The sequence below is a fragment of the Actinorugispora endophytica genome, from assembly GCF_004363075.1.
Classification (GTDB): domain Bacteria; phylum Actinomycetota; class Actinomycetes; order Streptosporangiales; family Streptosporangiaceae; genus Actinorugispora; species Actinorugispora endophytica.
In genome coordinates this window covers 114,681-155,366 of sequence record NZ_SNYN01000009.1, presented here as the reverse complement: position 1 = coordinate 155,366, position 40,686 = coordinate 114,681, and the positions used below count along the sequence as shown (strand labels likewise).

Below are 40,686 nucleotides of genomic sequence, written 5' to 3'. Positions count from 1 at the left end.
GGCCGGACGAACTCCCACTCGGCATCCGACAGTTCATGACGACGTATCACGACACCATGATCCACCAGCGGCGATCATTTGAAAACACTACCTAGACCCGGGCGGCCTCCACCGGGGGGTGCCAGTCGAGGATGGGGTCCAGGAACCGGGACATCATCCGGGGGGCGAGCCTGCCCATCATGCCGGCGCCGGCGTCGCGGAGCCCGGCCACGAGGGCCGACTCGCTCTGCACGTTCTCGGCCAGCTGCGCCGAGCGCTGCACGATCAGGCTCGTGCGGGCCAGCCTGGCGTCGGTGTAGGAGGCCAGCGCGACCGGCACGTAGGCGGTGGACCCGCTGACCTGGTGGGCCAGCACGACCGCGTCCTCCATCGCCTGGCAGGCGCCCTGTCCCAGGTTGGGGGTCATGGCGTGCGCGGCGTCGCCCAGCAGCGCGACCCGGCCCTTGTGGTAGGCGGGCAGCGGGGTGTCGATGTGCCACACGTCGGTCCGCAGCACCGACTCGGGGCCCACCGACCTGAGCAGCCACCGGATGGGGTCGTGCCATCCCTCCAGGAGCCGGAACAGCTCGGCCCTCTCGTCCGCGGCCCTCTCCCCCGCCGGGGCGTTCGCGGTGGCGTAGCAGTAGACCCTCCCGTCGGGCAGCGGCAGCATCCCGAAGGCGGTGCCGCGCCCCCAGCTCTCCCCGTAGGAGATCGGCCCGTCCGGGGCCGAGGTGATGAAGCGCCAGCTGGTGAAGCCCGCGTAGACCGGTCCGGGGTGCTCCAGGAAGAGTTCGGGCCGGGTCGTGGACCGGAGGCCGTCCGCGGCGACCACCAGGTCCGCGGTGAGCTCGCCCGCGGTGGTGCCGACCCTGGCGAGCTGCCGGGTGTCCCCGGGCTCGACACTGGTGACGGTGGTCGCGGTGTGCAGCGCGGTGGCGGGCAGGCGGCTGAGCAGCAGGTCGACGAGGTCCGAACGCGGCAGCACGACGATCGAGTCGCCGAGCCGCCTGCGCATGTCGTCGGCGTCGGTGCGCAGCAGCCAGCGGCCGTCCCTGCGGCGCAGCCCGGCGCTTCCCTGTTCCACGGCGAGCGCGCGCAGGGAGTCGCCCAGACCGATCGAGTCGAGAGCGCGCAGTCCGTTGGGCGCGACACCGAGACCGGCGCCGACAGGCTCGACCGCGGGCGACCGCTCGCAGACGGTCACGGCCCATCCCTTGTCATGCAGGGCCGCAGCGGCGGTGAGTCCGCCGATGCCGCCTCCCACCACGACAGCATGAGGCTGAGCCATGAAGGTGTCCTTTTCGGTTGCCGGGGAGTCGCGCGCGCCGTGCCCGCCGAAGGGATCGGGAAAGCGCCCTGACCTACCAGGCTAAGGTCCGCGCCCCGGGAACGCCATGCATTCGGGGGTTTTCGGTGCCCGACGCGCCGTCCCGATCCCACTGCCCGAAACGCCGGAGGTGCGGCGATACCACCCGGAAAGCGCGCCAGGCGGCGGCATCGCGGATGCCGCCGCCCGATGTCGCCTCCGCTCCGCTAGGAGCCGCGCTTCTTGTGCGCGAGAGTGCGGGCGCGCTCTTTCTGGTCCAGGACGACCTTGCGGATGCGCACCGCCTCGGGGGTGACCTCCACGCACTCGTCCTCGCGGCAGAACTCCAGGGCCTGCTCGAGGGAGAGCTTGCGCGGGGGCACCAGGCGCTCCAGCTCGTCACCGGTGGAGGAGCGCATGTTGGTGAGCTTCTTCTCCTTGGTGATGTTGACGTCCATGTCGTCGGAGCGGGAGTTCTCCCCGACGATCATGCCCTCGTACACCTCGGTGCCCGGCTCCACGAACAGGACGCCGCGCTCCTGGAGGTTGGACATCGCGAAGCTGACCGCGCTGCCCGCGCGGTCGGCGACCAGCGAGCCGTTGGGGCGGGTGCGCAGCTCGCCGTACCACGGCGCGAAGTCCTCGAAGACGTGGTGCGCGATGCCGGTGCCCCGGGTCTCGGTCAGGAACTCGGTGCGGAAGCCGATCAGGCCGCGCGAGGGGACCACCCAGTCCATCCGGACCCAGCCGGTGCCGTGGTTGCTCATGTTCTCCATGCGGCCCTTGCGGATGTTGAGCAGCTGGGTGATGGCGCCGAGGTACTCCTCGGGGGCGTCCACGGTGAGGCGCTCGACGGGCTCGTGCAGCTTGCCGTCGATCTGCTTGGTGACCACCTGCGGCTTGCCGACGGTCAGCTCGTAGCCCTCGCGCTTCATCTGCTCGACCAGGATGGCCAGCGCCAGCTCGCCGCGGCCCTGCACCTCCCAGGTGTCCGGGCGCTCGGTGGGCAGGATGCGCAGGCTCACGTTGCCGACGAGCTCGCGGTCCAGGCGGTCCTTGACCAGCCGGGCGGTGACCTTGGACCCCTTGGCCTTGCCCACCAGCGGGGAGGTGTTGGTGCCGATGGTCATGGAGATGGCGGGCTCGTCCACCGTGATCAGCGGCAGCGGGCGCGGGTTCTCGGGGTCGGCGAGGGTCTCGCCGATCATGATCTCGGGGATGCCCGCGATGGCGATGATGTCACCGGGGCCGGCCTTCTCGGCGGGCTTGCGCTCCAGCGCCTCGGTCATCAGCATCTCGGTGATCTTGACCTGCTGGACGGTGCCGTCACCCCGGATCCACGCGGCCTGCTGGCCCTTGCGGATCTCGCCCTGGTGCACGCGGCACAGCGCCAGGCGGCCCAGGAACGGGGAGGCGTCGAGGTTGGTCACGTGGGCCTGGAGCGGCGCCCCCGGGGTGTACTCGGGGGCCGGGATGGTGTCCAGGATGGTGCTGAACAGCGGCTGGAGGTTGTCGTTGTCCGGCACGGTGCCGTCCGCCGGACGCTCCAGGGACGCCTTGCCGTCCCGGGCGCACGCGTACACGATCGGGAACTCGATCTGCTCCTCGGTCGCGTCCAGGTCCATGAAGAGCTCGTAGGCGTCGTCCACGACCTCGGCGATACGGCTGTCGGGGCGGTCGACCTTGTTGATGACCAGGATCACCGGCAGCTTGGCGGCCAGCGCCTTGCGCAGCACGAAGCGGGTCTGCGGCAGCGGGCCCTCACTGGCGTCCACCAGGAGCACCACGCCGTCCACCATGGACAGGCCGCGCTCGACCTCGCCGCCGAAGTCGGCGTGGCCGGGGGTGTCGATGATGTTGATGACGACGTCCTCGCCGTCAGGCGTCGTGTAGTGGACCGCGGTGTTCTTTGCGAGAATGGTGATGCCCTTCTCGCGCTCCAGGTCGTTGGAGTCCATGACGCGGTCGTCGACGTCCTGGTTGGCCCGGAATGCACCGGACTGCCAGAGCATCGCGTCCACGAGCGTGGTCTTGCCGTGGTCGACGTGCGCCACGATGGCGACGTTACGCAGGTCCGAACGGCGGGCGGTGCCTTCGGCGGGGGTGGCGGTGGGCATGCGAAAGTCTCGATCTCATCTGCTGGGAAACACCGCGACTCCCGCGGCCGTCTATCAGTTTATGCCGTGCCAACCCCCTGCCTGGGAAACGTCCAGGTCAAGGAAAGCGTGCACGGACACGTTCGCGGCCGGATCCGGCCGCCTGTTCCCGGGACGGGCCGGACCCGCACCGGGGAGGGCCGCGCCGCCCTCACCTCGTGCTTCGCGCCCGGACGTCCTCCGCGCCTCACCCGCCGGACGCGGGGCCGCCCGCTTCGAGACAGGGCCGGATGTCGTCGAGGAAGGGCAGGTCCGCGGGGAGCCAGTCCACCTCGGGGAGCTCCGCCGCGGTGAGCCAGCGCAGCGCGAGGTGCTCCAGCGGCCGCGGCTCGCCCTCGGCGAGTTCGGCGATCCACACCCGCAGCAGCGCGGGCGGGCCCTCGGGGCGGCGCGGAAGCGCGACGTCGCGGTCGATCCTGCGCAGCGGTCGGACGCCGACCCCGAGCTCCTCCCGGCACTCGCGGACCAGGGCCTCCTCGTCGGTCTCCCCCGGGTCGACCTTGCCCCCGGGGAACTCCCACCGGCCGCGCATCTGGACGGGGCCGGCGCGCTGCGCCGCCAGGAGCGTGCCGTCGCGGACGATCGCGGCGCCGACGACGATCTGGGTCCGGAGTCGGGACTGGGTCACGAGGGAAGACGCTACCAAGCGGCCGGGCCGGCGTTCTCGTCCCGGGCGCTCCCTAGCGCGGCAGTCTCCGCCACACCGCCCGGGGGAGCAGGCGCATCGCGGTGGAGACGGGCCCGAGGACGCGCGGCACCCACACCGCCTCGGCTCCGGTGCGCAGCCCCGCGGCGACCGCGTCCGCCACCCGGGCCGGGGTCGTGGCGAAGGGCGCCTCGTCGACGTGCGCGGACATCCTGGTGCGCACGTACCCCGGGCGCACGACCAGCACCCGGGCGCCCGTTCCGGCCAGGGAGTCGCCCAGCCCCTGCGCGAAGCCGTCCAGCCCCGCCTTCGCCGCCCCGTAGACGAGGTTGGCGCGGCGCACCCGCACCCCCGCCACCGACGACAGCACCACGAGCGTGCCGTGCCCCTGGGCGCGCAGCCGGGCGGCCACGGCCAGTCCCGCCGAGACGTGCCCGGTGAGGTTGACCGTCACACCGGCCGCCGCGGCCTCGGGGTCGGCATCCGGTCCGGCCTGGTCGCCCAGCACCCCGAAGGCCGCGACGACCACGTCGAGGTCGCCCACCCGCCGCACCGCCGCCTCGACCGTCCCGGCGTGCGTCGCCGCGTGCGCGGCGTCGAAGTCCAGTACGTGCACCTCGTCCGCGCCGGCCCCGCGCAGCAGCGCCTCGGCGCCGGCCAGCGCCGCGCGCCCGGCCTCCCCGGTCGGCCGCGCGGCCAGGACCACCCGCCGGGCGCCGTCGCGCACCAGCCTGGCCGCGACCGCCAGCCCGATCTCGCTGCGTCCGCCCAGCAGCAGGACCGAGTCCACCGTGCCCACCGCGTCGCGCATGCGTACCTCCCCGTTCCCCGTCCTCGCCGCGTCGTGCGGTCCGTTCACAGGCCGAGGCGGCGGGACAGGTCCGACACCAGGACCCGGTCCGGGTCCACCCGGTCCCGAACGCGCCGCCACCGTTCCAGCCCCGGGTACATCGCGTGCACCGCCGGGGCGGCCGCCCTGCTGTCCTTGGCCAGGTAGATCCGTCCGCCGGCGTCCAGCACCAGCTCGTCGAGGCCGGTCAGCAGCGCGGCCAGGCCCGGCAGTCCGGCGGGCAGGTCCAGGGCGAGCGTCCAGCCCGGGCCGGGGAAGGACAGCGGAGCCGGGGTGCCCCGACCGAAGCGCTTGAGCACCGCCAGGAAGGACGCCGCGCGGCGCTCGGCGAGGCGCTCCGCGATCCGCCGCAGCGTCCCCTCCTCCCCGAAGGGGACCATGAACTGGTACTGCACCAGCCCGCGCGGACCGTACACCCGGTTCCAGTCCCGGAGCGCGTCCAGCGGGTGGAAGAAGCCCGCCATGTCCTGGATCTCGTCCCGGCGGACCCGCGGGGCCCGGGCGTGGTAGGCGGCGTTGAAGGCCCGCACGGTCAGGGGGTTGAGCAGCCGCGGCGGAACGTGCCGGGGCACCCCCGCCACCGCGCCGGGCGCGAACCGCAGGGGCGCGCGGCGGGCCGCGGGCGGCAGCTCGTCGCGGGTGGCGTGGTGGGCGCGGGTGAGCACGCCGCGGCCCAGCGCGCGGCCGCGCGCCAGCAGGTCGATCCAGCAGACGGTGTAGCGGTAGCGGTCGTCGCTCTCGTCCATCAGGGCCAGCGCGGCGTCCAGGTCGGGGGTCCGGTCGGTGTCCACCCGCATGCGGGACGTCTCGATCGGGAGCACCGCGAATGCGGCCTCGGTGACCACACCGGTCAGGCCCATCCCGCCGACGGTCGCCCAGAACAGCTCCGCGTCGCGGTCCGGGCCGATCCGGTGCGCCGTGCCGTCAGGGGTGACCAGGGTGAGCGAGCGCACGTGCGCGCCGAACGAGGAGTCGACGTGGTGGTTCTTGCCGTGGATGTCCGCGCCGACCGCCCCGCCGACGGTGACGTGCCTGGTCCCGGGGGTCACGGGGACGAAGTAGCCGCGCGGCACGAGGTACCGCGTCAGCCGGTCCAGGCTGGTCCCGGCCGAGGCGGTGACGGTGCCCGAGGCGGTGTCGAGCCGGTGGCCCGGTTCGAGCTCGGCGCAGTCCGCGACCAGCCCGCCCGCGCACTGGGCGGCGTCGCCGTAGGAGCGGCCGAGGCCCCGCGCGATGAGGCCGTGCCCGCCGGGCCGGGCGGCCTCGCGCAGCAGCAGCGCCAGCTCGTCGGCGGTGCGCGGACGCGCGACGGTGGCCCGGCTGGGTCCGGTGCGGCCCCAGCCGGTGAGCAGCTCGCTTCGCCTGCGCAACCGGGTCCCTCCTTCCTCTCTCCCCGGCTCAGCCGAGGTGGACGCCGAGCCCGACCAGGACGAGCAGGCCGGCCAGGAGCACCTGGGCCGGGCGGTCGCGCAGCGCGATCTCCTCCGGCTCCTCGCCGACTCCGCGCTCCACCAGCAGGTGAAGCCGCAGCACGATCATGACGAAGGGGACGATACTCGCGGTGTACAGGCCGAGGGCGGCGCCGGTGTGCTCGTCCAGCGCCCACAGGCAGTAGGTGACGACCACCGCGCCCGACGCCATGGCGCGGACCTGGGCGAGGTAGCCCGTCGTGTAGTGCGCGAGCGCGGCGCGGCCGCCTCCGGACGCGGGGTTGCGCAGTTCGGCCTCGCGCTTCCCGGCCACGACCAGCAGCGCGCCGAGGGAGACCACGACGAGGAACCAGCTGGTGATCGGCAGGCCGACCGCCAGGCCCCCGGCGAGCGCGCGCAGCACGTGGCAGCCCGCGACCGCGACGATGTCGCAGACGGGGAGGTTCTTGAGCCAGAGCGTGTAGAGGACGGTGAGCGCCAGGTAGCCGAGCAGGACCGCGGCCAGCCGCAGGTTCTGGGCGAGCAGCGCGGCCAGCGGCGCGAGGCCGACGAGGACCGCGCCCAGGCCCGCCGCGAGCGGGACCGGGACGAGGCCGGACGCGACGGGGCGGTGGCGCTTGCGCTCGTGCGCGCGGTCGTCGGCGGCGTCGACGGCGTCGTTGAGCAGGTAGGTGCCTCCGGCCGCGACGCAGAACAGCGCGAAGGCCAGCGCCGTCCACCCCATGACAGCGGGGTCGGCGATCCTGCCCGCCAGGGCCGGGGCGGCCAGGACCAGCAGGTTCTTGGTCCACTGCCGGGGGCGGCAGGCGGCCAGGACGCCCCGGGCGAGGGCGGGCGTTCCGGGAGTCCCCGTCCCGCCCGCCGCGGCGCCGCGTTCCCCCCGCCCGGCTCGCGGGCGGGGTGCCGGTCCGCTCATCGCCGGGCGCCTCAACGCCGGGCGCGCCCGGCGGAGCCGCGGGGGACGTAGAGGACGACCCCGAAGACGACGATCGCCACCCCGACCGCCAGCAGGGCGACCGGCAGGGTGCTCCGGATCAGCACGACCAGGTCGCCCCGCTCCGCGTTCTCGATGTTGGCCGCGACCGTCTCGTCGCTGAAGCTCAGCACGCCCTGGAACATGACGAGCCGCTCCTCGCCGTCGACGACGGCCACCCGGCGCTGGTCCTCGCTCAGGTCGAGCGGGGAGCCGGTGACCGGGTCCACCCAGTAGGTGCGGGTGTTGCTGAAGACCACGTCGGCGGTGACGTCGCCCTCGCCCTCCATGCCGAGCAGGCTCCGGGGGAAGTCCCTGGTCTCGATCGAGGTCGGCTCGACGTCCTGCACGAACTTGTACGCCTCGACGCCCTCGACCTCCTCGACGCCCTCGAACCTGATCGGCAGGGTGCGCCTGGTCGTGGTGTCGAAGAACTCGTAGTCGCGCTGCTCGACCATGAAGGGCCACTTGAACGCCTGGCCGCTCTGGACGGTGGTCTCCTCGTTGACCGAGGCGCCGCAGCAGTCCACCGCCTCGCCGGTCACCCTGTCGTGCGGGGTCCGGCGGGTGGAGGACAGGAAGGCGAAGTCGCGCTCGACGTCGCGCACCCACATGAACTGGTCCCACACGACGGTCTCGTCGTCGCTGGCGGCCACGTCCGCGCGGATCGTCATGGTGGCCTCGACCCGGGCGTCCTCGATGATCTCCAGTTCGCCCGCGTTGAAATAGGTGACGCCCTCACCCTGGATCTCCGACTGCGCGTAGTAGTCCATCGGGGTCTTCATGACGGCACTGGCCATCCAGAAACGCAGCAGCGGAGCCAGCACAAGGCAGAAGACTCCGAACGCGATACAGACGACAGCCACGGTACGGCGCATTACCCCTCCCGGGCGGAACGATTTCTATCTGGAACAAGCTTCAGTTTGAGGTATCGTAGTATCCACCGTGATCAACGTCACCAGGGCGTGTCTGAATATTTATAACAGGTTCTATTTTGCTGCGAACCAGTAGGGAATGAAACCGGTTCCATGACCTCCTGACGCGTCACGGAAGGCTCAGCGCGTGCTCCCTGCCCCGTCCGGGTCCCCCTCGGCCCCCGGCTCTCCCGCCGCCGACGCGCGGCTCCCCCAGGTCAGCGGGCACCAGCCCGCGCTCGACGGTGTGCGCGCGCTCGCGGCGTTGATGGTGCTGGTGTTCCACGTCGCGGTGGAGACCGGGGACGCGCTCGCCCCCGGGGTGTGGGGCGCGCTCCTGTCCGGCGGCGAGATGGCGGTCCCGCTGTTCTTCGCGCTGTCCGGCCTGCTGCTGTACCGGCCGTGGGCGCGCGCGGCGCTCGACGGGACGCGCGGCCCCTCGGTCCGGCGCTACCTGTGGCGGCGCGGGGTGCGCGTCCTGCCCGCCTACTGGCTGGTCGCCGTGGTGGCCCTGCTGCTGTGGTCGCGGGACCGGCTGGGGTCGGCCACCGCCTGGCTGGAGGTCATGACGCTCACCTTCACCTACGACCCCGACCCGTGGTGGTACGGGACGGGGCCGCCGGGGCTGGGCCAGATGTGGAGCCTGTGCGTCGAGGCCGGCTTCTACCTGCTGCTGCCGCTGCTCGCGGCGGCGCTGGCGCTCCTGGGGCGCCTGGGGCGCGGCGACGTGGACCGCAGGGCCCGCCTGCTGCTCGCGGGCGTCGCGGCCCTGAGCGTGTCGAGCCTGGTCGCGCTGGTCCTCCAGTTCCACCCCGAGCCCCACCCCGCCATGCACACCTGGCTGCCCCGCACCCTGGGCCTGTTCGCCGTCGGCATGGCGCTGGCGGTGCTGTCGGAGTGGGCCTGGCGGGAGCCCGGCGCGGACGGCCCCGCCCGCCGGTTCTGCCGCACCCTCGCGGACTCCCCGGGCCTGTGCTGGAGTGTGGCGGGCGCGGCCTACCTGTTCGGGGTGACCCCGCTGACCGGCCCCCGGTTCGCCGGCGTGGACGGCCTCTGGGCCGCGATCGCCGAGCTCGCGCTGACGACGACCTTCGCCTTCTTCCTCATCGCGCCGCTCGCGCTCGCCCCCGGCCGTCCCCCCGGCCGCCCGGACCGGCTGCGCGCGCTCATGGGGCACCGGGTCGCGCGTTTCCTCGGCAGGATCTCCTACGGCGTCTTCCTGTGGCAGTTCGTCGTGCTGTACCTGTGGCGCGACTTCACCGGCCAGGAGGCGTTCACCGGCTCGTTCGCGCTGGACCTGGTCCCGGTCGCCGGGGGCACCGTCCTCCTGGCCACCGCCACCTACCACTGGCTGGAACAGCCCCTGGCCCGCCGCTGGTCCGGTCCCCGGCGGCCTCCCCGTTGATCGCGGCCTTTTCGGGGTCTCAGCCGCCTTCGAGGCTCCGAGAAGGCCACGATCGACGGGGAGAACGGACGCGGGGCACCAGGGAACCTCCAGCGGGGGGTGGTTCGGCGTCGGGAATTCGCCGACCGGATCGTCGGGGTGTCCTCGTGTGCGGCGCGGTGACGGGGGCGGCGACGGCGAGCGGGGGTCGGGGCCGCGCCCGTGATGTCCGTCGCGTGAGGGTTCCGTTGACGGTCGTGGGCTTTCTGCCTGTTTCGGGGCCGGGAAGGGCGGAAAGCCCGTGATCATTCCGGGTGGGGGCGGAACCGCCCTCGAATGTCCGGTGATCTTGCTGTTTCCCCCGAGGTCAAGGTTCTCGGGGGAAACAGCAAGATCACCAACGGAAACCACGCGAAACGGACGTCGTGGGCGCGGCCCCGACCCGCACCCGCCGTCGCCGCCTGCCGTCACCTCGCGATCCGCATGGCGTGAGGCCGAAAGACCCCCGAAACACCGATGCCCGAATCACCCCCGCGCCGACAACTCCCTAGTCCGCCTCCTCTTCTTCCTCTTCCCCCTCCTGGTGCCAGGGGTTGCCCTCCACGGTGGGGACCAGGTCGCCGAAGGTCACCCATTGGAGGCAGACGTCCTCCTCGACCGCCACGAGCAGCCGGGTTCCCGCCCCGTCCAGGGGGACGTACCAGGACGCGCCCCTCGGCGCGGCGGGCAGCGTCGTCTCCGCCACCGTGTCGCCCACCACCAGGGTCGCCTCGGTCGGCCCGCCGGAGGTGTAGGCCAGGCCCGCGACCAGGCCGGGGCCGCCCAGGGACTGCACCGGCCAGAGCACCTGCCCGTCGACGGCCGCCACGCACTCCTCCCCTTCGGGCGGTCCGAAGAACGTGCTCTCGGGCGCGGGTTCGGCGTTGACCAGGAACCCCGCGTCGTTGAACACCAACGGGAGCGCGGACGGCCGCGGGTCGGCGACGCGCTCGGCGACCTCGCCCTCGGCCAGCGGGCTGAGCAGGTGGGAGCTGAACCGCCGCTCCCCGTTCCAGGGCAGCACGATGTCCTGGGGGACGGGGCGCGGGTAGATCCCGGCGCCGTCGGGGACGTTCGCCACCGAGAAGCGCACCGTATCCAGGTACCAGCGGACCCGGTCGCCCGACAGCGTCGAGGCGTAGGCGTACGTGGAGTAGCCCGAGACCAGCAGGAACAGCGCGGTGGCCGCGACCGTCGCGGAGCGGATCCCGGCGAGCGGGATCCGGCCTCCCCGGTGGACGGGGCCCTGCCCGGCCTCCTTCCAGGTCGGCAGGAAGGCCAGTGCCAGGCAGAGCGCGAGGACCGGAGCGGCGTCGGCGACGTAGCGCGGGTCGTAGCCGGTGAGCTCCTGGTAGCGGCCCCGCGCGATGAGGGTGGGCAGGACGTCCGCGCACACCAGGTAGCCGGCCAGGACCGCCCACGCGCGCCAGGCCCGGCGCCGGTGCAGCAGACTCAGGAGCACCAGCGCCCCCAGCACCGCCCAGGCCGCCGCGACCACGCCCGGGTGCGGTTCCAGCAGGCCCCCCGCCGGTGTGACGGGGGTCCAGCGCACGGGGCCGCCGACCGCTCCGACGGGGAAGGTCTCGGCCAGCAGCCGCCGGGCCATGCCCAGGCCCACGTCGAGCCTCGGCACGCCCGCGCCCTCGACGTCGCGCGGCCGGGACAGGTAGACCAGCAGGTGGCCCGCCGTCAACGCCGCCATTCCCAGCCAGAACCGCGGGCGCGCCGCGAGGGCGGCCCCCGGGGCCCGGGACAGGCGCCCCGGCGTGCAGAAGGCCGCGGCCACCGCGAACAGCAGCGGCGGCAGGAGCATCGCCTTGACCGAGAAGGCCATCCCCAGCAGCACGGCACCCGCCGCCATCCAGGCGAAGCGCGTCCCGCCCTCCCGCAGGTGGCGGACGGTCCACAGCAGCGCCAGCGCGACGGCCAGCTGGAGGGGCACCCCGTTCAGCGCCGCCGACCACCAGGTCAGCACCGGAACGGTGAGGGGGGAGAAGACGTAGACCGCGAGCGGCGCGAGGATCGCCCAGCGGCGCCCGAACAGCACCCAGAGCAGTCGGAACGCCGCCGCGGCGGCCCCGCCCTGGAGCGCGAGCATGATCCCCGCGGTGAGCGGCCAGCTGTAGGGGGCGACGGCCGTCTGGACGTAGACCAGCAGCAGCGCGCCGGGCATCAGATGGCCCTTGTGCAGCTCCGTCAGGTACTCGACGGTCAGCGGGGACGCCGCCGCCCTCGCCACGAAGAGGAAGTCGTCCTCGACGAAGTAGGCGTGCCGCAGCACCCAGCCGCGCAGGAGCAGTGACGCGGCGATCAGCGCGGCGCCCAGCAGCACGACCGGGTCCCGGACGGCGCCGGACAGCCGGACCGCCAGCGGGCCGTGCGCGGCCCCGTCCCGGGCGGCTCCGGAGGGGTTGACCCCGCCCACCGAAGAGGTGTCAGAATAAAACACGTTCTACATATTGCTGCGATTGTCACAGCAGGTCCATAGTGCCAGTGGAATCGACGCGAGAACATGACGGGACCTTGTTCCATCTCGTTCTCCGGCGCCGCGACCGACCGTCAGGAGTGCACGTGAGTCTCGACGAAGTCCGCAGGGACTGGACGCTGCTGGGGGCGGCCGCCCCTCTGTGGGCGGTCTGCGTCGACCCCGCCAAGCGCGACGGCGGCTGGGACGACGAGGAGTTCCTGGCCTCGGGGCGGGCCGAGATCGACGCGGCCCTGGCCCGGCTGGCCGGGCTGGGCATCGCGCACGGGCGCGCGCGGGCGCTGGACTTCGGCTGCGGCGCGGGTCGGCTGTCCAACGCCCTGGCCGCCCACTTCGACCGGGTGGTCGGCGTGGACATCTCCGAGCCGATGCTCGCCGAGGCGCGCCGCCTCGACCGGAGCGGCGGCCGGATCGAGTTCGCGCTGAACGACACACCCGACCTGGCGGCCTTCGGCGACGGCTCCTTCGACCTGGTCTACACCGACCTGGTCCTGCAGCACCTGCCGCCGGAACTGGCCCGCGGCTACCTCGCCGAGTTCGCGCGCGTGGCGCGCCCCGGCGGCGCCATGGTGATCGGCATGCCCGCGGGCGAGCGCCGGACCTTCAAGGGGATGGTGTTCCGGTACGCGCCGCACCGGGCGATCCGGTTCGGCCAGCGGTTCCTGCTGCGTTACCCCGCCCCGATGCGGATGCACACCCTCGCCCCCGGGCCGATGCGCGCGCTGCTCGCCGCGCACGGCGCCCGGGTCGTCGCCTCCGACGAGTACTGGGGCGGCGACCACTGGGTGCACCTGCGCCATTTCGCCTCCCTGGACTCCCCGGCCTCCCCCGGAGCCGCCGCGTGACCCGGACCGGCGCCGCCGCGCCCCCGTTCAGGGCCACCCTCGGCCGCTCGGTCCGGCTGTTCTCGGCGTTCCGCAAGGAGCAGACCGACCCGGACCTGTTCTACGGCACGCTCGCCCGCGACACCGTGGACCAGCTGCTGGCGTACACCGGCCTGGACGGCGCCCTGGTCGTGGACATCGGCGGCGGCCCCGGCTACTTCGCCGACGCACTCCGCGCGGCGGGCGCCCGCTGCGCGTGCGTGGACGCCGACGCCGGCGAGATGCGGCTGCGCGACGGCGCGCTCCCGGCCGGAGCCCTGCTGGGCAGCGCCCTGGACCTGCCGCTGCGCACCGGCTCGGTGGACGTGTGCTTCTCCTCCAACGTGCTGGAGCACGTCCCCGACCCCGTCAGGATGGCCGACGAGATGGTCCGGGTGACCAGGCCGGGCGGCGTCGTCTACCTGTCCTACACGCTGTGGCTGTCCCCCTGGGGCGGGCACGAGACCTCCCCGTGGCACTACCTCGGCGGCCGGTACGCGGCCCGCCGGTACGCCCGCCGGCACGGGCGCCGCCCCAAGAACGACTTCGGCTCCACCATGTTCGCGGTTCGGGCGGCTCCGATGATCAGGTGGGCGCGGCGGCGCGGCGACGTGGAGGTCCTCGGGATCCTGCCCCGCTACCTGCCGTCCTGGGCGCGCGCGGTGGTGCGCGTCCCGCTGCTGCGCGAGTTCGTCACCTGGAACCTGCTGCTGGTCCTGCGCAGGCGGTGACCCGCGCCCTCCCCCGGCGTCGGGATCACCGGGGGAGGCGGGAGCGCACCGCTCCGGCCAGGAGCAGGACCGCTCCCACGGTGCCGAGGACCAGCGGGAGGCCGACCCGCACCAGGTCGAGCAGCCGGGCCCGGTCGCCCGCGCGCTGGATGTTGGCCTGGACGTGCTCGGGCCGCATCGCCAGGTCGGCGTCCAGCACCAGCCGCCCGCCGTCCCCCTCCGCCGTGCGCAGGGTCTCGCGGCGCTCCTCGGTGATGTTGACGACCTGCCCGCTCACCGGTTCGACCCAGTAGGTGCGGGCCAGCTCGACCCAGCGGGTGGCGCGCACCGTCCCCGGCCGGTCCAGGCCCATCTCGGCCGCGGGCACCTCGCGCGCCGAACCGGGCACCTGGGTGGCCGGGACCGACTGCTCGTAGCGCCGGGCGGTGATGCCGCCGACCCGGTCCTCGCCCCGCAGCCGCATCACCGGGGCCGAGCGCATGTCCGGGACGTAGAAGGGGAACTCGGCGCCCTCCGCGCCGGGCGGCCACAGCGCGACCAGTCCGGCCTGGCGCACCGCGAAGTCGCCGTCCACGTGCTCGCCGCAGCAGTTGACCGCCTCTGCGGTCGCGCGGTCCACGACGACCTTGCGGTCGTGGTGGTCGATCAGGCCCAGCCGGCTCGCGGTGTCCACCGTGATGCTCCAGACGGCCCAGTCCTCGTTGCCCGGCATGGGCCGCGCCACCAGCTCGGTGCGCTGGGTCACCTCGGCGTCCTCGCGGGTCCGCCACCGGGCGGTGTCCAGGTAGGTCGCCTCGGGGTCCTCCAGCGTCCACACCTGGCGGGCCTCCGCCGGAAGCATCGCGAGCCGCGGGTGGACGTAGAAGTGCGCCAGGAGCGCGAGCGTGCAGCAGAAGGCTCCGACGGCGACCGCCGCCAGTCCCCGGCGCGTCCCTCCCCCCGGCGCGGGCGCGGGCCCGGGAGCGGCCCCGGGTCCGGGGTCGGGTCCGGGGTCGGGACCGTCGACGTGCTCCCCCACCCGCGCCTCCGCCCCATCCACCGACAAGGTCACCCCGGCACCTCCTCGGCGCCGTCCCGCCGATCATCGTCGGCTCCGGGCCGCTCGTCGAGTCGGGCGTCCCGGTCCGGCGCCCCGGGCGGCCGCCGTCCGCCCAGCGCGAGCGCGACCGCCGTCAGCGCGGGCAGGCAGAGCAGCTGCGCGGCCCAGCCGCGCAGCGGATCGCCCAGCAGGGCGCTGACCTCGTGGAAGGGCAGGTCGACGGCCAGGTGGGTGCCCACTGCCAGGGAGAGTCCGGCCAGCGTGAGCGAGACGGCCACGATCCGGCCGACCGGTGGGCGGCGGACGCGCCCGCTCCGCGCCGCCGCCCAGGCCGCGAGCAGCCCTCCCGCGGCCACCGCGGCCCCGGCGCCGCCCGCCGCCCACAGCCCGAGGGCCAGGACGAACGGGACCAGCGCGGCCGCCGCGACCCCGGCCGGGGCCCCGGCCGCCGCGAGCCGCCGCGCGCGGGCCTTCGCGCGCGGCGCGAGGGCCGCGGCGACCACCGCCGCCGCCAGCACCGCCCCGATCCCCAGCGCCGCGTGGTAGGGGGTGTCAGGCGCGTAGGTCATGACCACCGCGCCCGAGGTCCCGGCGGGCAGCAGCCACGCCTGCTTCCACCCTTCCAGCCGGACCGGCTCCAGGTCGGCGTCCGCGCCCCGGAGGCGCGCCGTCCAGCCCTCGTTGAAGTTCTCGTTGACCACGAGGTAGGAATCCTCGGCGGCGTCCACCTCGACCCTCCGCTCACCGGGCCCCCAGGCGGCGGTCTCGACCCCGGCCAGCCGCACGGGCTCTCCGGCCCCCGCCCGCGCCCCGGCGCCGCGCACGACCGCCGAGCGCACCTGGTACTGGTTCCCGGCCTCCACGACGACCCGGTTCTCCCCCTCGGCCAGCCGCACGTCCGTGCAGCTCTCGAACTCCAGCGGGGCGCCCTCCAGCCGTCCCCGGACGGTGCCGCCGCTGATGCGGGTCTCCACCCGGGCCCCGTTGACGCGCAGGGCCGGGCCGAGACCGCACGCCGTGGCCAGGGGGCCGTCCTCGACGGGGCCGAGCGGCTCCACGCCGGGCAGCGTGATCCCCGCGACCTCCAGCGGCTGCCCTTCGGGCGGGACGAAGGCGACGGTCAGCTCCCTGGCCCGCAGCGGGGCGAAGTCGAGGCCGCCGCTCCCGTCCAGCCAGCCCTCGCGGACCGTGTCCCCGGTCTCGACGACGACCCGGACGGGGCGGAGGACGGCGTCGGCGCGCGGGAAGTCCACCGTGATCCCGGTGAGTTCGACGGTCCCCCCCAGGTCGAGCCGCAGGGAGGGCCGGTCATCCCCGGGGTCGGGGTACCAGACGGTGGACTCGTCGTCGTCGAGGGCGTTGCGCCCCATCGCCGCCGGGTGGTCCACGGACGCCGAGGACGAGGTGACCTCGGGGTACCCCTCCTCCCGGTTCGCGGCGTTCTCCACCGCCCCCGGGTCGGTGGCCGCGACCTGCCCGCTGATGGTGTGCCCGCCCTCCGCGGCCCGCTCGGACAGGGTGAAGACGCGGTCGAAGGTGTGGGCGTCCTCTCCCTGCACGGCCAGGGCCGGGTTGCACACCCACACCCGCGAGCCCTCCATGCAGCCCGGAACCGTCCCGGTCGACCCGGTGAGCAGGACCGTCCCGGCGTCGGCGGGACCGGGCACCTCGATGGCGCGCGACGCCTCCAGACCGGGGACGGCGACCGAGGTGATCCCGACCCTGGTCCCGAAGCGGTACTCGGGCTCCCAGGCGAGCGCGTCGACCCGGATCCGGATCCTCTCGGTGGGTCCGGGCGGGACGGCGAGCTCCTGCGGGCCGTCGGAACCGTCCAGGCCCGTCTCGGCGCTGCCGTTGTCGGTGCGGACGGTGACCCGCGCGGGCGGCGGCTCGCCGGGGAGCCGCTCGAAGGCGACGCTCAGCCCGGCGGGGTCCCGGGGTTCGGCGAACCCGATCTCCAGCCACTCGCCGACCGCCCCGGTGAACCCGCTGGAGCGCCAGGAGGTCGCGTCGGAGCCGTCCAGGGCCGCGTACGGCGTCCGGCCGGGGTCCCGGGTCCCGGCGTCGGCCAGCGCCCCGGCCTCGGAGGAGGACGCGGTGACCGAGGCGATCCCGTCGTAGGCGGCGACGGAGGTGTACGGCTCCCAGGCGGGGTCCAGGACGTCGGGGGCGGGGACGTCGCGCTCGTACTCCTCGTCCGCGGTGAGCGTGCCGGTGACGTTGCGCCGCACGTCGGGATAGCTGACCTCGACCCGGCGCACGGTGTCGGTGACGACGGTGTCCTCGGGCGCGACGTCCCCGGCCCCGGGGTCGTCGCCCAGCAGAACCGGCCGGTCGTCCGAGAGCAGGCCCTGCTCGGCCATCGCCAGCAGCGCCTCGGGGCCGCCGGTCACCCGCAGTGCGGCGTCCGCGGGAACGGTGCCGACCAGCGGCGCGGGGTCGTCCACCTCGTAGACGTCCAGGGCCCGGTAGGGCTGGTCGTACCAGTTCGCCGCCGGGGTCGGGTCGAGGCTGCCCACGGCGGGCCCGAAGGAGCGCACGTGGGTGATGCCGGGCGAGTCGGACAGCGCCTGGTGGGTGCGGGCGGGCCAGCCGCCGTTGTTGCCCCGGCGCTGGAGGTCGTTGCGGACCAGCAGGTAACGCACGCCCGTCCGGGCCAGGGTGCGGGACAGCCCCTCCGAGCCCCGCCCCGAGGAGATCCGCTGGTCGATGGCGTGGGTGAGCCGGGAGACCCCCGCCGAACCCCACGGGATGATCTGGTGGTTGGTCCAGGCGCCGTCCATCAGCGGCTGCATGGGCTCGTCCATGGGGCGGCCCCACAGGTACTCGCCGCGCGCCGATCCGGGCACCGCCATCGTCATGGCGCCGCCGCTGTGGGAGTCCAGCCACTCGGTCGCCTCGTACCAGTAGCCGGGGATCTCCACGAAGCCGCCGCGGGTGGCGCCGCCGACCGTGCCCAGCGGGGTCAGCGTGGCCAGGACCGCGAGGGCGCACGCCCCCGCGGCCAGGCGGCCGGACCACGCCCGCGCGTCGGCCCCCTCGTGCTCTCCGCTGTGGTGGAGGGCGACCGCGGTGGGCAGGTGCGCGAGGCCGAGCACGACCGGCAGCCGGATCAGCACGTCGAACTTGTGGACGTTGCGGAACGGGCTGAGCGCGCCGTCGAACGCGGCCTGCGTGAACGGGGCGAACGGGCCGCCGAGCGCGCCGGTGTACCCCGACGCCACGACCGCGGTGCCGACCAGCGCGCACACGCCGAGGAACAGCCGCTCGGGGTTGCGCCGGTGCGCCGCCCCCGCCAGGCCCAGCCCCGCCACCGCGGCGGTGGCCAGGATCAGCCAGGGCGCGGTGGCCAGCTCGCCGCCCGCCGGGAGGGCCGACTCCCCCGGCACGTACCCCATCCAGTTGGAAGCGCCGCGCAGCGTGTTGGTCAGCGAGGTGACGCTGGTGGTGGTGGCCGCGTCCTCGGTGAACGGCATGAACGAGAACACGTACCGGCCCATGATCAGCAGCGGGGCCAGCCACCAGAAGGAGACGCAGAAGACGGCGAGCAGCCACCAGGACAGCAGCCGCCGCTTGCGGGGGCCGCGGGCGCGGGTCAGCAGGTAGAGCAGCGGGACGACCAGCACCGCCAGTTCGGAGGCGGCGTTGGTGCCCCCGCAGAGCGTGAACGCCGCGGCCGAGAGCAGGGCCGCGCGCATCGGGTCGGCTCCGTGCCGCGCCCCGTGGACGAGCGGCAGCAGCACCCAGGGCAGCAGCATGGTCGGCTGGAGTTCGGCGGAGTTGTAGGACAGCAGGGTGAGCACGCGCGGCGACAGCGCGAACGCCACCCCGGCGACGATCTGGGTTCTCGTGCCGCCGATGCCCAGGGCGCGGGCGACCGCGACGGTGCCCAGGAACGCCGCGCACAGCAGCAGCGCCATCCACAGCCGCTGCACCGCCCACTCCTGCATGCCCATGGAGATGAACAGGACGTGGAAGGGCCCGTTGGGGAACAGGTAGCCGTACGCCTGGTTCTGCAGCTGGCCGAAGTAGGAGGGGTCCCACAGGTGCAGCGCCCGCCGCAGGAAGCCCAGCGGGTCGAGGGTCAGGTCGATCTTGGTGTCGCCGACGATCCTGGTCGGGTCGAGGCTGAACGCCAGCGCGCCCAGGAGCAGGCAGACCGTGAGGAGCCGGAGCCTGCGGACGAGGGTGCCATCGAGGTCGGCGCTGGTGGGGCGCAGGGTCACCGGTGCTCTCCCTGCCGGTCGGCACCGGCGTCGGCGGTTCCGTCGAGGACGTCGACGAGCAGCCGGGTCATGGCCCGGCCGCTGCGCTCCCAGGTGAACCCCGCGGCCCACTCGCGGCAGGCGCGGCGGATCTCGGCGGCGCGCACGGGGTCGCCGAGCTCGTCGAGCGCGTGCGCGATCACGTCGGCGAGGTCCTCGCCCTCGCGGACCAGCCAGCCCGTCTCGCCGTGTCGCACCGAGTCGCGCAGGCCGTCCACGTCGTAGGCGACCGTGGGCACGCCCAGGCCGGCGGCCTCGATGACGGTGAGCCCCCAGCCCTCGAACTCCGAGGCGGTGACGTGCAGCAGCGAACCGGCCAGGACCGCGTTCTTCTCGTCCTCGGGCAGGAAGCCGTGCAGGCGGACCGCCGATCCGAGGCCGCGACGCTCGACCTGGGCGGCCAGCGGGACGCTCTCGGGGCCCCGGCCGACGACGTGCACCCGCAGGCCGGGCCAGCGCGCGCGCAGCTCGGCGGCGGCGTCCACGACGCGGGTGACCCGCTTCTGCACGACGAGGCGGCCGAGGCTGACGATGGCGGGCGACCCCATCTCGTCCTCGCCGGCCGCGTGGACGGGCGAGACGGGCCGGCTCTGCGGGCGGCCGTTGTGCACGATCGAGATGGGCGCGCGCCAGCGCAGCTTCTCGCGCATGGCGCGGCGGGAGGACTCCGAGACGGTGACCGTGGGGCAGGAGGCGTACACCCGGCTGGCGACACTGCTCTCGACGAACCTGCCCAGCCAGGCGAGCGGCCGGCTGAAGTAGGCGTTGAACTGCAGGTCGTGCACGTGGTGCACGACGCTGATGACGCGGGTGCGGCGGGGCAGCACCAGCCGGGAGAAGAACGGGACGCCGTTCATGCAGTCGAAGGCCGCGTGGAACTCGCCGCGCCACAGCAGCAGCCACAGCACCACCAGCGGGTAGACGGTGAACCTGCCGCCCATGCGGCGGATGACGATGCCGTCGCGGGTCTCGGCGCGCGCCTGCCCGCGCTCCCTGCTGGTCACGAACACCACTCCGGCGCCCCTGGCCGCGAGGTGCCGGCTGATCCGCCAGGCGTACTCCTCGGCGCCGCCGGCGGCGGCCTGCCAGGGGTCCCGCCAGTTGAGCATCGCGATCCGGACGCCGTCCAGGCGCGGTTCCTCCCGCGGCGGGGGCGCGGTCCGGCCGCTCCGCACCGGGATGCGGGCGGGCGGGCCGAAGAGGAGGCCCCCGGGCGGGACGGGACCGTCCGGGGCCGGGTCGTCCATGAGTCCCGGCAGAGGTGTTTGGTGGAAGACCACGTGCTCTCCTGAGGTTCCGCCGACGGCCTTCGGGGCGAACGGGCGCTCACACGAGGCGATGGACAGGACACCCGGAGTAGGAGGTCCGGGGGTCGCCGGAAGCGCATTCCGGCCGTGCGGGGCTCCGGGGGGAACGCGTCGCCTCCCAGGCGGCCCCCGCGCCGCGGGCCGGGCCGCCCGGACAGCGGCTACCTGTCGCCGTAGTTGTAGAGGGTCTCGTTGACCGGCTCGCTGGAGGTGGTGGTGCTGACCGCGATGCTGGTCATCGTGAAGGTCGCGACGCCCGCGAGGGCGGCGCCGATGGCGCACGCGGCCAATATCTTGATCACTTCGTGCTCTCCTTCCGCCGCAAGGCCTGCCCCCCGGGGGTCCGGGGCATGGGAACGAGACTAGAACCTGATACAGCGATTGACCAGAGGATTGCCCCAACCGTAACCGACCAGCCAACCGCGGCCGCCGCCGTGAGGCCGCTGGTTTCCGCTTCCACGTGCTTGTCCGGAACTTCGAGGAGGGTGAGGAACCGACCCGAGTGAACGGTCTCAAGACCGTGCCCGGAAAGCCGGAACCTGTTCTCGTCAGGGGAGTTGGCGTGGTCGACGAGGACGTACCGCACGCCCAGCGCGCCGAGGCGCCCGGCGAGGCCGGCGTCCTCGCGCGGAGCCGCGTCCGCCCCGATCAGCGGGGCGATCTCGCGGGCGAGCGGGTCCTCGCCCCGGACGACGCGGACCTCGCCGCCGTCGCGCACCCTCAACTCGTCGTTCCACACGACCCGACGGCCGAACAGCTTCACCGCCGGGTCGAGCACCACGGTCCCGCCCCCGTCGGCTCCCCCGAACCCCCGGTAGGCGCTCCAGGGCAGCGACAGCAGCGCGCCGGGCGCCGGGTCGTCGTTCACCAGCCGCTGCACCCGGATCCACTCGGCCGGGTACTCGACCGGCCGGAGCGTCCCCGCCGCGCCCCACGCCAGCCCCGGCAGCAGCACCAGCGGCGCCAGCGAGACGAGCACCGCCGCGGTCCGGCCCGCCGCGGCCGCCCCGCGCCGCGCGTCGGGCCGTACCAGCCACAGCACCGCGCCGGCGAGACCGACCGCCTGGAGCAGCGCGAGGGGGGCGACGTACAGCTGGCCGTCGCGCAACGGGCCGAAGCCCGGCCACAGTCCGACCATCGCGCGCAGGACCTCCCGCCCCGGCCCGCCCGACCCGGCCAGCGCGATCGTGAACCCGGCGGCGGCCGCGGCCGTCAGCGCGGCGGCGAAGTCCGGACGGGGCCCCCGGGCCAGCAGCCACCCCCACCCCGCCAGGGCCGCCAGCGACAGCAGGAGCCGTCCCGCCGCGCCCGCCGCGTCCCCGAAGCCTGGCGGGACGGCCTGGGCGTTCCAGACGCCGCCCAGGGACAGCAGCGAGGCCGCGACCCCGAAAGGCGTGTCCGCGCGCGCCGCGAACAGGTCGACGGCCGCCGGATCGGTGCCCGCCGCGCTGGACAGCGCCGGAACCAGCCACGGCAGCGCGACCACGGCCAGGCAGCCCGCGACCACGGCCGCGACGGCCACCGCCCGCCGCCACGGGCGCGCCGCCGCCGCGGGCAGTGCGACGAGCCCGGACAGCAGGACCGAGGAGAAGCCTCCGACCGCGGCCGGGAGCAGCGCGACGACCAGCCGGGGCGCGTCGCGCGCCCCGCGCAGGCGGACCGCCGCCCGCAGCACCCAGGGCAGCCCCGCGTACCCCAGGAGCACCGCCCACTGGCCGAGCAGCAGCCGCTCGGCGAGGAAGGGGTTCCACACGTAGAACAGGGCGGCCGCGATCCGGGGCGCCAGGCGCGGTCCCGGCACCAGCCGCGCCGCCCCGGCCGCGCCGACCGCGAAGACCGCGAGCAGGGCGAGCGCCTGCACCAGGTCCCCGGGCAGCACCCGCCCCAGGAGCGCCGCCACGGCGTCGCTGGGCACCGCCCGGGGGAAGCCGCCCCCGCCGCCCAGGGTGACGGCCGTCAGCGGCGCGTCGGGGACGAACACCATGTCGTAGCGCAGCACGTACCCCGGCCCCAGCGCGGGGCCGAGCGCCAGCGCCCCCGCCGCCAGTCCCGTGCCCAGCGGCGCCCACCGCGCGAGGGCGGCCCTGCTTCCGTGGCGCACGCGGCCTCCTCCGTGGTCGGCGGCCCTGATGTCGGCGCTTCCCGGGGCGGGCATGTCAGGACTCCGGTGTCGGGATCATCGCCGGGGCTCCCGCACCGGCTCCGAGACGCCGCCTTCGATGTAGTCCCGGTGGGCGCGCACCGCGAGCTCGTAGCCGGGCGCGGGGCCCGGGGCGATCGTCCAGTGCTCGGCGTCGCGGACCACGGCGACCGCCTCCCACCCCGTGCCGGTGCCGACGGGACCGTCGTCGGCGGGGGCGCAGGACGGGTCGGGGCCGGTCCCGCACTCCAGGGGGCGGCGCCACACCGCGTAGTGGGTGGCCTCGCGCACGCCCTCCCACTCCAGGGCCCCGTCCGCGACCCGGACCCCGGCCGGCGCGGGCGGCGGGTCGTCGTCCAGCTCGAACCGGAGCACCTCGGAGGTCCGCCCGGCGTCGCCGCCCTTGAAGGAGCGGACCCGGAACTCGTACGCGGCTCCGGCGAACAGGCCCGTGACCACCGCACCGCGCTCCTGGCCTCCCGCTCCCTCGACGGCGCCGCCCGCCAGGACCCACTCGTCCGGGTCGGGTGCGGCGCGGCGCCGGGAGACCTCGTAGCGGGTGGCGCCCGGAACCGGGTCCCAGCTCAGCCGCACCCCGTCGGCCACCCGTTCGGCCCGCGGCACGGGCGCGGTCCGGGGTCCGACCGGCACGTCGGGCAGCGGGCGGGGGTAGGGCTCGCCCAGGCCCAGCGGCTCGGCGAGGGCGTCCGCGAAGGCCGCGGCGATCTTGACCTCCCCCCGCGCGTTGGGGTGCGTGGTGTCCCAGTTGTCGTCGGCCGGCGCGTAGTCGGCGGCCGAGCGGGCCACCACCACCGGCGACTCCGCGCCGGTGAGCTGGCCGGCGAGCACCGGGAGCCCGGCGTTGTACTCGCCGATGACGGTGTTGACCTCCTGGTCGTGGTCGGTGCCCCACATCGGCGGGAGCTCGCCCAGCACCACCCGGACGTCCCCCCTGGCCACCCGCGCGGCGGTCACGATGTCGCGCACCCCCTCCAGGGCCTCGGAGGCGGTCGAGCCGCCCACGATGTCGTTGGCGCCGACCATCAGCAGCAGGTAGTGCGGTTCGGCCCCGACCGTCTCCGCCCCGATCCGCTCCGCGACGTTCCCGGTGGTGGAGCCCCAGACCCCGGCGTGGTCGGTGTCGAAGTCGGCGACGGCGTAGCGGTCGTCCCCGTACTCGCCGGTGCCGACGTCGAACAGGTCGGCGCGGGGGCCGACGAAGTCCACGTCCGGCGCCGCGCTCCCGGTGAGGTGCTCCCACAGCCGGTAGCGCCAGGTGAAGTCGCCGCTGCTGCCCTGGACGAAGGAGTCCCCGGCGACCATGATCCTGACCGTGCCCCCGGGCGCCGTCCAGCCGCCCGTCGGCGCCTCCTGCTCGGGGGCGGGGGCCTCCTCGACCAGGAGGTCCCCGGTGAGGGACCGCAGCAGGACCATGGTGACGGCCATCGCCGCCACCACGACCCCGAACAGGCCGAGCGCTGAGGAGCGGCCTTTGCTCTCGGTCTTCAGTTCAGCGCCCCTCCCCCACCGCGACATCTCGGAGGCGGGCCCCGCCCCTTGCCCGGACCGCCCGGCACCACCAGACTAGAACGTGTTGCATGAGGACGGTCAAGGCACCTGTCCGGGTCCGGCCCCGCCCCGGACCTCCCCCAGCGGACTCGGCCTCCTCCGGAGCCGAACCCCCGGATAGCGCGGCCGGGGCCGAACGGCCGGAACACCGGCCGAAAACAGGTTCTCCCCGATTCCGTGAAAGGCGGCCATACGTGACGGGCCTGATCACCGCGCTGGTCTCGGCCGCGGTCTACAGCATCGGCCTGGCGGTGGAGCAGCGGGCGCTGCACCGCTCGGCCGACATCAGCGTCCGCCACCCGCTGCGCCTGGCCCGCGTCCTGCTCGGGGACGTCCACTGGCTGTGCGGGTGCGCGCTGGCGGCTCTGGGCAGCGTGGGACTGGTCGTCTCGCTCGGGCTCGCACCGGTGTCGGTCGTGCAGCCGGCCTTCGCGGGCGGCATCGCGCTGATGCTCCTGCTGCTGGCCGTCGCCCAGCGCCAGAGCGTCACCCGCGGCGAGGTCCTGGCACTGGGCCTGATGCCGCCGGCGCTGCTCCTGCTCGGCCTGTCCCTGGGATCGGGCGACCGCGCGGCCGGGACCACCGCGGGCGTCCCCCTGTTGCTGACGGTCAGCGCGGTCACCCTCGTCGTGTGCGTGGGCGGGATGGCCCTGGCCGGGGGCGGGGGACGGAACGTCTCGGCGGCGGTCATGGGCGGGGCCGCCGGCCTGGCCCAGGGGGTCGCGGGCCTGCAGGGCAAGGGCATCGGCGGGCTGCTGGCCGAACGGGGGATCGTCGACGCCGCCGTACCGGTGCTGCTCTCCCCTTTCCCCTACCTGTACGCACTGGGCTGGGCGGTGGGGATCGCGCTCTTCCAGACCTCGATGCAGCGCGCCCGCGCCTCGGTGACCGCGCCGGTGGCGAACGTGCTGGGCAACGTCTTCATGGTGGTCTTCGGCACCGTCGTCTTCGCCGAGCGGCTGCCGGCCGAACCGCTTCCGCTGACCTTCCGCGTCCTCGGCCTCGCCCTGACCCTGGTGGTGGTCGCCCTGGTGCGCGGCACCGCGAGCCGGGTCGAGGAGGAGACCACCCGCCTGCGCGCGGCCGCCCCGGGGCCCTGAACGCGATGACCGTGACGCCGGCGCCCCTCGGGAGGCGGCGACGGCGGGGGCCGGTCGGGGCCGCGCCCACGACGTCCGCTGCGTGTGAGGGTTCCGTCGACGGTCTTGAGCGTTCTGCCCGTCTCGGGGCCGGGAAGGGCGGAAAGCCCGTGATCATTCCGAGCGAGGGCGGGACCGGCCCCCGAACACCCCCGCGCCCGGTCCTCCCTAGACCGCGACGGCGAGGGCCTGTCGGAGGGCGGGGGCGGCGACCTCGGCCCAGGCGTCGATGACGCCGAGCGGCTCGGCGAGTTCGGAACCGGCCAGCAGCAGGCCCGGCTCCGCCACCCAGGCGCCGAGGTCGGACAGCAGCACGCGCAGGTCGTCCTCGATGTTGCGCCCGTTGCGCAGGTCTTCCACAACCGCCATCGGCAGCGCGATGGTGTGCGCGAGGCCCAGTTCGGGGACGCGGTCCAGGAAGACCTTGAGCAACCCGGTGTAGCTGCCGTGCACCTGCGGGGTCGCCACGATCAGCACGTCGCCCTCGGCGACCCGGGCGAGCGCGTCCGCGACGGCGCCCTCGGGGGTGGACGCGAGCAGCGCCGGGCCCAGTTCGGCGAGGTCGACGACATTGATGTCCGCTGCGGCGCTGGTGTGCGCGGCGACCGCGTCGGCGGCGTGCACGGCAGCGGCGCGCAGGGCGGAGCGGGCTTCGGGGGCGGCGACGAGCACGGTGAAGGTCATGGTGGTCTCCAGGTGAACACGGCCTCGGGGCCGCGTGGGGGCGTAGCGCGGGAAGTCGTCGGGAAACGGGGGCGACGGTCGGGTTTCCCTGGGCACGACGGCATGCGCGCGTTCACGATCACTGGAGATCGGTGCGGGCCGGGGGTTGCGGGCGCGCGTAGGGAAACCGCAGTGGCGAAGGGGGCACTAGGCCCCGCCACTGACGCTAACTACGACAGAGTGCGCTCGCCTGCTGTCGCAGATCGACATGCAGGCGCTGGACGAGCAGCTCACCGGCGGACATGTACACCATGATGAGTGGGCGCGGGGATATCGTCAATGCGTGATCGACGGTTTTGTCGGCGCGATCGGGTGACGAGGGCCACTAGGAGGATTCCACGCACATGAGTACGCTGGTGAACGCCCGGGTGGTCACCGCCGACGGGATCACCGACGGGTGGCTGCGGATCGGGGGCGAGCGGATCGCGGCGATCGGCTCGGGGCCCGCACCGCACGACCCGGCCGGGACCGTCGACATCGGCGGCCGCCTGCTCGCCCCGGGACTCGTCGACATCCACATCCACGGCGGCGCGGGCGCCTCCTTCACCGACGCCGACCCCGAGCGCGCGATGGCCGTCGTCGAATTCAACCGGGCGCACGGCGTGACCTCGCTGCTGGGCGGGCTGGTCGCGGCGACCCCGGAGGACACCCTGCGCCAGGTCTCGGTCCTGGCCGAGCTGTGCGACTCCGGCGAACTCGCCGGGATCTACCTGGAGGGCCCCTACATCTCGACGGGCAAGTGCGGCGCGCACGACCCCGCGCTGCTGCGCGACCCCGACACCGCCGAGTTCCGGCGGATCCTCGACGCCGGGCGCGGACACGTCCGGATGGTCACGCTCGCCCCCGAACTGCCCGGCGCGCTCGACCTGGTCCGCGCGGCCGTGTCGGAGGGCGTGGTCGCGGCCGTGGGGCACACCGAGGCCACGTACGACCAGACCCGCGCGGCCTTCGACGCCGGCTCCACCGTCGCCACGCACATCTACAACCAGATGCGCCCGCTGCACCACCGGGAGCCGGGCCCCATCGCCGCGGCGCTCAACGACGAGCGGGTGACCGTGGAGCTGATCAACGACGGCGTCCACGTCCATCCCGGTGCCGCCCGGCTGGTCCGCGACACCGTCGGCCCCCACCGGCTGGCCCTGGTCACCGACGCCATGGCGGCGACCGGACTCGGCGACGGCGAATACACTCTTGGCAGACTGCGCGTCCGCGTGGACGGCGGCGAGGCCCGGTTGACGGACACCGGCGCGATCGCCAGCAGCACCATCGTCCTCCCCGAGGCCGTCCGCCGCGCCGTCCGCGACCTGGACGCCGCACCGGTCGACGCCCTGCGCGCGGCCTCCGGCACCCCGGCGGCCGCGCTCCGTCTCGCCGACGCGGGCGTCCTCGAGACAGGCCGCTACGCCGACGTCGTCGTCCTGGACGACGACCTCGCCGTCCGGGCCGTCTACCACCGGGGGCGCGCCGTCACGAGGGGGAATTGACCGACAAGACCGTATCCGAGCCGAGACCGCCCATCACGGTGAGCAGACCCGTTATGTGACCCTAGAGTTAGACGCGAACTCGGAAAGCGCCCGAGAACCACACGACTCCGGGTGTTGGTGCACGAGAAACAGAAGTCCCCGGGTGTTCCAGGGGCCCGGCAGGAGCCGCGCCCCGCACCCTCGTCGTAACCGAGGCCGCCCTCTTGACCGCAGGTATCCTCCGTGGCGTCTTCCCACGGCCCGATACCCGCGTCCCGGCCCCTGGAACCGTCCGGCGTCTTCATCGATCGGGAGAAAGATTTGGCTAAGAAAGCTCAGGTGCCCCAGGCCGCTCCCCGGGCCGCTACCCGGACCATCGCGGTGGTCCTCGCCGGTGGCAGCGGCCAGCGCATCGGGTTGAGCACGCCCAAGCAACTGCTCAAGATCGCCGGTAAGCCGATCCTGGAGCACACCCTCGCCATCTTCGAGGAGGCTCCCGAAATCGACGAGATCATCGTCATGATGAACCCCGGCTTCGTCCGGGACGCCGAGGCGATCACCCGCAAGGCCGGCTTCCAGAAGGTCACGCGGATCCTGCCCGGCGGCACCTCCCGCAACGCCACGACCCAGCTCGCGCTGGACGCGCTGGAGGGCAACGACCCGGCCACCACCAAGGTCCTCTTCCACGACGCGGTTCGCCCGCTGCTGTCCCAGCGCATCGTCGTCGACTGCGTCAGGGCGCTGGACGAGTACACGGCGGTGGACGTCGCGATCCCGTCCTCGGACACCATCATCGAGGTCGACGACGACACCATCACCGACGTCCCCCGGCGGGCCCGGCTGCGGCGCGGCCAGACCCCCCAGGCGTTCCGGCTCGGCACCATCCAGAACGCCTACGCCAAGGCCTGGCAGGACCCGGGCTTCGAGGCCACCGACGACTGCACCGTCGTGCTGCGCTACCTTCCCGAGGAGCCGATCTTCGTGGTCGCCGGGGACGAGCACAACATGAAGGTCACCCAGCCCGTCGACATCTTCATCGCCGACAAGCTGTTCCAGCTGGCCTCCGACAGCACCCCCGAGTTCGGCGAGGACGACTACCGCGAGCGGTTCGCCGGACGCACCGTGGTCGTCTTCGGCGGCAGCTACGGGATCGGCGCGGGCGTCGCGGAGCTCGCCGAGCGCTACGGCGCGCGGGTCTTCTGCTACAGCCGCAGCGCCACCCGCACCCACGTGGAGAACCCCTCCGACGTGTCCGCGGCGCTCGCCCAGGCGCACGCCGCCACCGGCCGGATCGACTACGTGGTGAACACCGCCGGGGTGCTGCGCATCGGCCGGCTCGACCAAACCGACGAGGCGACCATCGAGGACGCCCTGCGGGTGAACTACCTCGCCCCCATCCACATCGCGAAGTCGGCGTTCCCCTACCTGGCGAACACCGGAGGCCAGCTGCTGCTGTACACCTCCAGCTCCTACACCCGGGGGCGCGCCGAGTACAGCCTCTACTCCTCCGCCAAGGCCGCCACGGTCAACCTGACCCAGGCCCTGGCCGACGAGTGGGCGTCGGACGGCGTCCGGATCAACTGCATCAACCCCGAGCGCACCCAGACGCCCATGCGCACCAAGGCGTTCGGCGACGAGCCCGCGAACAGCCTGCTCAGCGCCGAGAAGGTGGCGCGCACCTCGTTGGACGTGCTGCTGTCCGACCTCACCGGTCACGTGATCGACGTCCGGCGCGAGGACCCGGTCACCACGGCGGCCAGGCAGGACGTCTCGGAACTGGCGGGGAAGGGCACCACGCAGTGAAGGCGATCCTCCGCAGGCTGGGAACGACCGCCCTGGCCACCCTCGCGGTCCTCGGCGTCGGCTACCTGACGCTGATCGCCGGGACGTTCACCAGCACGTTCACCGGAGCGGTGTGGGTGTTCGCGGCGGGCGCCCTGCTCGTCTACGGCGCCGACGCCTACATCCAGGCCACCGGCCAGGAGGTCGGCAAGTACCTGACCCAGTTCCGGCTGGGCGGCACGACCCGGGCGCTGCTGCGCCAGCTCCTCCTGCTGGGCATGGTCGGCTTCGCGGGCCACGACGTCGACTCCGGCTTCTGGTGGACGGTGGGCGGCGCCGCCGCGCTGTTCGCCCTCCAGCTGGCCTACGACCTGATGCTGCGCAGGGTGCGGCGGCTGCGCCAACTCCCCGTGGTGACCCGCAACATCGACCTGGGCCCGCTGAACATCCCGAACGGTCCGCCGAGCTGGATCGCGCAGAACGGGATGAACCGCGTCCTGCTGCTGGACGCGCCGCTGCTGGCCGGGGGCATCGGCTTCGCGGTCACCGCGGAGCCGGTCTACGCCGCCGCCGGCGCGCTGGCCTCGCTCGCGACGACCCTGGTGGCCGCCGCGGTGCTGACGCCGTTCCTGCTGGGCTCGCGCCGGATCCCCGACACCGACGGGGTGCTCCGGTTCGTCCAGGACTGGCTGCGCGACTACCGGCCCGAGGTCGTCGTGTACTTCTCCGGTTCGGGCGACTCCGCCTACCAGGTCAACATGTGGCTGGAGTCGGTGTCCCGGCTTCCCCGGCGACCGCTGATCGTGCTGCGCGAACGCGCCGTCGCGGCGAACCTCGGGGTGACCGCCATCCCGGTGCTGTGCGTGCCCAAGGCCAACGACCTGATGGCCCTGGACTTCGACCCGGCGGGGGTGTGCCTGTACCCGGCCAACACCGGCAAGAACATCCACATGCTGCGCAACCCCAAGATCAAGCACGTCTTCGTCGGGCACGGCGACAGCGACAAGATCGCGAGCATCAACCCCTACAGCAAGGTCTACGACGAGGTCTGGACCGCGGGCGAGGCCGGGCGCGACCGCTACCGCATCGCCCGGGTGGGCGTGCGCGACGACGAGATCGTCGAGGTGGGCCGCCCGCAGCTGGACCCGATCAGCACCGGGCCCACGGGCAACACGGTCCGGACGGTGCTGTACGCGCCCACGTGGGAGGGGTGGACCGACGAACCCGGGAACACCTCGCTCATCGCCGCCGGACCCAAGCTGATCGCCGCGCTCCTGGCGGTCCCGGGGGTGCGGGTGCTGTACAAGCCGCACCCGTTCACCGGCATCCGCGATCCTCGCGCCCGCACCGCGCACCGCCGCATCACCACCTTGATCGACGCGGCCAACCAGGCCGCGGGTGCCGGTGCCGGCTCGGACTCGGCCAAGCGTCAGCTCGCCCTGCTGGAGCAGCGGCTCGCCAGGGTCGAGGCGTTCGACGAGCGGGTGGACGAGGCCCAGCGCTCGCGCGACAACGGGCGCCTGGACTCCGCCGTGATCGACGAGCTGAACGAGGCCACCGAGGAGTGGCACCGGGTCTACTGGGCGGACCAGGGGTCGACCCGGCACCTGACCATCCAGGGCCCGCGCCCCGGCCTCTACTCCTGCTTCAACCAGAGTGATCTGCTGATCAGCGACATCTCCAGCGTCGTCGCCGATTTCATCTTCAGCGGCAAGCCTTACGCGATCACCAACTGCGTGGGAATCAGCGATGAACAGTTCCGGATCGAGAACCCGACGGCCAAGGCCGCGTACCTGCTGCGCCCCGACGCGGAGGGGCTGGACAAAGCCCTCGCCGCGATGCGGGACCCGTCCGCCGACACCTTCGCCGACGACCGGCGCAGGCTGAAGACCTACCTGCTGGGCCCGGAGGAGCCCGACTCGCAGACGCAGTTCGCCCGGGCGGTCGACGCCCTCTACGAGCGCGCCGCGACGGCACGCGTGGAGTCACCCGCGGCCCTGTGACCGGGAGGACACCCAGCGCGTGGGACGGCGGTGGCCGGACGCCTCCAGGGCGCCCGGCCACCGCCGTCCCGCTTCGCCCGCGGACCGCGGGCTTCCCAGGGATCATTTTTGTCAACCGTTCGATCTATTGTAAAATTCTGACATTTCACGCGTTGTTCATTGGGCGTTCCACACCCATCCCTTATAAGACGCGGCCGAGCACCAAGGGCGTTCCTCCCGGCGTCTTCGGGTGATCGAGCACCCCTGCCGCGCCGCCTCGCGGTCCTCGCACAGCGGAGCCCCGTCTTGGAGGAGCGAGCCCGGAGTGATCTGAGAAGCCCCCTGAACGCCCCGCTCCCTCCCCGTCCCTCCCTCCCCGCGGCCCCACCCCGTCGCGCGAAGCACCCGGTTCCGACACGAACGGCCCCATCGCGGCGCGGAGCCCCCTCCCACCGGTCCGAGCAAGGGCGGCACGCCCCCGGCCCCGCAGAGACCGCATCCCAGGAAGAGAGACCACCCCTTATGGCACAGAACCCCGAGGCCGCCGTGCCGCAGGAGCTGACCCAGCTCCTGAAGTACCTGCCCGAAGCCGAAGACGAGGAGCGCGGGCGGTTCTTCGCCGCGGCCGACGCGTTCCTGCGCGACACGGCGCCGGACGTCCTGGCGCGGTTCCCGCCGTTGAGCCGGATCAAGTGGCAGCTGGCACGCGAGCGGCGGATCGACGAACTCGTCTCCGTCATCAGGTTCGAGCGGGAGAACCCGTCCGCGTTCAACCTGAGGGGGTGGCGCAACCCCAGGGCCGAGGTTCCGGGGCTCGTCGGCGCCCCTCTCTCCGACGACACCGTGCGGCTCAGGCCGTCGGAGATCCCCATCCGCACCAAGCTCACCTCGATGACCTGGCACGACGGCAAGCTGCGCCTGGAGGGGTACGCCTACCTGGACAACGTCCCCGTCGGGGAGAAGCCGCGCCTGCCCCGGTTCGCCTGGCTCAGCCAGAAGGGGAGCAAGCGCCGGATCCCGCTCAAGATGACCCCGCGGCTCGACGTGGGGGCCACCATCGACTCGGGCCAGGCCCTGCACCGCTACGACTGGTCCGGCTTCGAGATCACCGTCGACCCCGACCGCCTGCGGTCGGGCAGCCGCTGGCAGACCGGGCAGTGGTCCCTGGTCATCGGGCTCCTCGGCCCGGGCGGCCTGCACAAGGGCCAGATCAAGAAGGGGGAGATCGGCAGCGCGGGTCACCCCCTCGCCCAGGAGGTCTCCGACGGGGTCCGCCTGGTGTGCCGGTTCCCCAAGGGCTCCCTGGAGCTGTCCGTGGACGAGACCCCCGTCCGGGTCGAGCGCCACGAGTTCACGCAGGACACCCTGCGGCTGGACCTGCTCGCCACCTCGGCGCCGACCGGCGTCCGGATCACCCACACGGTCGACGGGACCGAGTCCGGCCGCGACTACCCGGTCTCCGCCGGTGAGCCCTTCGAGGGCCGGATCCGCTGCTCGGCCTCCGTCCCCGTGGCCGACCTCCGCGTGGCCGCGTCCGCGGGCGACGAGACGCGGACGCTGCGGACCACCGTCCTGTTCGCCGACGGCACCACCGCCCAGCCCGTGGCCGGGGCCTCGCTGACGCCTGACGTCCACCCGTCGCCCGACGGCCGCGAGACCGCCGTCAGCATCGACGGCACCGGCCTGTTCTCGCTCTTCGACCGCGTGGCGCAGCCCGTCGTCGACCACACGGAGTGGACCGCCGACGGCGACCTGGTCCTGGCGGGCCGCTACTCCGGTCCGGACCGTGAGATGGACTTCATCCTCCGCCACGGCCAGCGGTTCGAAGAGGTGCGGCTGCCCCTGGAGCGCGACGGCGACCGCTTCCGCGTGCGCGTCAGTCCCGAGCGGGTCGAGCGGTACGGCGCGGAACTGCCGCTGAGCCGCGGCCGCTGGTACTTCTCGTTCCGCCTCAGCGACGCCTGGGGCCACGAGGACGACGCCCCGGTGAAGCTGCGCGGCGACCTGCTCACGGGGCTGCCCTCGTCGAACCGGGGGAAGGGCCGGACCTTCACCCTGAGCCGCCGCTTCCACGACCGGATCTTCCTGCTGTCCGGCAACCCGCTCACCGACGAGGAGCGCGGCGCCTACCGGCAGCGCTCCCTGCGCGAGGGCCACTACCCGGCGCAGCAGGCCCTGCCCCTCCGGGAGGCCGTCCTCTACAACAGCTTCGGCGGCAAGCAGTACTCGGACTCGCCCCGCGCCATCCACGAGGAGCTGGTCCGCCGCGGCGTCGAGGTCGAGCACCTGTGGACGGTGGACGACCAGCAGGTGGCCGTGCCCGAGGGCGTCACCCCGGTGGAGTGGCACAGCGCCGCCTGGTACGAGGCCCTGGCCCGCAGCCGCTACGTCGTCACCAACGTGGGCATCAGCGACTGGTTCACCCGCCGGGAGGGGCAGGTCGTCGTCCAGACCTGGCACGGCACCCCGCTGAAGAAGATCGGCGCGGACCTGCTCGGCACCCCCAAGGCGAACCGCGCCTACATCGCGAACCTGCCGCACCGCTCCCGGCAGTGGGACTTCCTGGTCTCCCCGAACACGTTCACCACTCCCATCATGAAGAACGCGTTCCGCTGCGAGACCGAGATCCTGGAGTCCGGCTACCCCCGCAACGACGTCTTCCACTCCCCCGACCGGGACAAGACCGCTCAGCGGGTGCGCGAGCTCCTCGGCATCCCCGCCGGCAAGCGGGTCGTGCTGTACGCGCCGACGTGGCGGGACGACCAGCGGTACGCCCGCACCCGGTTCAAACTCGACCTCCAGGTGGACCTCGCGGCCGCGGAGCGGGAGCTGGGCGACGACCACGTCTTCCTGTTCCGCAAGCACCCCAAGGTCCTGGACAGCATCCCCGGCGCGGGCCAGGGCTTCGTCTGGGACGTCTCCAAGTACCCCGACATCGCCGACCTCTACCTGATCGCCGACGTCCTGATCACCGACTACTCGTCGGCGTTCTTCGACTTCGCGCACTCGGGCAAGCCGATGCTGTTCTTCACCTACGACCTGGAGCACTACCGGGACACCCTGCGCGGGTTCTACTTCGACCTCACCACCCGCGCCCCGGGGCCGCTCATCCAGACGTCCGAGGAGCTGGTCGAGTCGATCCGGGACCTGGACGCCGTGGCCGAGCGGCACCGCGACCGGTACGCCGCGTTCGTCAGGGACTTCTGCGACCCCTCCGACGGTCTGGCCACCACCCGGGTCGTGGACCGGATGCTGAAGGGCTCCGGCTGACACCGGTCCCGCGCACCCGGCGACTGACGTCCGGTCGCCGGGTGTGCCATTCTTCGGACATGGATCTTCACTCCGCGCAGGCGCTGTGGGACGTAGAGACCGCGTGGTTGAACACCGCCCAGTACGGGCTCGCCCCGCGGGCGAGCGCGCGGGCGCTCACCGACGCCGTGGCGGTCTGGCGGCACGGGCGCGGCGGCCCCGAGGCGTGGGGGGCCGCGTCCGTGCTGGCCAAGGAGCGGTTCGGACGCCTGGTGGGGGTCGCCGGCTCCGAGGTCACGCAGGGGGCGTCGGTGTCGCAGCTGCTCGGACCGGCCGGGCTGGCCGTACCGGACGGCGCCCGGGTACTGGCCCCCGAGGGCGAGTTCACCTCGAACCTGTACCCCTGGTCGGTGCACGCGGACCGGGGCGTGAAGGTGTCGACCGTGCCGCTGGGCGAGCTGGCCGCCTCGATCGACTCGTCGACCTGGCTGGTCACGTTCAGCCTGGTGCAGTCGGCGACCGGCGAGATCGCGCCGGTCGAGGAGATCCTCGCCGCGGCACGGCGGCACGGGGCGCTGGTGTGCGTGGACGCCACCCAGGCGGTCGGCTGGCTCCCGGTGGAGGCCGACCGCTTCGACGCCCTCGTGTGCGCCTGCTACAAGTGGCTGATGGCGCCGCGCGGTCTGTCGTTCGGCTACTTCTCGCCCCGGCTGCGCGACCGGATGCGCCCCGTCTCGGCCGGCCCCAACGCCACCGCCGACATCGCGGCCTCCTTCTACTCCGACGAGATGCGGCTGTCCGAGACCGCCTCCCGCTTCGACATCTCCCCCAACTGGTTCGCCGCCGTGGGCGGGGCCGCCTCGCTGGGGACGGTCCTGGACATCGGGGTGGAGCGGATCCACGACCACGACGTGGCCATGGCCAACCGCTTCCGGGAGGGCCTCGGCCTGCCGCCCGGCGACTCCGCGATCGTCTCGGTGGGCCTCCCGGACGCGGGGGAACGGCTGCGCGCCGCGGGGGTGTGGGTGTCCGAGCGCGCGGGCCAGGCCCGCCTGGCCTTCCACGTCTACACCACCACCGAGCACGTGGACCGCGCGGTCGCGGCACTGCGCCGATCCGGCACCGGCGTGTCTTGAGCACGGTTCGCGTCCATCCGGCCGCGAGGGGTGAGAATACGGGGCGGGGCCCGTCCGGCGAACCGTTCCGAGACCGCGGCCCCGTCCCAGGGCCTTTTCCACTCCACCGGTAAGGACGCCGCCATGGTCTACCCCGAGCACACCCGCCCCACGTCCCCGTCGGTGGTGTTGACGAGGTCGAACGAGCGGCAGCACCTGGCGCGGCTGGCCTCCGCCCTGGCCCCGTACGGAATCTGGGCCAGGGTGATCGAGGATGGCGTTCCGTTCCTGCGCGCCAGCAACCCGGCGTCCGAGTTCGCCACCGAGGACATCGCCTGCGAGCGGAGCGCGTACGGCTACGCCTTCGTGACCTCGTTCGGACTGCGGGTGGGCGGCAGCGACCACCCTCCCCGGAGTGCCCGGCGGATCGCTCTGCTGCTGGGGGTCACCGCCCCCTGACCGGGACCGCGCTCAGTCCCCGCGCAGTTCGGCCTCGACCGCCTCGACCTTGCTGGTGAGGCCGTCGGTGACACCCTCGCGGATGTCGGCCTTGAGGACCAGGCTGACCCGCGGGGCGCCCTCCCCCGCGGCCTCGACGGCACGTTTGACGACGTCCATGACCTCGTCCCACTCACCCTCGACACTGGTGAACATCGCGTCGGTGCGGTTGGGCAGGCCGCTGTCCCGGACCACCCTGACGGCACGGGCGACAGCAGGCGCCACCGACTCCCCGACGCCCATCGGACTCACTGAGAATGCGACGATCATGCGACCAGTCTATGAAGCGTCCAGCGCGGAGGCGATCCGCGCACCGGTACTCCGGGTGGGCCGTCCGGCCTCGTGCCACGCGGAGCACGGGGTCACGGCGGGCGGCGACGGCGGGTGCGGGGCGAGGTCGCGCCCACGATGACCGTTTCGCGTGGTCTCTGTTGATGATCTTGTTGTTGTCCCCCTGAAATCAAGGTTTTCGGGGGGACAACAGCAAGGTCATCGGACAGGGTCCCTGGGGGAGCGCGAACCGGGTCGCTCCGCGCGGCCTCGGCCGCAGGGGGCCTCGGGGCGGGGAATCTCCTGGAGAACACGAAGAACGGCCTGGCGCGTAAGCGCGCAGGCCGTCTCGTCTGGGTCTCGTGGAGGTGGCGGGAATCGAACCCGCGTCCTTCAGTGCTGCAATAGGGCTTCTCCGGGCGCAGTCTGCTTTGCGTTCTACTCGGCCCCGGCACTCTCGCAGACGAGTCGCCGACAGGCCCAGCCACGTGATTTTCCCGGTCAGGCCCCGTGGCCTGATCTGACCGGTGAGTCTCCTAACGATGCCGGACCCTGAGGCGGAGACGCCCTCAGGCCGACAGAGTCGCTATCGCTTAGGCAGCGAGAGCGAACTCAGTGCGCTTGGAATTGGCACTTGTTGGTTTGCGATCGCAGTGTTAACGAGGTTGCGTTCGCGGTCCTCGGCCCGCTTCCCCTACAACAACCACCGAAGTCGAAACCGATCACCCCCATGTTCACTTTTCAACGGGCCCCGAAGGGCCCGGCAGGCGGGACCACCGGAGTGGCTCCGCTCGGTCCTACGCTACCGGTACAACGGCCCGGGGGCCAACATGATTCCCGTCCCCGGCGACCTGCTTCCACCGGTCCTTCACGGCTCCCGCTCCCGGCGGGGCCTCCCGGACCCGGCACGCCCCCGCTTCCACGGAAGGCGTGCCGGACACGAGAAACCCCCGCGGGCGCGGACGGGATCCATCAACGCTGCCCGCGAGGGCGGCCGGCAGGGTCGGGCCGGCCTCGAAACAACAGGGCCTCCCCCGAGACGAGGTCCTGTCTCCTGAACTGGATTCCGCGACCCCCATCACGGGTCCAGTCATACGTGAAGACGCCGGGCGCGGCCCGGATGGTTGCCCCGTCCCGGGTAAGAAAACCGGGCGGTCCCGCGTCCCGCCGGTCAGGCGCCGGAGGCTGTCTCCGCCCCGGTGTCCTCGGCCGCGCCGGCGTCGATCGGCTGGACGTAGTCGGCCAGCAGCTGCAGGAACGAGACGCCCGAGTTCACCGCGAACTGGTAGGTGTGCTCGGGTGGCGTCTCCACGACCACGGCGAAGGCCACGTGCCCCTGGTAGCCGACGAACCACTGGACCGACGTCTCCTCGCCGTCGATGTCCTGCCGGGCCAGACCGGTCTGGGCGTGCACCGGGACGGTCGCGCTGATGTTGGCCGCGGCCGCGGAGCCCTCCTGGACCGAGGTCAGCATCATCTCGCGCAGCGGTTCGACGACCTCGGAGGCCAGGTCGGGACCGGGCTCGGCCTGCTCCCGGGAGTCGTCCTGGACGAGCCGCGGCGCGTGCCACCGGCCGTCCGCCACGGTCCCGGCCGCCAGGGCCATGGTGAGCGGGCTGACCGTGACCCCGCCGGCTCCCACCATCGCGGCGGCGGCGGACTCCTCGTCGGTCGGGGCGGTGAACTCACCGCTGAAGGTCGGCACCGACAGCTGCCAGGGCTGTCCGATCCCGAAGGCGGCGGCGGTGTCGGCCAGGGCGCCGTCGTTCACCTCGCCCGCCAGTCCGGCGAAGGCCGTGGTGCAGCTGAAGGCGAAGTCCCGGATCAGGTCCGGCGCCCCGTACAGCATCCCGCCGCTGGGGTTGGTGAAGGTCGTGTCGCCGACCTGCGTGCTCTGCTCGCACGGCACCGGCGTGTCCGCCCCCATGCCCGATCCCAGCAGCGCCGCGGCCGAGACGATCGTGAACGTCTCCCCCGGCAGGTACTCCTTGGTGAACGCGCCGTCGTTGGCCGTCCCCTCGGGCCGCGCGGCCGAGGCCAGGACCTCGCCGGACCGCGCGTCGACCGCCACCAGGTAGGCGCTGGTGGTGATCGTGGCGAGGGACTCCTCGGCGGCCCCCTGCACGGTGCTGTCGATGGTGGTTCCCAGCGAGCCGCTCTCGACTCCGGACCAGGTCTCCAGGACTCCGGTCTCCTGGCCCGCGGTGTCGAGCGTGACGATCCTGGTGGTGGCCGTCCCCGCGAGCTGCTGCTGGTAGCTGCTCTGCAGGCCGCTCAGGCCCACGGTGTCGCCGGCCTGGTACGGGCCCGAGACGCGGGTGGAGACCTTGTGCTCGGCCGTGCCCGCGACCTCGCCGACGACCGCCGAGGCGCTGGTGGGGGTGAGCGGCATGTTCAGCTGCGCGGTCTCGACCCCGGGGATCTTGGTGGCGTTGGTCCTCAGCGAGCCCGGGACGTCCTGGGTGCGCTTGAGCACCAGCGGCTGGAACTCGTCGGGCGGGGCCGAGCGGACCCGGTTGAGCAGCGGCTCGGGGTCCTCGCCGAGCAGTTCGGCGAGGCTGTTGACGCCCTGGGTCATGTCCGCCATCTCGGCCGGGCGGACGCCGAACGCGGTGACCTCGGTCTCGCCGACGAGCGGCTCGCCCTCGCGGTCGAGGATCTGGCCGCGGTCCGGCACGGCGTAGGTGACGGCGAGGCGCTCGCCGTCGCCCAGGTCGGGGTGGATGACCGCGGACGACCAGTTGACGGCCCAGCCGCTGGAGGTGCGGGTGAGCGGCATGGAGCCCTCGTAGCGCCACACCGGGTCCCCGATACCGAGGTCGGCCTGGACTCCGAAGCTGGCCGAGGCGGTGTCGCCGTCCTTGTCGATGTGGCCGAGACTCAGCCGCAGCGCCGCCAGGTCGAGCTGGTCGTGCGCCTGCCGGAGCGTCTCGGCGACCTCCGCGACGTCACCGTCGGTCTGGCCGGCCGCCGCCTCGTACTCACCGGACTGCCAGTTCAGGAGGAAGTGGCGGACCGCCACCTCCGGGCTCGGTTCCGCCGCGCAACCTGTGGCGACGACGACCGCGGCGAGACTCATGGCCGCGGCGAGGGATCGGCGGACGTGTCGGGGGGACACCTAGTCTTCCTTTCAGCGCCGACGGCGCAGGGCGCGTTCGATGTCGCGCTGGGCCTCTCGGTCTGCGAGATCGTGGCGTTTGTCGTACTCGCGCTTGCCCCGCGCCAGAGCGATCTCGACCTTGGCGCGACCGTCGCTGAAGTAGAGCGACAGCGGCACCAAGGTCCGACCCGACTCGCGGGTCTTGGCGATCAGCTTCGCGATCTCCTCGCGGTGCAGCAGGAGTTTGCGAGGCCGACGCGTCATGTGGTTCGTCCACGTCCCCATCGTGTACTCGGGGATGTGCACGTTCTGCAACCAGACCTCGCCGTCCTTGATCAGGGCGAAGCCGTCCACCAGCGAGGCGCGGCCGGCGCGCAGGGACTTGACCTCGGTGCCCGTGAGCACCAGGCCCGCCTCGTAGGTGTCCTCGATGTGGTAGTCGTGCCGGGCGCGCCGGTTCTGCGCGATGGTCTTGCGCCCTTTTTCCCGTGTCACTTGGGTCCGCTTCCTTTCCGCCGCCGCCTCAGACCCGCAGGTAGCGCCGGAGCGTGAGGAAGGAGGCGATCGTACAGAGCAGCACGCCCAGGATCATGGACATCCCGACCACCGACATGACCGCTCCCATGCCGAGCTGGACGTTGAACTGGAACCAGTTCTGGATCTTGTCCAGAAGGAAGAACTTCGTCGCGATGATGAAGCCCGCCGCGAAGATACCGCCGATGAGGCCGGAGATCGCCCCCTCCAGCAGGAACGGCAGCTGGATGTAGAAGTTGGAGGCCCCGACCAGCCGCATGATACCCGTCTCGCGGCGGCGGCTGTAGGCCGACAGCCGGATCGTGTTGGCGATCAGCAGCGCCGCCGCGGCCAACTGGACGATGGCGACCGTCAGCGCGGCCCACTTGAGGCCGTCGAGCAGTTCGAAGAACTGGTCGAGCACGTTCTTGTCGTTGGAGACCATGTCGACGCCCGCGCGGTTCTGGACGCTCTCCTGGACCGTCTCGTACTGCGAGGGGTCGGCCAGCTGGACCCGGAAGTTGTCCGGGATGTCGCCCTCCTGGGTGGCCTCGACGAGGGCCTCCCGGTTGGAGAAGCGGTCCTGGAAGTCCTGCCACGCCTCGGCCTGGGACACGTACTCGACGCCCGCGACCTCGGACATGGACTCCAGGTCCGACTGCAGGGAGGTGCGGTCCTCGTCGGTCGCCGGGCCGTTCTCGATGCAGTGGTCGCTGGGGGAGCTCTCGGTGCACAGGTAGATCGTGATCGAGATCCGCTCGTCCCAGAACCCG

General features: G+C 73.3%; 29 protein-coding genes and 1 other RNA gene (1 of these 30 cut by a window edge). 10 read left to right on the top strand and 20 right to left on the bottom strand.

Going from position 1 to position 40,686, the window contains the following annotated elements:
• Positions 1-91: 91 nt before the first annotated feature.
• From EV190_RS13675 to EV190_RS13645, 7 genes are all read right to left on the bottom strand, one after another.
• The gene (locus EV190_RS13675; RefSeq protein WP_133741925.1) at positions 92-1,270 is read right to left on the bottom strand and encodes an FAD-dependent monooxygenase; all 1,179 of its coding nucleotides are present in this window, start codon (positions 1,268-1,270) and stop codon (positions 92-94) included.
• A gap of 245 nt (positions 1,271-1,515) precedes the next feature.
• Positions 1,516-3,405, bottom strand: coding sequence for a translational GTPase TypA (typA, locus tag EV190_RS13670; protein WP_133741924.1), 1,890 nt, complete (start codon positions 3,403-3,405; stop codon positions 1,516-1,518).
• 226 nt (positions 3,406-3,631) lie between these two features.
• Positions 3,632-4,072, bottom strand: coding sequence for a (deoxy)nucleoside triphosphate pyrophosphohydrolase (locus tag EV190_RS13665; RefSeq protein WP_133741923.1), 441 nt, complete (start codon positions 4,070-4,072; stop codon positions 3,632-3,634).
• Between the two features lie 52 nt (positions 4,073-4,124).
• Positions 4,125-4,901 carry a decaprenylphospho-beta-D-erythro-pentofuranosid-2-ulose 2-reductase gene (locus tag EV190_RS13660; protein ID WP_133741922.1) on the bottom strand — a complete coding sequence of 259 codons (777 nt, stop codon included), beginning with the start codon at positions 4,899-4,901 and terminating at the stop codon, positions 4,125-4,127.
• Positions 4,902-4,945: 44 nt separating this feature from the next.
• Positions 4,946-6,310: an FAD-binding oxidoreductase gene (locus tag EV190_RS13655; RefSeq protein WP_133741921.1), complete on the bottom strand. Its 1,365-nt coding sequence runs from the start codon at positions 6,308-6,310 to the stop codon at positions 4,946-4,948.
• Between the two features lie 28 nt (positions 6,311-6,338).
• Complete coding sequence (locus EV190_RS13650) at positions 6,339-7,286, bottom strand: decaprenyl-phosphate phosphoribosyltransferase (RefSeq protein ID WP_133741920.1); 948 nt, start codon at positions 7,284-7,286, stop codon at positions 6,339-6,341.
• 11 nt (positions 7,287-7,297) lie between these two features.
• Positions 7,298-8,221, bottom strand: a complete 924-nt coding sequence (locus tag EV190_RS13645; protein ID WP_133741919.1) for a DUF3068 domain-containing protein — start codon at positions 8,219-8,221, stop codon at positions 7,298-7,300.
• Between the two features lie 184 nt (positions 8,222-8,405).
• On the opposite strand from EV190_RS13645, the gene EV190_RS13640 reads away from it, so the two are divergent.
• A complete protein-coding gene (locus EV190_RS13640; protein ID WP_133741918.1) occupies positions 8,406-9,662 on the top strand; it encodes an acyltransferase family protein in 1,257 nt (418 codons plus the stop codon).
• 526 nt (positions 9,663-10,188) lie between these two features.
• Here the strand turns inward: EV190_RS13640 and EV190_RS13635 are convergent.
• Positions 10,189-12,105: a hypothetical protein gene (locus EV190_RS13635; protein WP_243742561.1), complete on the bottom strand. Its 1,917-nt coding sequence runs from the start codon at positions 12,103-12,105 to the stop codon at positions 10,189-10,191.
• Between the two features lie 146 nt (positions 12,106-12,251).
• On the opposite strand from EV190_RS13635, the gene EV190_RS13630 reads away from it, so the two are divergent.
• Complete coding sequence (locus EV190_RS13630; protein WP_133741917.1) at positions 12,252-13,010, top strand: class I SAM-dependent methyltransferase; 759 nt, start codon at positions 12,252-12,254, stop codon at positions 13,008-13,010.
• Positions 13,007-13,759, top strand: a complete 753-nt coding sequence (locus EV190_RS13625) for a class I SAM-dependent methyltransferase (protein ID WP_133741916.1) — start codon at positions 13,007-13,009, stop codon at positions 13,757-13,759. Before EV190_RS13630 ends, EV190_RS13625 begins: the two co-directional genes overlap by 4 nt.
• A gap of 25 nt (positions 13,760-13,784) precedes the next feature.
• On the opposite strand, the gene EV190_RS13620 is transcribed toward EV190_RS13625, so the two are convergent.
• The 6 genes from EV190_RS13620 to EV190_RS13600 form a co-directional block, all read right to left on the bottom strand.
• Positions 13,785-14,810 (bottom strand): DUF3068 domain-containing protein, encoded by a 1,026-nt coding sequence (locus EV190_RS13620; protein ID WP_166655457.1) that lies wholly within the window; start codon positions 14,808-14,810, stop codon positions 13,785-13,787.
• A complete protein-coding gene (locus EV190_RS13615) occupies positions 14,807-19,018 on the bottom strand; it encodes an alpha-(1->3)-arabinofuranosyltransferase (protein WP_133741942.1) in 4,212 nt (1,403 codons plus the stop codon). Before EV190_RS13615 ends, EV190_RS13620 begins: the two co-directional genes overlap by 4 nt.
• A gap of 2 nt (positions 19,019-19,020) precedes the next feature.
• Complete coding sequence (locus EV190_RS13610; RefSeq protein WP_243742560.1) at positions 19,021-20,310, bottom strand: glycosyltransferase family 4 protein; 1,290 nt, start codon at positions 20,308-20,310, stop codon at positions 19,021-19,023.
• Positions 20,311-20,531: 221 nt separating this feature from the next.
• Positions 20,532-20,672 (bottom strand): hypothetical protein, encoded by a 141-nt coding sequence (locus EV190_RS23415; RefSeq protein WP_166655456.1) that lies wholly within the window; start codon positions 20,670-20,672, stop codon positions 20,532-20,534.
• Positions 20,669-22,525 (bottom strand): hypothetical protein, encoded by a 1,857-nt coding sequence (locus EV190_RS13605; protein ID WP_243742559.1) that lies wholly within the window; start codon positions 22,523-22,525, stop codon positions 20,669-20,671. Before EV190_RS13605 ends, EV190_RS23415 begins: the two co-directional genes overlap by 4 nt.
• Positions 22,526-22,546: 21 nt before the next feature.
• Complete coding sequence (locus EV190_RS13600; protein WP_243742558.1) at positions 22,547-23,956, bottom strand: GDSL-type esterase/lipase family protein; 1,410 nt, start codon at positions 23,954-23,956, stop codon at positions 22,547-22,549.
• 317 nt (positions 23,957-24,273) lie between these two features.
• On the opposite strand from EV190_RS13600, the gene EV190_RS13595 reads away from it, so the two are divergent.
• Entirely contained in the window at positions 24,274-25,179 is a 906-nt protein-coding gene (locus EV190_RS13595) for a hypothetical protein (protein ID WP_133741914.1), read from the top strand.
• 207 nt (positions 25,180-25,386) lie between these two features.
• Here the strand turns inward: EV190_RS13595 and EV190_RS13590 are convergent, their stop codons facing one another.
• The gene (locus EV190_RS13590; RefSeq protein ID WP_133741913.1) at positions 25,387-25,902 is read right to left on the bottom strand and encodes an NADPH-dependent FMN reductase; all 516 of its coding nucleotides are present in this window, start codon (positions 25,900-25,902) and stop codon (positions 25,387-25,389) included.
• A gap of 383 nt (positions 25,903-26,285) precedes the next feature.
• Here EV190_RS13590 and nagA point away from each other — a divergent pair, with 383 nt between their 5' ends.
• The 6 genes from nagA (at position 26,286) to EV190_RS13555 (ending at position 35,991) form a co-directional block, all read left to right on the top strand.
• Positions 26,286-27,425 (top strand): N-acetylglucosamine-6-phosphate deacetylase, encoded by a 1,140-nt coding sequence (nagA, locus tag EV190_RS13580; protein WP_133741912.1) that lies wholly within the window; start codon positions 26,286-26,288, stop codon positions 27,423-27,425.
• 300 nt (positions 27,426-27,725) lie between these two features.
• Entirely contained in the window at positions 27,726-29,207 is a 1,482-nt protein-coding gene (locus tag EV190_RS13575) for a bifunctional cytidylyltransferase/SDR family oxidoreductase (RefSeq protein ID WP_243742557.1), read from the top strand.
• The gene (locus EV190_RS13570) at positions 29,204-31,189 is read left to right on the top strand and encodes a glycerophosphotransferase (RefSeq protein ID WP_133741911.1); all 1,986 of its coding nucleotides are present in this window, start codon (positions 29,204-29,206) and stop codon (positions 31,187-31,189) included. The genes EV190_RS13575 and EV190_RS13570 overlap by 4 nt, the downstream gene beginning before the upstream one ends.
• A gap of 501 nt (positions 31,190-31,690) precedes the next feature.
• Positions 31,691-34,438, top strand: coding sequence for a CDP-glycerol glycerophosphotransferase family protein (locus EV190_RS13565; RefSeq protein WP_133741910.1), 2,748 nt, complete (start codon positions 31,691-31,693; stop codon positions 34,436-34,438).
• 59 nt (positions 34,439-34,497) lie between these two features.
• Positions 34,498-35,553: an aminotransferase class V-fold PLP-dependent enzyme gene (locus EV190_RS13560; protein ID WP_133741909.1), complete on the top strand. Its 1,056-nt coding sequence runs from the start codon at positions 34,498-34,500 to the stop codon at positions 35,551-35,553.
• 123 nt (positions 35,554-35,676) lie between these two features.
• Positions 35,677-35,991, top strand: a complete 315-nt coding sequence (locus EV190_RS13555) for a hypothetical protein (RefSeq protein WP_133741908.1) — start codon at positions 35,677-35,679, stop codon at positions 35,989-35,991.
• 12 nt (positions 35,992-36,003) lie between these two features.
• Here the strand turns inward: EV190_RS13555 and EV190_RS13550 are convergent, their stop codons facing one another.
• The 5 genes from EV190_RS13550 to ftsX all read right to left on the bottom strand — a co-directional run.
• Positions 36,004-36,300 (bottom strand): MTH1187 family thiamine-binding protein, encoded by a 297-nt coding sequence (locus tag EV190_RS13550; protein WP_133741907.1) that lies wholly within the window; start codon positions 36,298-36,300, stop codon positions 36,004-36,006.
• A 360-nt stretch (positions 36,301-36,660) separates the two neighbouring features.
• Positions 36,661-37,030, bottom strand: a transfer-messenger RNA (tmRNA) gene (gene ssrA, locus EV190_RS13545).
• A 441-nt stretch (positions 37,031-37,471) separates the two neighbouring features.
• Positions 37,472-39,418, bottom strand: a complete 1,947-nt coding sequence (locus tag EV190_RS13540) for a penicillin-binding transpeptidase domain-containing protein (RefSeq protein ID WP_243742556.1) — start codon at positions 39,416-39,418, stop codon at positions 37,472-37,474.
• A gap of 12 nt (positions 39,419-39,430) precedes the next feature.
• Positions 39,431-39,895, bottom strand: coding sequence for an SsrA-binding protein SmpB (gene smpB / locus EV190_RS13535; protein WP_133741906.1), 465 nt, complete (start codon positions 39,893-39,895; stop codon positions 39,431-39,433).
• Between the two features lie 28 nt (positions 39,896-39,923).
• A protein-coding gene (gene ftsX / locus EV190_RS13530; RefSeq protein ID WP_133741905.1) for a permease-like cell division protein FtsX crosses the window boundary here: on the bottom strand, positions 39,924-40,686 show its 3' portion. 146 nt of this gene lie beyond the right edge of the window; 763 of the gene's 909 nt are visible here — the last part of the coding sequence; its start codon lies off the right edge, out of view; its stop codon occupies positions 39,924-39,926.

Bases quoted from the DNA above. Each gene is read 5' to 3' on its own strand.
- EV190_RS13675 (WP_133741925.1), bottom strand. From the start codon at position 1,270: ATGGCTCAGCCTCATGCTGTCGTGGTGGGAGGCGGCATCGGCGGACTC.
- typA (WP_133741924.1), bottom strand. From the start codon at position 3,405: ATGCCCACCGCCACCCCCGCCGAAGGCACCGCCCGCCGTTCGGACCTG.
- EV190_RS13660 (WP_133741922.1), bottom strand. From the start codon at position 4,901: ATGCGCGACGCGGTGGGCACGGTGGACTCGGTCCTGCTGCTGGGCGGA.
- EV190_RS13650 (WP_133741920.1), bottom strand. From the start codon at position 7,286: ATGAGCGGACCGGCACCCCGCCCGCGAGCCGGGCGGGGGGAACGCGGC.
- EV190_RS13645 (WP_133741919.1), bottom strand. From the start codon at position 8,221: ATGCGCCGTACCGTGGCTGTCGTCTGTATCGCGTTCGGAGTCTTCTGC.
- EV190_RS13610 (WP_243742560.1), bottom strand. From the start codon at position 20,310: ATGGACGACCCGGCCCCGGACGGTCCCGTCCCGCCCGGGGGCCTCCTC.
- EV190_RS13605 (WP_243742559.1), bottom strand. From the start codon at position 22,525: ATGCCCGCCCCGGGAAGCGCCGACATCAGGGCCGCCGACCACGGAGGA.
- EV190_RS13600 (WP_243742558.1), bottom strand. From the start codon at position 23,956: ATGGCCGTCACCATGGTCCTGCTGCGGTCCCTCACCGGGGACCTCCTG.
- EV190_RS13590 (WP_133741913.1), bottom strand. From the start codon at position 25,902: ATGACCTTCACCGTGCTCGTCGCCGCCCCCGAAGCCCGCTCCGCCCTG.
- nagA (WP_133741912.1), top strand. From the start codon at position 26,286: ATGAGTACGCTGGTGAACGCCCGGGTGGTCACCGCCGACGGGATCACC.
- EV190_RS13565 (WP_133741910.1), top strand. From the start codon at position 31,691: ATGGCACAGAACCCCGAGGCCGCCGTGCCGCAGGAGCTGACCCAGCTC.
- EV190_RS13560 (WP_133741909.1), top strand. From the start codon at position 34,498: ATGGATCTTCACTCCGCGCAGGCGCTGTGGGACGTAGAGACCGCGTGG.
- EV190_RS13555 (WP_133741908.1), top strand. From the start codon at position 35,677: ATGGTCTACCCCGAGCACACCCGCCCCACGTCCCCGTCGGTGGTGTTG.
- EV190_RS13550 (WP_133741907.1), bottom strand. From the start codon at position 36,300: ATGATCGTCGCATTCTCAGTGAGTCCGATGGGCGTCGGGGAGTCGGTG.